This window comes from Bacillus sp. ILBB4, from assembly GCF_035064545.1.
Lineage (GTDB): Bacteria > Bacillota > Bacilli > Bacillales > Bacillaceae_H > Priestia.
In genome coordinates this window covers 1-56,169 of record NZ_JAIQVD010000006.1, presented here as the reverse complement: position 1 = coordinate 56,169, position 56,169 = coordinate 1, and the positions used below count along the sequence as shown (strand labels likewise).

Annotated in this window: 70 protein-coding genes (1 of these 70 only partly in view); 59 read left to right on the top strand and 11 right to left on the bottom strand. The window is 37.1% G+C overall.

Going from position 1 to position 56,169, the window contains the following annotated elements; genetic code table 11:
* The 25 genes from LAV82_RS23150 to LAV82_RS23030 form a co-directional block, all read left to right on the top strand.
* Positions 1-1,012 carry the 3' portion of a hypothetical protein gene (locus LAV82_RS23150; RefSeq protein ID WP_499716986.1) on the top strand. Its footprint begins 41 nt before the window's first position, so only the last 1,012 of its 1,053 coding nucleotides appear in the window; its start codon lies off the left edge, out of view; the stop codon is at positions 1,010-1,012.
* Positions 1,013-1,061: 49 nt separating this feature from the next.
* Positions 1,062-3,560 (top strand): hypothetical protein, encoded by a 2,499-nt coding sequence (locus LAV82_RS23145; RefSeq protein WP_499716985.1) that lies wholly within the window; start codon positions 1,062-1,064, stop codon positions 3,558-3,560.
* Position 3,561: 1 nt separating this feature from the next.
* On the top strand, positions 3,562-3,693 hold the full coding sequence (locus LAV82_RS23140; RefSeq protein ID WP_449305742.1) for a hypothetical protein: 132 nt from the start codon (positions 3,562-3,564) through the stop codon (positions 3,691-3,693).
* A 13-nt stretch (positions 3,694-3,706) separates the two neighbouring features.
* Positions 3,707-8,671 carry a hypothetical protein gene (locus LAV82_RS23135; RefSeq protein ID WP_499716984.1) on the top strand — a complete coding sequence of 1,655 codons (4,965 nt, stop codon included), beginning with the start codon at positions 3,707-3,709 and terminating at the stop codon, positions 8,669-8,671.
* Between the two features lie 19 nt (positions 8,672-8,690).
* Positions 8,691-10,805, top strand: coding sequence for a discoidin domain-containing protein (locus LAV82_RS23130; RefSeq protein WP_499716983.1), 2,115 nt, complete (start codon positions 8,691-8,693; stop codon positions 10,803-10,805).
* A gap of 8 nt (positions 10,806-10,813) precedes the next feature.
* Complete coding sequence (locus LAV82_RS23125) at positions 10,814-11,326, top strand: hypothetical protein (RefSeq protein ID WP_499716982.1); 513 nt, start codon at positions 10,814-10,816, stop codon at positions 11,324-11,326.
* Positions 11,307-12,554 (top strand): hypothetical protein, encoded by a 1,248-nt coding sequence (locus tag LAV82_RS23120; RefSeq protein ID WP_499716981.1) that lies wholly within the window; start codon positions 11,307-11,309, stop codon positions 12,552-12,554. The genes LAV82_RS23125 and LAV82_RS23120 overlap by 20 nt, the downstream gene beginning before the upstream one ends.
* A gap of 19 nt (positions 12,555-12,573) precedes the next feature.
* Positions 12,574-12,978: a hypothetical protein gene (locus LAV82_RS23115; RefSeq protein WP_189645007.1), complete on the top strand. Its 405-nt coding sequence runs from the start codon at positions 12,574-12,576 to the stop codon at positions 12,976-12,978.
* Between the two features lie 180 nt (positions 12,979-13,158).
* Positions 13,159-14,379 carry a Rad52/Rad22 family DNA repair protein gene (locus tag LAV82_RS23110; protein ID WP_499716980.1) on the top strand — a complete coding sequence of 407 codons (1,221 nt, stop codon included), beginning with the start codon at positions 13,159-13,161 and terminating at the stop codon, positions 14,377-14,379.
* Between the two features lie 19 nt (positions 14,380-14,398).
* Complete coding sequence (locus LAV82_RS23105) at positions 14,399-15,094, top strand: hypothetical protein (protein WP_499716979.1); 696 nt, start codon at positions 14,399-14,401, stop codon at positions 15,092-15,094.
* Positions 15,069-16,184, top strand: a complete 1,116-nt coding sequence (locus LAV82_RS23100; RefSeq protein ID WP_499716978.1) for a primase C-terminal domain-containing protein — start codon at positions 15,069-15,071, stop codon at positions 16,182-16,184. The genes LAV82_RS23105 and LAV82_RS23100 overlap by 26 nt, the downstream gene beginning before the upstream one ends.
* The gene (locus LAV82_RS23095) at positions 16,162-16,413 is read left to right on the top strand and encodes a hypothetical protein (protein WP_499716977.1); all 252 of its coding nucleotides are present in this window, start codon (positions 16,162-16,164) and stop codon (positions 16,411-16,413) included. Before LAV82_RS23100 ends, LAV82_RS23095 begins: the two co-directional genes overlap by 23 nt.
* 201 nt (positions 16,414-16,614) lie before the next feature.
* Positions 16,615-17,703: a DnaB-like helicase C-terminal domain-containing protein gene (locus LAV82_RS23090; protein ID WP_499716976.1), complete on the top strand. Its 1,089-nt coding sequence runs from the start codon at positions 16,615-16,617 to the stop codon at positions 17,701-17,703.
* 11 nt (positions 17,704-17,714) lie between these two features.
* On the top strand, positions 17,715-18,011 hold the full coding sequence (locus tag LAV82_RS23085; protein ID WP_499716975.1) for a hypothetical protein: 297 nt from the start codon (positions 17,715-17,717) through the stop codon (positions 18,009-18,011).
* Positions 18,012-18,026: 15 nt separating this feature from the next.
* Positions 18,027-18,533, top strand: a complete 507-nt coding sequence (locus LAV82_RS23080; protein WP_499716974.1) for a hypothetical protein — start codon at positions 18,027-18,029, stop codon at positions 18,531-18,533.
* A 3-nt stretch (positions 18,534-18,536) separates the two neighbouring features.
* Positions 18,537-19,481 (top strand): hypothetical protein, encoded by a 945-nt coding sequence (locus LAV82_RS23075; RefSeq protein WP_499716973.1) that lies wholly within the window; start codon positions 18,537-18,539, stop codon positions 19,479-19,481.
* Between the two features lie 15 nt (positions 19,482-19,496).
* Positions 19,497-20,030, top strand: coding sequence for a hypothetical protein (locus LAV82_RS23070; RefSeq protein WP_499716972.1), 534 nt, complete (start codon positions 19,497-19,499; stop codon positions 20,028-20,030).
* Positions 20,031-20,079: 49 nt separating this feature from the next.
* Positions 20,080-20,454, top strand: coding sequence for a hypothetical protein (locus LAV82_RS23065; protein ID WP_499716971.1), 375 nt, complete (start codon positions 20,080-20,082; stop codon positions 20,452-20,454).
* A gap of 3 nt (positions 20,455-20,457) precedes the next feature.
* A complete protein-coding gene (locus LAV82_RS23060) occupies positions 20,458-20,844 on the top strand; it encodes a hypothetical protein (protein ID WP_499716970.1) in 387 nt (128 codons plus the stop codon).
* Between the two features lie 12 nt (positions 20,845-20,856).
* Positions 20,857-21,216 carry a hypothetical protein gene (locus LAV82_RS23055; protein WP_499716969.1) on the top strand — a complete coding sequence of 120 codons (360 nt, stop codon included), beginning with the start codon at positions 20,857-20,859 and terminating at the stop codon, positions 21,214-21,216.
* 137 nt (positions 21,217-21,353) lie between these two features.
* Positions 21,354-21,593 carry a hypothetical protein gene (locus LAV82_RS23050; RefSeq protein ID WP_499716968.1) on the top strand — a complete coding sequence of 80 codons (240 nt, stop codon included), beginning with the start codon at positions 21,354-21,356 and terminating at the stop codon, positions 21,591-21,593.
* Positions 21,593-21,835 (top strand): hypothetical protein, encoded by a 243-nt coding sequence (locus LAV82_RS23045; protein WP_499716967.1) that lies wholly within the window; start codon positions 21,593-21,595, stop codon positions 21,833-21,835. Before LAV82_RS23050 ends, LAV82_RS23045 begins: the two co-directional genes overlap by 1 nt.
* Positions 21,835-22,368 (top strand): hypothetical protein, encoded by a 534-nt coding sequence (locus LAV82_RS23040; RefSeq protein ID WP_499716966.1) that lies wholly within the window; start codon positions 21,835-21,837, stop codon positions 22,366-22,368. Before LAV82_RS23045 ends, LAV82_RS23040 begins: the two co-directional genes overlap by 1 nt.
* Positions 22,337-22,582, top strand: a complete 246-nt coding sequence (locus LAV82_RS23035) for a phage holin (RefSeq protein ID WP_499716965.1) — start codon at positions 22,337-22,339, stop codon at positions 22,580-22,582. Before LAV82_RS23040 ends, LAV82_RS23035 begins: the two co-directional genes overlap by 32 nt.
* A gap of 138 nt (positions 22,583-22,720) precedes the next feature.
* The gene (locus LAV82_RS23030) at positions 22,721-25,300 is read left to right on the top strand and encodes a vitamin B12-dependent ribonucleotide reductase (protein ID WP_499716964.1); all 2,580 of its coding nucleotides are present in this window, start codon (positions 22,721-22,723) and stop codon (positions 25,298-25,300) included.
* 210 nt (positions 25,301-25,510) lie between these two features.
* Here LAV82_RS23030 and LAV82_RS23025 read toward each other — a convergent pair whose 3' ends face one another.
* Positions 25,511-26,278 (bottom strand): hypothetical protein, encoded by a 768-nt coding sequence (locus LAV82_RS23025; protein WP_499716963.1) that lies wholly within the window; start codon positions 26,276-26,278, stop codon positions 25,511-25,513.
* 350 nt (positions 26,279-26,628) lie between these two features.
* On the opposite strand from LAV82_RS23025, the gene LAV82_RS23020 reads away from it, so the two are divergent.
* The 7 genes from LAV82_RS23020 (at position 26,629) to LAV82_RS22990 (ending at position 29,845) form a co-directional block, all read left to right on the top strand.
* On the top strand, positions 26,629-26,826 hold the full coding sequence (locus LAV82_RS23020; protein WP_499716962.1) for a hypothetical protein: 198 nt from the start codon (positions 26,629-26,631) through the stop codon (positions 26,824-26,826).
* A gap of 9 nt (positions 26,827-26,835) precedes the next feature.
* Positions 26,836-27,126: a hypothetical protein gene (locus tag LAV82_RS23015; RefSeq protein ID WP_499716961.1), complete on the top strand. Its 291-nt coding sequence runs from the start codon at positions 26,836-26,838 to the stop codon at positions 27,124-27,126.
* Between the two features lie 265 nt (positions 27,127-27,391).
* Positions 27,392-27,826 carry a hypothetical protein gene (locus LAV82_RS23010; protein WP_499716960.1) on the top strand — a complete coding sequence of 145 codons (435 nt, stop codon included), beginning with the start codon at positions 27,392-27,394 and terminating at the stop codon, positions 27,824-27,826.
* Positions 27,817-28,221 carry a hypothetical protein gene (locus tag LAV82_RS23005; RefSeq protein WP_499716959.1) on the top strand — a complete coding sequence of 135 codons (405 nt, stop codon included), beginning with the start codon at positions 27,817-27,819 and terminating at the stop codon, positions 28,219-28,221. The genes LAV82_RS23010 and LAV82_RS23005 overlap by 10 nt, the downstream gene beginning before the upstream one ends.
* On the top strand, positions 28,205-28,753 hold the full coding sequence (locus LAV82_RS23000; RefSeq protein ID WP_499716958.1) for a hypothetical protein: 549 nt from the start codon (positions 28,205-28,207) through the stop codon (positions 28,751-28,753). The genes LAV82_RS23005 and LAV82_RS23000 overlap by 17 nt, the downstream gene beginning before the upstream one ends.
* A gap of 122 nt (positions 28,754-28,875) precedes the next feature.
* Complete coding sequence (locus LAV82_RS22995) at positions 28,876-29,610, top strand: PD-(D/E)XK nuclease family protein (protein ID WP_499716957.1); 735 nt, start codon at positions 28,876-28,878, stop codon at positions 29,608-29,610.
* 4 nt (positions 29,611-29,614) lie between these two features.
* Positions 29,615-29,845, top strand: coding sequence for a hypothetical protein (locus tag LAV82_RS22990; RefSeq protein ID WP_499716956.1), 231 nt, complete (start codon positions 29,615-29,617; stop codon positions 29,843-29,845).
* A 1-nt stretch (position 29,846) separates the two neighbouring features.
* Here LAV82_RS22990 and LAV82_RS22985 read toward each other — a convergent pair whose 3' ends face one another.
* Positions 29,847-30,155 (bottom strand): hypothetical protein, encoded by a 309-nt coding sequence (locus tag LAV82_RS22985; RefSeq protein WP_499716955.1) that lies wholly within the window; start codon positions 30,153-30,155, stop codon positions 29,847-29,849.
* Here LAV82_RS22985 and LAV82_RS22980 point away from each other — a divergent pair.
* The 23 genes from LAV82_RS22980 (at position 30,145) to LAV82_RS22870 (ending at position 47,254) form a co-directional block, all read left to right on the top strand.
* A complete protein-coding gene (locus LAV82_RS22980; protein WP_499716954.1) occupies positions 30,145-30,510 on the top strand; it encodes a hypothetical protein in 366 nt (121 codons plus the stop codon). The two genes, LAV82_RS22985 and LAV82_RS22980, sit on opposite strands and share 11 nt — an antisense overlap.
* Positions 30,504-30,935, top strand: a complete 432-nt coding sequence (locus LAV82_RS22975) for a deoxycytidylate deaminase (protein WP_499716953.1) — start codon at positions 30,504-30,506, stop codon at positions 30,933-30,935. The genes LAV82_RS22980 and LAV82_RS22975 overlap by 7 nt, the downstream gene beginning before the upstream one ends.
* A gap of 172 nt (positions 30,936-31,107) precedes the next feature.
* Positions 31,108-31,740: a hypothetical protein gene (locus tag LAV82_RS22970; protein WP_499716952.1), complete on the top strand. Its 633-nt coding sequence runs from the start codon at positions 31,108-31,110 to the stop codon at positions 31,738-31,740.
* A gap of 72 nt (positions 31,741-31,812) precedes the next feature.
* The gene (locus tag LAV82_RS22965; protein WP_499716951.1) at positions 31,813-32,712 is read left to right on the top strand and encodes a S8 family peptidase; all 900 of its coding nucleotides are present in this window, start codon (positions 31,813-31,815) and stop codon (positions 32,710-32,712) included.
* Positions 32,713-32,810: 98 nt separating this feature from the next.
* A complete protein-coding gene (locus tag LAV82_RS22960; RefSeq protein WP_499716950.1) occupies positions 32,811-32,969 on the top strand; it encodes a hypothetical protein in 159 nt (52 codons plus the stop codon).
* A 13-nt stretch (positions 32,970-32,982) separates the two neighbouring features.
* Positions 32,983-33,489, top strand: a complete 507-nt coding sequence (locus tag LAV82_RS22955; RefSeq protein WP_499716949.1) for a hypothetical protein — start codon at positions 32,983-32,985, stop codon at positions 33,487-33,489.
* The gene (locus LAV82_RS22950) at positions 33,486-34,046 is read left to right on the top strand and encodes a RusA family crossover junction endodeoxyribonuclease (protein ID WP_499716948.1); all 561 of its coding nucleotides are present in this window, start codon (positions 33,486-33,488) and stop codon (positions 34,044-34,046) included. Before LAV82_RS22955 ends, LAV82_RS22950 begins: the two co-directional genes overlap by 4 nt.
* A gap of 11 nt (positions 34,047-34,057) precedes the next feature.
* Positions 34,058-34,894 (top strand): RNA polymerase sigma factor, encoded by an 837-nt coding sequence (locus LAV82_RS22945; RefSeq protein ID WP_499716947.1) that lies wholly within the window; start codon positions 34,058-34,060, stop codon positions 34,892-34,894.
* 365 nt (positions 34,895-35,259) lie between these two features.
* Entirely contained in the window at positions 35,260-36,051 is a 792-nt protein-coding gene (locus tag LAV82_RS22940) for a Dna2/Cas4 domain-containing protein (protein WP_499716946.1), read from the top strand.
* 3 nt (positions 36,052-36,054) lie between these two features.
* Positions 36,055-36,375 (top strand): DUF370 domain-containing protein, encoded by a 321-nt coding sequence (locus tag LAV82_RS22935; protein WP_449305704.1) that lies wholly within the window; start codon positions 36,055-36,057, stop codon positions 36,373-36,375.
* Positions 36,376-36,396: 21 nt separating this feature from the next.
* Positions 36,397-39,909 (top strand): DNA polymerase III subunit alpha, encoded by a 3,513-nt coding sequence (gene dnaE, locus LAV82_RS22930; RefSeq protein WP_499716945.1) that lies wholly within the window; start codon positions 36,397-36,399, stop codon positions 39,907-39,909.
* 16 nt (positions 39,910-39,925) lie between these two features.
* Positions 39,926-40,147, top strand: a complete 222-nt coding sequence (locus tag LAV82_RS22925) for a hypothetical protein (RefSeq protein WP_499716944.1) — start codon at positions 39,926-39,928, stop codon at positions 40,145-40,147.
* The gene (locus tag LAV82_RS22920) at positions 40,144-40,557 is read left to right on the top strand and encodes a thermonuclease family protein (RefSeq protein WP_499716943.1); all 414 of its coding nucleotides are present in this window, start codon (positions 40,144-40,146) and stop codon (positions 40,555-40,557) included. The genes LAV82_RS22925 and LAV82_RS22920 overlap by 4 nt, the downstream gene beginning before the upstream one ends.
* A gap of 23 nt (positions 40,558-40,580) precedes the next feature.
* Positions 40,581-40,922: a hypothetical protein gene (locus LAV82_RS22915; RefSeq protein ID WP_499716942.1), complete on the top strand. Its 342-nt coding sequence runs from the start codon at positions 40,581-40,583 to the stop codon at positions 40,920-40,922.
* Complete coding sequence (locus LAV82_RS22910; RefSeq protein WP_499716941.1) at positions 40,922-41,383, top strand: hypothetical protein; 462 nt, start codon at positions 40,922-40,924, stop codon at positions 41,381-41,383. The genes LAV82_RS22915 and LAV82_RS22910 overlap by 1 nt, the downstream gene beginning before the upstream one ends.
* Before the next feature lie 83 nt (positions 41,384-41,466).
* Entirely contained in the window at positions 41,467-42,039 is a 573-nt protein-coding gene (gene dut / locus LAV82_RS22905) for a dUTP diphosphatase (protein WP_499716940.1), read from the top strand.
* Between the two features lie 97 nt (positions 42,040-42,136).
* On the top strand, positions 42,137-43,174 hold the full coding sequence (locus tag LAV82_RS22900) for an N-acetylmuramoyl-L-alanine amidase (protein ID WP_499716939.1): 1,038 nt from the start codon (positions 42,137-42,139) through the stop codon (positions 43,172-43,174).
* A 78-nt stretch (positions 43,175-43,252) separates the two neighbouring features.
* Positions 43,253-43,480, top strand: a complete 228-nt coding sequence (locus tag LAV82_RS22895; protein WP_499716938.1) for a hypothetical protein — start codon at positions 43,253-43,255, stop codon at positions 43,478-43,480.
* Entirely contained in the window at positions 43,444-43,686 is a 243-nt protein-coding gene (locus LAV82_RS22890; protein ID WP_499716937.1) for a hypothetical protein, read from the top strand. The genes LAV82_RS22895 and LAV82_RS22890 overlap by 37 nt, the downstream gene beginning before the upstream one ends.
* A complete protein-coding gene (locus LAV82_RS22885; protein WP_499716936.1) occupies positions 43,686-44,108 on the top strand; it encodes a hypothetical protein in 423 nt (140 codons plus the stop codon). The genes LAV82_RS22890 and LAV82_RS22885 overlap by 1 nt, the downstream gene beginning before the upstream one ends.
* The gene (locus tag LAV82_RS22880) at positions 44,077-44,673 is read left to right on the top strand and encodes a hypothetical protein (protein WP_499716935.1); all 597 of its coding nucleotides are present in this window, start codon (positions 44,077-44,079) and stop codon (positions 44,671-44,673) included. The genes LAV82_RS22885 and LAV82_RS22880 overlap by 32 nt, the downstream gene beginning before the upstream one ends.
* A 358-nt stretch (positions 44,674-45,031) precedes the next feature.
* Positions 45,032-46,006, top strand: coding sequence for a hypothetical protein (locus tag LAV82_RS22875; protein ID WP_499716934.1), 975 nt, complete (start codon positions 45,032-45,034; stop codon positions 46,004-46,006).
* Positions 46,007-46,894: 888 nt separating this feature from the next.
* Complete coding sequence (locus LAV82_RS22870) at positions 46,895-47,254, top strand: hypothetical protein (RefSeq protein ID WP_499716933.1); 360 nt, start codon at positions 46,895-46,897, stop codon at positions 47,252-47,254.
* 6 nt (positions 47,255-47,260) lie between these two features.
* Here LAV82_RS22870 and LAV82_RS22865 read toward each other — a convergent pair whose 3' ends face one another.
* From LAV82_RS22865 to LAV82_RS22840, 6 genes are all read right to left on the bottom strand, one after another.
* On the bottom strand, positions 47,261-48,166 hold the full coding sequence (locus LAV82_RS22865; RefSeq protein ID WP_499716932.1) for an HsdM family class I SAM-dependent methyltransferase: 906 nt from the start codon (positions 48,164-48,166) through the stop codon (positions 47,261-47,263).
* A 546-nt stretch (positions 48,167-48,712) separates the two neighbouring features.
* The gene (locus LAV82_RS22860) at positions 48,713-48,892 is read right to left on the bottom strand and encodes a DUF8096 family protein (RefSeq protein WP_499716931.1); all 180 of its coding nucleotides are present in this window, start codon (positions 48,890-48,892) and stop codon (positions 48,713-48,715) included.
* Between the two features lie 38 nt (positions 48,893-48,930).
* Positions 48,931-49,515: a hypothetical protein gene (locus LAV82_RS22855; RefSeq protein ID WP_499716930.1), complete on the bottom strand. Its 585-nt coding sequence runs from the start codon at positions 49,513-49,515 to the stop codon at positions 48,931-48,933.
* A gap of 201 nt (positions 49,516-49,716) precedes the next feature.
* On the bottom strand, positions 49,717-50,061 hold the full coding sequence (locus LAV82_RS22850; RefSeq protein WP_499716929.1) for a hypothetical protein: 345 nt from the start codon (positions 50,059-50,061) through the stop codon (positions 49,717-49,719).
* A gap of 186 nt (positions 50,062-50,247) precedes the next feature.
* Complete coding sequence (locus LAV82_RS22845) at positions 50,248-50,553, bottom strand: WXG100 family type VII secretion target (RefSeq protein ID WP_499716928.1); 306 nt, start codon at positions 50,551-50,553, stop codon at positions 50,248-50,250.
* Complete coding sequence (locus LAV82_RS22840) at positions 50,550-51,683, bottom strand: Tle-like phospholipase domain-containing protein (RefSeq protein WP_499716927.1); 1,134 nt, start codon at positions 51,681-51,683, stop codon at positions 50,550-50,552. The genes LAV82_RS22845 and LAV82_RS22840 overlap by 4 nt, the downstream gene beginning before the upstream one ends.
* Positions 51,684-51,827: 144 nt before the next feature.
* On the opposite strand from LAV82_RS22840, the gene LAV82_RS22835 reads away from it, so the two are divergent.
* Positions 51,828-52,049, top strand: a complete 222-nt coding sequence (locus LAV82_RS22835) for a hypothetical protein (RefSeq protein ID WP_499716926.1) — start codon at positions 51,828-51,830, stop codon at positions 52,047-52,049.
* A 124-nt stretch (positions 52,050-52,173) separates the two neighbouring features.
* On the opposite strand, the gene LAV82_RS22830 is transcribed toward LAV82_RS22835, so the two are convergent.
* Positions 52,174-52,551: a YolD-like family protein gene (locus LAV82_RS22830; RefSeq protein WP_499716925.1), complete on the bottom strand. Its 378-nt coding sequence runs from the start codon at positions 52,549-52,551 to the stop codon at positions 52,174-52,176.
* 155 nt (positions 52,552-52,706) lie between these two features.
* Here LAV82_RS22830 and LAV82_RS22825 point away from each other — a divergent pair, with 155 nt between their 5' ends.
* From LAV82_RS22825 to LAV82_RS22815, 3 genes are all read left to right on the top strand, one after another.
* A complete protein-coding gene (locus LAV82_RS22825) occupies positions 52,707-52,907 on the top strand; it encodes a hypothetical protein (RefSeq protein WP_499716924.1) in 201 nt (66 codons plus the stop codon).
* Positions 52,908-53,079: 172 nt separating this feature from the next.
* Positions 53,080-53,502 carry a hypothetical protein gene (locus LAV82_RS22820; protein ID WP_499716923.1) on the top strand — a complete coding sequence of 141 codons (423 nt, stop codon included), beginning with the start codon at positions 53,080-53,082 and terminating at the stop codon, positions 53,500-53,502.
* Between the two features lie 144 nt (positions 53,503-53,646).
* Entirely contained in the window at positions 53,647-53,910 is a 264-nt protein-coding gene (locus LAV82_RS22815) for a hypothetical protein (RefSeq protein ID WP_499716922.1), read from the top strand.
* 1,249 nt (positions 53,911-55,159) lie between these two features.
* Here the strand turns inward: LAV82_RS22815 and LAV82_RS22810 are convergent.
* Both LAV82_RS22810 and LAV82_RS22805 read right to left on the bottom strand, forming a co-directional pair.
* Complete coding sequence (locus LAV82_RS22810) at positions 55,160-55,894, bottom strand: hypothetical protein (RefSeq protein ID WP_499716921.1); 735 nt, start codon at positions 55,892-55,894, stop codon at positions 55,160-55,162.
* A 29-nt stretch (positions 55,895-55,923) separates the two neighbouring features.
* Positions 55,924-56,169, bottom strand: a 246-nt coding sequence (locus LAV82_RS22805; RefSeq protein WP_499716920.1) for a hypothetical protein, incomplete at its 5' end; no start/stop codon positions are given.

The following is a 56,169-nucleotide window of genomic DNA, read 5'->3' as shown; positions in this document are numbered from 1 at the left end:
TCAATTAGAAACGAAAATACTTGAAATGAATGAAGGGATTACAGAGTGGGAAGTCAATAAGCTCAAGCTCTTAAATTCTATTACAAAAACCGATTCCACCTACGTGACAGCCATGTCAGCACTTGTTCGTGCTGACGAAGCTCTTGCAGAGATTGGAACAGCATCTTTTACAAGTAGTGCCGCTCGTGGTAAACGTTTAGAAGATGTTTTGAATAAACTTAAGAATGATGTTTATGAGATTGCCGCTAATTCTTCAGGTGGTGGAGGAAAGTTAACTGATGGTATATTCTATGACGAGCTGAATAATGCTATCGCTTCTGTAGATGCCACAGTAGAAGACGGACTAAAGTTAGATTATCGACTACAAGAGTTAAAGGACTTAGCAACAACTGGTGGTAATTTATCAGATAAAGAACTCTATATGCCTTATAAAAAAGAGATGGATGTACCGTCTCATACAATGGCTCTTCAGCCCGAAGAAGGCGTTGTGTATGTTGAGGGAGATGTGACCGTACTAGGAACTAACGGACAGCCATTCATCAATGAGTTTGGGCGTATCATTACTGGAACTATTACAGAGAATGGAATTGTGACTCTCACTGACATTCCACCTGAAGCTTGTACGTTATATTTCCCTGTTCAAATGAGACTGAAAGAGGTTCCTCAAGACTTCCTGTATCTTTTCTTAGAGCAAATCATGCAAAAGAATAGTAAGACAATGGAGTCCATTCTAAACTTTGAACATTCAATTGAAGATATTCTAAAAGAGATTGAGTACATGAAGGGTGTTAATTGGACTCCTGACTACTCTATTATGCAGAACTATCAAGAAGTTGTGAAGGAAGGCATTACACCTAAAGGATTAAATGTAGAAGTAAAAGATGGCATGGCAAATGTTACTTTTTCATACAATGATCATCCTCACCTTAGTCATTTTATCTGTGAGAAATGGGATGAATCGAAAAAGACATTTGTTCCTTATGACGGAGTAAGTGGAATCATCCAGAAATAAGGCAGCGCTTGCTGTCTTATTTTATGTAATAGAGAAAGGAGCAATGTAAATGAGTAAGTTCCTAGATGATTTTTTAATTACTATGCCAGCCACTCAGCGAAAGAAACTGATGGAGCTGTTAGATATCAAAAAGCAAGAGGGCTTAATTCGTTCTGACTATGAGTTAAAAGCAGAACTTGAGCGCATGCTTTCAGATATTGATAGCAAACAAGGTGGCCCCACATTCAAAGCTAGACCCCAATCGGGCAAGGCTGATTCTAAATCATACAATGCAAACATGGAAGAGATCATGTTTGATTTAATGTCACTGTTTGAAGCGTCTGCTACCATAGACCGCTTGATGGCTGACAATAAACAATTATCGCATTCACTTCTTGCCAGTATTAAAAAGCAGATATTCATGCTGCAGTCTAAGCTTGAAAGATACAAAATGTTGATGGAAAATACAGATGGCTTTGTGGATGGCATCCATGAAACCTTTACTGCTCCTGAATACATTGAGTCAGATGAGAAGGCTTTAACCGTCTTCCGGAAAGACCGCTTTGATAACTCATTAGACTCTACATACGGTGCAGAAAATGTAGGAGATGCTATTCAATTAGCGGGCGTAGAAACATTAGATCAATTAAAAACAAACTACGGCAGGAGACTAGCAAGAATTGAAGTCTTAAATAGAACTGGCCAAGCTAGTGCTAACCCTGACCATGATATAACAAAAGCCATTGATGGCTCACTTGATACGTATTGGGCTGAAAGTATACTAGTTGATCAGCCAATTATTCAAAACATCAATGACCTTTGGAAGAACGATTATGAGGGCATTCCTGGTGACGGTGCTATCTCAGAAATTCAAATAACACTGAATGGCATTACAACTGTTTCAGACCTAGTATTTGATCCGTTTTGTTCTTATCCTTTGGAAGTTGTTTCAATCTATGGATACGAAACGGAAGATATGATTGGAGAGGTTCATGAACTCATAGCTCCTAATCATGTGAATCCTCATCAGCGCAGCAAGAAATCAGTAAATCAAATGACGTTTCAGTTTCCATCTGTTGATGTATCTGTTATAAAAGTGCTGGTTAGACAAGAGAACTATGTAAAAGAAAATTACATTGTAAACAAAGATGAGCAGCAAAATATGGAGCTGTGGCGAAAGCTCTCTACAAGTCCAGACTTAATTGAGGACTATAAAAATCCAAACGAAACAATGGCTGAGTTTGATAAAAAGAATGAAGTTACAGGATGGTCAGTTTACTTAGAGAAACTTACAGAATGGGCGAGCAGTGTAAACGAAAACGGCTTACTAGAAGCTGCCAAACAAGCAATGGAGACAATTCGCACAGGAGACTATAAGAATCCTATGCTTCTTAAACTCCAAGCATTGAATGCAGATAACGACAAGCAAAAAGTGATTGATGAAAACAGTGAACTTTCAAAAACATGGTCTGCTGTTAATAAGCTTTCATATCTCTATGGAGCTTATAATATCTCTGTATTTGGTCGTAAATATCGTAACCAATCTATTCATATTACAAAGCCGTTGCCTCTGTCTATCAATGCTACACGAATTAGTTTAATTACAAATGAAAAGCACCATGACTTAGAGGTAGGGTCAGAGATTAAAGATCCATTAACAGGGGTTAAGAAGACAGCAGATGTAGCAAGGATTACAGATATTGAATACTACCTAACTCATAAAAAGAATCCTACAGTAAAAGACTGGATGCCTATCTTGCCTCCAGACAAGCAGTACGTAAAAGGTGAGTTGCTTTCAGGGGATATGGTACAAGGCAGCTATCCGGAGTTTACTGCTTTAGAGGCCAAAGGTGAAAGGTTAATTACATACAGTTTTCGTTTCCCAATCATATCTGGTCAGACAGTTACCCTAAGAAGAAACGGTATCGCCATGAGCCCTTCTACATATGTGATATCAGATGATGGAAAGCGGATCGCTATTTTGGGTAAGTATTTCTCAGCATCAAGTATCTACACAGTAGATTACAAGCCTCATGACAGTGCATATTTTGTGATACTAAATGAATCTAATGGCATTGTTCCAACACAGTTCATTGATAAGAACGGTGAAACAGGAGAGTATTTCACCACAGCTGATACAAATAACAGTGTCACCCTGAAACATAAGCCTTATTTATTCAGAAATAGTTTGTTTCACTATCAAGAAGACGAGAACTCTTACACCCAAGACACTCAAATATTAACCTCTTCTACACCAGAGTTTCCAATGATTGTTCGTGTAAATGGAGAAGAGTACTTAAACATTACAAACTATACGTCTAACACTTATGATGTAAATCGATTAACTGACAACGACGGAAAAACTTTTGCTCAAATAGGAAACACCATTGTGTTTGGAAAGCCAATTGATGGAACGCCTATTCAAGATATAAATGTAGATTACTACTACATTACAACGGACATACGTATGAAGGCAATCTTAAGAAGAAATAGCGTAGAAGATGAATCCGTTACCCCTGCATTGTATAGCTTTAACATTCGCTGTCAGTCATGCGATCAGGAGGTCTAAGATGGAGCGGGAACAGTTAAAGAAGCGTCAAAAGAAAATACAGAATAACTTTTATACAATTCTTCTGCTAATGAGTGCTATTGTTATGGGCACTCTTGCGGGAGTAATTGTTATCTTAAAGTTGATAAGTTAAGGAGAAGTCTGATATGGCAAATCAAATCAAGAACAATTCACAGCTTCTTTATTTACAGGCAAAACAGCTTTTTGAAGAAGCACGAGTGAAGTTTGAAGATGGCACAATCAAGTCTGAACCATTGTTGGTCAGTTCAGTATTTAATGCCTTTCAAGCTTTCTTTACATCAATGGGTAAACCAAACCTCCTTCCGCGTTATGCGCCTGAAGAAGGGCCGCCATGGAGTGAAGACTATAATAATATGATGACTGAGATACGAAAAGATTTAGAGTTACTGTTTCAAGAGTTAGACATCTTAGGCCGCTCTTTATATACAGACTTTAACCACAACATGGTGCAGCATGACATCTTATCAAAGCAATACGAAACAGTGTTAGATAAAATGCGAGACTTAGAATTGTATGCAGGCGTATCTACAGACAAAGGTGTAGAGTTTGGACGAGACGATTTTCTAAATAAAAATAAGATTGATTACTCTCGTATAGCAGGGACTCCTTTAGAAATTGTAGATGGAGCGGTCACGCTACCTCAAGTCAGTCGAGAAAACGTAGCACTAGACGCACAAGTTAGTATCGTGGTAGGCAATCGTAAAGCGAACAAGTTTATCCTAGGTACAGAGTCAAACGGCTTTCCTGGAAACAATACAGAGATACATAGTGTGACCGATGATGTACTGACTAGCAGAAACTACGTCCCTACATTTTTAGGAGAAGAGAATAACCACAGTGACTATTCAGCGGTGCTAGACGGTACGCCTAATACGTGGTTTGAATATGAGAAAGTGAATGTCCGTGAACAGGATAGAATAAGAGTCGCAAAGAATCTTGGATGGGATTATCAAGTTCATGAAAGCCAAGTGATTGATTGGGCAGAAGATCCTGAAGGTGGCATTCTAAAACTGCACATGCAGATTATCTTGCCTGAAGAGAAAATCATTAACCAAATCAATTGCAATATGTATACGCCACCTAACTACGGAGCTAAGGCTGCTATCGTTAAGAACATCTTAGTCTCAGATGGAAAAGGTGTACCGGTTTCTGTATTGCCAGCAAATAAAAAAGATGATGAGTACTCTTTTCACTTTCACCCAACAAAGGCAAAAGTAGTCGATGTCTTATTTGAGCAGTCACATAAGTATATTACAGACCTTGGCCACATTTATTATGAGAAGAAAATGCAGGTTCAAGATAGTTCAGAGTATGCAATGGACATGGCTACAAAGAGATATAAGTACGCTCCTCGTGTTCAAGGACCGCTTGTTTCATTAGAAGACTTAGGGATTGAAGTAAAGGTAAGTGAGAGTAATGTAGAAGCTAATTACTTACCACGTTCAACAGCTCAAGTGGAAGCACGAAGCATTGGAGAAATCATCAATCGATTAACAGATGGTGTAGATGCAGAGACGGTGGATGTTGGCGTAGAAAAGTTTGAGGGTTTCCGTTGGTGTATAGGTGTTCGAGACATTGAAATCTTTTCTTCCGAATACGCAACTGAAGGTGAATTAGTTACAACGCCTTTCTACTTTGAGAAGCCAATGGATAAGATATCCCTTGATGTAAGTGAAAACATTCCTACCGCTTTCACAGCAAATGAATCATTGAAGTATGAATGGCTTTCTTATTTTGTTTCAGTGGATGATGGGGCGACATGGTATCCTATCACACCAATTAAACAACAAGTGATATCTGATGACCAGCCACCTAAAATTTATACAGTCCGTACTGTGGAATCATCGGATCAAATCTTAGATACAAAGGCAGCCTACATTGAATCAGAGTATCCAGTCTATAGCTTGAGAATGAAAATTGTAGCAAGAAGACCTGAAGACTATACGGCAGAAGGTTTTAGATTAAAAGATAGTGCTGGCACTGCATTAACAAATAATACGTTTAACCAATCTAGTCCGGTCGTTAGCTCATATATGTTCAATGTGGCTACTTTAAATAGTCCAAGCGATAGTGCACCTAGTGACAAGATGGCTGCCAACTTGAATAGTCTTAGCACAATAGATCCTGGAGTAGAAGAATTCCCTACCGTATTGGATGCTGAAGGTGATCCGTATGCTCAAAAGCTGAATGTAACCATTACGAATAAAAAGGATGATTGGTGCTTAGATGAGGACTTAACAATAAAAGCATTGGTGAGTAGCGGTAACACGCTTGTAAATGCTGAATTATACATCAATGGCTCAAAGAAAGATGCTGTGACCCTTAGCGGAAACTCTCAAGAAATTGAATTTAAGCTACCATCTAGTGAACTAACTCAAGGCGTTTTGACTGCCACAGTTAAAGGTTATGACGTAAACGGTTCAGCAATTGATAGCGATGTGCTTAGTATCATTGATTGTACAGGGTTGCCTCCAGAAGACCGTCCTGCTGATAAAGATAGCACGAAACTAAAAGTGGTTATTGATAAAAGAACAGCAAGCTTATGTGTGTGCGATACATTAACATTCAATGGTACCGTGCAAGGTCCTGATAAAATACAAGGCATTTCATTTAGTATCAATGGTAATAGCTTTGATCCTAATGATTTAGGTGTTGCTCCTGACGATGATGAATGTTCATCAGCTACTGCAAAAGAGTTTGGGATGCAGTCAACTCAAAAAATAACAGATGAAGAGCTACTTAACATTGAAGACTTCGGAGAATTTCTTGATGCATTTGAGGAGCGTGAAGACTGTGGCTGCAAGAAGAAGCGGCAAGACGCTCTTGTTACTTATGGATTGCAAACAGAACCCATTCGTTTAATGCAGATATACGAAGAAGCTTTTAGTGTGACACTTCCTTACTGGAAGCTTAAAGAACTAGGAGTTACATCGGATTCTAAGATGACAGTAGAAGTTAGAGCAGTAGGTGCATTTAATACGACTGCTAGTGATTCATTTACTACAGATGTATCAGATTGTGGAGGTACAACAGAAGAAGGGTGTCTTGAATTAGAAAGCGTAGAGATTCACTATTATAATCCAACAAGTGGAGAAATTGACTCACAGACTATTCCAGCTAATGCACTCCCATTCGATGGAATTGATAATGGTGCAGGATCAAGTGTTACAGTAGGATGGAACGGCGATTCTAACTCAATCGTTGTTATGCAAACAGCTGGAGAAGATACTTCAGGATATTCATTTCAAATTCATGCTTTAGCTATTCATTATTTGGATTCTAACAATGAGCCTAATATGAAATGGGCATCTAAGATTGAGGATAAAAGTACGGGAGCCTTGAATAGCGCAAAGATGCTAGGAGATGCATCGAGAGCTGCGGCATGGCTTTCTGACATTAAGAATGGGGACTATTCAACGTCACCAAGCTTAGCTGCTATGAATGATTATGTTATTTTTGGAATGGATGATGAGTGGAAGAAGAATGCCTGTCTTATGGACATTGACACCTTCATTCCTGATCCAATTAATCCAGGCATACCTGGTCCATTAGTGTCAGAGTGTGGTGCTATGACTGATATTGTCATTCAATATTACGATGAAGCAAAGAAACAGCTAGCTATCTATAAAGCTAGCCTTACTGCAAATGCGAAAGACACTCATTCCGTAATCACAAAGAATGGTATGACAAAATTAGCAATAGGTTGGTCAGAAAACTTTAATGGTCCTGCTGTAAAAATCCTATCGGCATCAGGAAAAGACAATCTACTGTTGACATCCGTAGGAGTAGCTTATGTTGATTTATATGGTCATTCACAAGTAGCATGGGCTAATGATGTAGGCTTCTACACAGCTGGTGTAAAGAATCCGGAATACGCACTCTTTGATAAAAAGAGTCTAGGAGATGTTAGTTGGATTAGTAATTCAGTTGTTGATTACAGTGAAGCAACTTATGTTGGTGGAACAAATGATTATGTGGTTTATTCAATGAACGATGAAGTAACTAACATTTTGTGTTCACCCTCAAATTATATTGATATTGGAAGTGGTGAAGGAAATTCTCTTTTCTTACGCTCAATTGATTTTCCTCTTTCTATTTGTTCAGATGCAGATAGTTTTGAAATAAAAGCGTCAGCAGAAGATATGGTTTATGGACTCGCAGAGGTAACTTATTCAGTGAGTATAAACGATGAAGTAATATACGGACCATACACTGATTCTACAGAAGAAAAACTCTATTTGATTTCTATACCTTTTGATGCATCAAATGCCAATGTAGGAGACACAGTAGCTTTAGATGTTATGGCGAAGAACAAATTTGGGCAAGAAGCCCGTGACTCTTGGGAATTTTATATTGCCACATGTAAGCCAATTTTGCCGCCTTCTATTGAAGTTAAGCCTCCTAAAGATTCAAGTGGCAACCCTAACTATAATCATTGTTACTCAGATATAGAAAATGGGACAATGCCTATAAGTATACACATAACTTCCGAAGTTGGAATTGGGAAATGGGAAGTAACAAGTAATAAATCTAAGGACTGGATGAAGTATAAAGATTATACGGGCACAGGGGAAGTTGTGACAGATACAGGAAGCTTTACGGTAGATGTTCCGTGTCCACTTCCTGCTCAATCAAAAGATGAGTTAGGACGAACTTATTATCCTGATCAGACTATAGAGTTTACAGTAAAAGCTGTCGATAAAGATTTGAGAGTAAGCGAATTAAAGCCTAAACTTTATCTCAAAGATTGTAATCCATTAGTGTCATCTCAAACCCATCAATCAGGACGTGGAAATGCAACACTAAAAGTTGCCTACTTACCTGAGAGAGGAGCTGGACAAATACGTATTGGTATTGCTGCTCAAGGTAAGTTTTATATGAAGATTTCACGAAATGGAAAGAAGTTAGGTGAAATTAAAAGTGAATCATGGATACAAACATTAAGTAATAGCATAGATTTCCCTTACGAAAATGACCCAACCGAACCGCTGAATGGCTATTTCTTGCTCGAAATAACTGCTGATGCATTTGATCCAAATAATAGTGGGACAAATTGGTGGGACTTTAATACTTGGGAAGATAAATTCTAAAAAAGAGGGACCTTCACAAATGAGTATAAAGAAAATACAAGTAACTAGAAAAGTAGAAGAAATCATTAAAAGTTACCTTTACCGTGGAAGGTATCCTACTTTCCAAACAATCACACATCATTTTTCACAATGGCTTCGGGAACATACTCCCGGAGCACCTGTGTTTAATCCTTTAAAAGTATTTAGAAAAGAGAAATCAAGTTCTTCTAAATACAATCATGATATTGAAGGAATCTCTTTAGACATCAACGATGCGTATGAATCTACAATCTCACAGACTACTCAACTAATGAGTGACTTTAATTTCATTGAAGTGGAAAGAGACAAGCTTGTGCATCAGCTATCAAGTATCTCTAAGAACATTGATGAGCTGCTTCTGATTACGGACAACGCAGACTTCCGTTACTTCGATGGCTACATAGTAGGCTTTGAAGATACAGGAGATAGTAATAAAGAACAGAGCACAGCATTTATTAATGTGAAGAATAAAGAAGTTTCTTTAGCAGAGAACCTAAGCTTAAGTAGTCAGATTATCGTTAACCCTGCCAAGGTTTCATTTAATGCGTTACAACCTTCAAATAAAAGTGCCGCATTAGAAAGTATTAAGAATGCGTTTGATGACAATATCAATACCGCTTGGTGGCATGTCATTAAGACAAAAGAATTAGGCGCTGATAACATCATGCGTGCGGAGCTGATCGTCATGCTAGATAGCGTAGAAGATATCAATTACATAGAGTATGTCCCTCATCACAGTAAACCAATTGAAGCAAAGATTGAGTACACAACTGACGGATCTACTTTCAGCCCTGTTTATCAAAAGGCAGAGACTGATACGATTACAGGAATCAAGATATGGAACTTCCAAGCTGTAAAGGCAATGGGAATTAAGTTTGTATTTGAGAAATCTGACTATGATGAGCGAAATGGAGATTACTACAACTACTATTTCGGCGCAAAGAATATCTCCATTCATACTAAGAATTATGTGAGCCAAGGAATGTATTATACTAATCCTTTAGAGCTATCGACTGATGTACATGAAGTATCCATGTTTACAAAGAATGATATTCCATTTAACACAGAACTGTATTATGAGATTGCAAGTCACGATGAGAGCAAGAGCCTTGAAGAATTAATATGGCACCCTATTTCTTCGTTCGATGAAACAAAGCCAAAGTATGCAAAAGTAGTGAACTTGAATACACAAGAAAACAAGAAAGTAGAAACGAATAAAGCGGAGCCAACCGGTGAAATGATTAATGGCATGCAAGTGTTCCGTCTCATGAAAGATAACGGAGATGGTATCTTATCTGAAAAAATTACAGATGAAGAGACTGGCGAAACGAAAGAGAACTTTGACGAGTTCCAAAACCCTAAACTGTTCAGAGGAATCAACCAGTGGAAGCAGGAAAGAACCTATGTGAAGTTTGATGGTAGAGTCCCTTTGAATAATAAGTGGGATGAACAATACCTTAATCGTCCAGATTTAATTAGATCAAGCTATCAGAATAAATCTAATCAGCTTGATCTGCGAAGACTTAGCGGCGGCCTTAATGATAATTTTTACCGCTTCAGTATTTGCATCTATTCAGATGAGCCAAGAAATGAGCCACTAAGCTTATCTGTAATTTCTTCATTGTCTACAGGTACACGTAAGCGATTAGGTGCTTACTCTGTCTACTTAAATAAGCAACGACTTGCTCCTGTTAATGATGAGGTGACGATGCCTTTTGTGAAAGGATGGAATGAGATTCAAGTACTCTATCACTGGGGTAACATGGAGGAAAGAAAAGATGTAGCTCGCAAAGACCTTCCGTTGGTCGCTTATTTAGGAAAATTCAACTTTGCTAAAGAGCAACGAGTACGTGGGGATATAGATTATATGCAATACGTAGATACGCATAGTTTGTATCATAACATTTCGCCAAACAATCGAAATTACTTTTCAATCTATGAACGACAAGTTGTATTAAACTATCTACCTGAAAACTGTGTATTTCAAATGATTTATGAATCAACCAAGCAAGCTGAAAACCAAAACAAAGTGGTAGTCAGAGCTCACCTAAATAGAGATACCTCTACGCCACATGTTACTCCTAAAATATACTCAATTCGATTGAGAGCAAAGTAGGTGTCTAAATGGCAAACACAATTGAAACATCCACAATAAGTGTCCAAGAGAAACCGCCCATTGTCATGCAGGATATTACAGAAAAAATATTGCCACTTTATAAATACCCTAATGTTATGAAACGGAATGCTCGTTATAGAGGGCACAGAGAATCAGAGAAAGTCTTAAACGATCATCAAGAACAGGCATATGATATTCGACGACTGTATAAAGATATCTCTTACACGGATAGTCTTAAAGACCAGAACATTTTCCAATGGTTTCATGGTTTGGATATATTGAGTATTTCTACGATACAAGCAGAAAGTGAACAGGATTTAGTGAAAACAGTCGTTATGCAAGAGGAAACGGAGCTTGACCCCATACGAACTTTTGCAGACAATGTGATAAACTTGAGTGGGAATAGCAGTGATGAAAATATTGTAGGCATCTATGATATCAAACGACGCATGCAGGAATTAGATGAAAGAATTGCAGAAGCTGAAAGGAGATATGAGGGTTATGAGAATGCCTACGAGTAAAAGTGGTGGCGCTCGTTTTAGAGGCCCGACTTCATCTCAAGAATACAATACGAATGAAGATCAGAAATACTTAGAGATGATTGAGCTGTATAAGCAAAACAACTCAACTCAATTGAGCTTAGAAGAAACAAATGAAATTATCGTGGCAGAAAACAATGCTCTAAACTACTACGTTAGAATGCTTGAAAGCAGAATGGCCACATTAGAAGCGAAACTTACGTCATTAGGCACTAACTATGCTAACGGACGATTTTTCAAGACATCCTTCGTTCAGAAAATGTCTGCTCAATATCCACGTAGCTTCCAAGATCAAAGTGTATCAACACCAAGATGTGAAATAGATAGGCAGCACCGATATGTCACTCCACCTAAAATACACGAGATACCTAAAACTCATCTCATTGATGAAAGTGGAAATGTCATTATTCCTTCTGAATTAAAAGTACAAGTAGGGAGAACGAGCACAAAAGGGACAGTAAAAGATAATAACATTCTTAATGCATTTAACGGAGATAACCTTTCGTTTTGGCATCGTACTGTTACATATGATTCTCTTGCAGATGTTCCCGCTAATGGAGAGGATGTCATACTAGAAATAGAACTACCTACACACTTAGTGAACAACTTGAATATTAATACTATTCTTGTACATCCACATCCTGAACGAGGCATTCAGATAAAGAATATTGAAGTTCAATACAATAGCGGCTGGCAAACAATCAATGGATTTAATCAGAATGAGATTTCAACTATTACCTCTGTTGGCTATTCGCCAAGAAGAAAGTGGTTCTTTCCAAGTGTACCTGTTCAAAAATTACGTGTAACGCTTGTTCAAAAGAATTCAGCAAGTATCAACGGAAAAACAGTTTTTACTTTAGGAGCTCAAGAAATAGGAGTATACCTAACAATGTTTGAGCCAAGTGGAGGAATGATTTTAACTCCTTTTGATATGGATAGTCTCTACAACATAGAGTCTGTAGAGCATGTGTTTTTAAATCGCAGTGCCTTTAGTTTTCCAAGCAACCTAGATCATATGCTAGAGAATAATCTTTTCGAGTATGAGGTTTATGTAGAAGAAGCTGATCAAACACTACGACCTATTCAAAGTTCTGAATGGACAAGTCAGACAGCAAAAAGAATATGGGTAAAAACACAGTTGTATCCTGACCCAAATAATGGAGTCAATCCTTGCCTACATGCGGTCCGATTACATTACACCAAAGTATAAGTGTAAGGAGGCAAGAGTTATGCAAGTTAATCAAAGCAATCAGAAGGTGGAAGTTAATATAGATTTCGCTGAACTTATCCGTCGTCAAGACGACTTAGAAAAAGAGCTTACTAGTCTTCGAAATATGTATCATGAAATGAAGAAAGAGAATGATCGTACCATTAACCGTATTCACAAGCGCATTGATAAAGTTGAAAAGGAGCTAACAGAGCTTAGAGCTACAATCAATGAGCTGAAGTCTTCAATAGATAATGTTCAAAGCAGTGTGAATATAGTAGAGAAGCATGTTACTGAAATTAATGTTAAACAAGATGTTGCTATTACAGCTCAAGATAAGTTCATTGGTCAGTTATGGAAGGCCTTCTTTGCTTTATTGGGTGTTATCACAGCAGCTGGTGCAGCGATTGTGGCATTTATGAAATAACGAAAAAGCGAGAATACACGAGGAAAATGCAGGTATCCAGAGATAAATGGAGAAATCTGCATTTTTTTACTGCATTTTACTTGTACGTTTTGACAGGTCGTGTTAGAATGATATTATGTAATGCATTACATTTTAGTTGTGTATTACATTGGGGTATTATATCAAAGGAGGGTATCGCTCATGCGAGAATTAACGACAGATGAAATCAAAAGCATTCAAGGTAAATTAAAAGAATGTAAACCTGAATGGCTAGAAAAGAACGCCAAAAATCAAGATTCACTTGGAGTTTGGACTGTTCAGCAAATTTTAGATAACGCAACAGATGGCTTATGGAGCTTCGTTATTGAAGAACAATGGCGAGAAGATGTTCATAAGTTTGATAAGAAGAACAACTCATACTTCTTTGATGGCTATGTCTATCATGTAAGAGGATACTTAGTTATTGAAGGAATAGGTAGACGCTCTCAATACGGAAGCAAAGTAGCTATCGGTGGAAAAGACAATCAAAACTCTTCATATAAATCTGCTGCAAGTGACTGCTTAAAGAAATGTGCATCATTGTTTGGTGTAGGCTCTAGTATCTACTCAAAAATTAAAATTGAGACAGAAGACGAGCAAGCATATAATCAGTTACAAAACGATCCTAACTATGCAGTGGGACAGCCTCAGCAAGCTCTGCAGCCTGAAACGTTTATGAATAACCAAGGTTACACACAATCCGGTGAATACGTATGGTATAACGATACATGGGTTCATCAAAATGAATTTCACTCTATCATGCAACAGCAAGCTCAACCTATGAACGGGGGACAATATCCCAGTCTAAGCTCAACTGAGCACTCTAACACAGGACACTATCAGGTTGAACAACAATATACAGAGCCTTCGCAACAACAGTGGTATGAAAACACCATGCAAGAACATGACCCTAATGGCTATCAGCAAATGATGACTGAACAGCAACAGATGCAACAAGCGATTCAACAAACAGACCAGGAGCTTGCTAATGGCTCTATAGAGGTTCCATTTGAAAATGTTCCTGCTAAAGAACAGCAAGTAGAAGCTAAACCGCAAGAGTTTGAAGCAACACCTCAAACTGCGGCAACGCCTCAAGACTTTCAGCCTGTAGAATATGGTGCACCAGCTGAAACTGCTGAAAAGAAACCTGACAAAGAAGATCCGCTTAGTCACATCGTAGCTGAGAACCCTTGGCAAAATGCTGAAACGGAAGAACAATTAAAGGTTTTCTCTGACCACAAAAACAGATTAAACATTCAAAAGGATGCTGATTTACTTCCACATGTGAGAGAGTTCTTTAAAGACGAAAACGCATCACTGGCTAGTATCACACCTGAAGTTCTAGTTTCATTTAATACACACCTACAAAACATTCAAGTCTAAGAAATAGGAGCGAGAGCGTATGCAAAGTATAGAGGAGTTAGCATATTACTTCGTTCACCGAATCACTCAAGCCCAAGTTGGATTGGAAGCACGCATAAATAGTGCCCTGCAAGCCATTCCTCAACTGCTTGAGAAAGGATGGACGTTAATTGAAGTCAAGGAGCGGCTGGATCAATTCGCCGTTAACTACCCACAAATCGTAATGAACGTATATCATATAGATGAAATTATGGCTAAACAAGAACCACCTAACAACTTGATGCAGCCTGATATCTTTTATTATCATAACTCATTGCGTGAAGTATCCACGCCAACTAGAATTGTAAAAGACCCTGAGACTGGACAGCTAGTTCGTAAATCGGAACCATTTTATTTAGAAATGAAAAAGAGGTTCAGCATGCAAGACTTGCTGAATTACTGGTACAGCCAAATGGGGATTAATTCTACTGATCATATGGTTCGCCAAGATGAAGGTAAATTCAAATACATCTTAGGAAACTACACGTTAGATGAAGTGCTCTTTGCAATTGATGCAAGTAGAGCCATACGAAAAGAGAAGTCTCTAAAGCTCCTGCGAAATGCCTTTGAGTTAGATAAATATATTGAAGAAGGACGAGAAGCGATTAGAGCAAAGCAAAACACTCACAAGATGCAGGGTATTAATCGTGAGTTCAAAAAGGAATTTGACAATGGAACAACAAACTACTACCACTAATCCTATGATATGGGTGGAATGTGGAGCTGATTTAATCGGAAATAAGAAGTTCCCTTTCACTCGTAAGCACTATATGTTTCCTGAATACACTTGGCAGTTTAGAGAAGCTTATAAAAACCAAGGTGTATATCAAACTGTTATGCAATATATCAACCCTGTATGGTATCAAAACGATAAAGGCAAATGGCTCATCAATGCAGGGGAAAGTATGAAGTGGGGAGACTTCTACTTGGACTTTGACTCGGTGATTGAATCTGAAGAAGATTATCAAAAGCTAAAAGAAGATGTTCGCATTGCCTTACGATACATAACAGTTATCATGAACATCGATATTAGCCAAGTGCGATTCTTCTTCTCTGGAGGAAAAGGAATCCACCTCACAGTACCTGCTCAAACTTTAGGATTAGAACCACATGTAGCATTGAATCAAATTTACAAAATCATCATGGAAGATATCGCACAATACACAAAGCACAATACGCTAGACCCTAAAGTGTATGATGACAAGCGTATGTTCCGAATGATTAACTCATGGAATTTCAAAGGACAAGCGTTTAAAATTCCATTAACATATGATGATTTTAAAAATCTTTCATTTGCGGAGATTCATCAATTGGCTCAACAGCCTAGAGAAATTAATGTGGCTGAACCTTTCAAATCTACTCGTGCCTATATGGTTATCAAACAGCACATTGAGGAGTGGACACAAAGAGTAAGCCGTCGTCAGGAATTTAGTGGTAAAATTAAAAAGCTCGAAAAAGAACCACCTTGTATTCAAGCTATGTGGCAGAAAGTATTTAGAGAAACTGTAGATGAGCGTAACAATAGCTGTGCAGGCTTAGCCAGCTTCTACATGCAGCAGGGCATAGAATATGAGGAAGGTTTAGGGCGACTACTAAAATGGAACGAGGAAAACTGTTCGCCTCCACAAAAGCCTAGAGAGATAGAAATGACTGTACAGTCTGTTTACAATGGTCAGCATAAGTACGGTTGTGAAACGTTCAAAAGAGTAAGTGGTGTATGTGATAAAGAGAAGTGTCCATTGTTCGCAAAGGGAGAGGTCAAAAGTGAGCCAGCAAAGCAAGCATGATCAATTTAAATTCAAGATTTTCATTCATTTTGTTATCTCCTTTCTAACAGTTGGCTTTGCTGTAGGAATAGGATTAACAGGACAAATATTAATCACGAAAAATATTATCTCAGCGAGTGCATGGTATGGCACTCTGCAAAGGATCATTGATGTAGTAGTAATAATGCTAATAATTTCAATAGCTATTAGCATCATCAAAGCACTAATCATAGGCAAGAAGGGCAAATAAGCCCTTTCCTTCGAGCCCATCAAATCATGGTGTGCTGGAAGGGACGGGTTTCGCATGCTTGTCCCACCTCCTAGAGGAAGACAAAAAGCTAAGGGAACTTACCCCTCCCTTGCGCAAAGTTTATAATTTATGAATTTATTTCTTATGATTTTATGATTGTAGTCTTTGCATAGGGGAGAAATCGAGAGGAGATAACCACCCATGACGACAGTAAACTTTCAAAATATCTATAATCAAATGGAGCAACAAATAAGTAAAGATGACAGCATCTTCATGTTCGATACAAGTAATCAGCATCATATTCGTTTAATCGATCCTACACGTATTTACAATCGCCCACTTAATTCTATTGAAGCTATGATGGTCCAAAATATAGCTAACGTAGACCAATACTCTTGGGAGCGTGACGAACGTGGGGGCTTAACAACAGGCTTCCCATTATTTGATGAAGCACTAGAAGGTGGAGCACAGCCGGGTTTATATCTTTTTGCCTCACAAGCCAACGTAGGTAAGTCTGCATTAGTACTTCAAGTTGGTCAACAAATAGCGGATTTGAATGAAAATGTTCACGTTGCATATCATTCATTAGATGATAGCTTAAATGAATTAACTCCACGTTATATTGCTTGTAAACAGAAGATGACTATCTCACAGGCAAAGAACCCTGCAAAGTATAGACAACAGCCGGAAGTGCTAGAGAAGCGTAATGAAGGTGTCAAACACCTATATCGTAGTGCTAGTAAGTTTTCAATGTGGGATGCTAATCATGGCACAAGTGTAGAAGTAATTGAAAATCGTATTAAAGAAATGAAGATGAGCTTTCCTGAAGGAACACAGCTAGTTATTATGATTGACAGTATCTATGATTTAACTGTTGAGTCGAAACAACTTCAAGACAAAGCTTTATACGAACATGTTGCTACAACTGTTAAAGGCTGGACTGTTGCTTATGATGTGATTATTATGTGTACTGCTCACCTTCGTAAGCTAAATGGTGCACGACGCCCAGACACAAGTGATTTGAAGGAAAACAACAGACTTGAGTATGAAGCAAACTTCATCGCACTTTTGTACAATGAAGTTGGTCTTAAAGAAGAAAGCGCAGAAATCTATTGGTTATCAGAAGAAGATGAAGCTAAGATGCCTGTAATTGAAATGAAAGTAGGTAAAAATAAATTCAGTAGTTTCAAAGGTACACGATTCTATGAATTTATGCCTGATATGTCTTATTTATTGGAAACTCCTATTGAAGATTGTCGTCGCTATGCATCACTCATCCATCAAAGTTAGGGGATATAGTTATGGGAAAAAGCATACTGCAATCAATTAAAAAGTCTACAAGATCTAAAGTGCGTGATATTTTAATGGAATACCCTGAAACTCGTAATTCAGATAGGTTGCTACGCCTTACTTATTGGACACACATTGATGGTGTGACAAGCTTAGATGACCTTATGACAGCAACTTGCCCCGAATCCATTCGTCGAGCCAGACAATGGTGGAATGAACGGGGCTTCTTGCTTGCAACTGATACTGAAGTATTAAAACGTAGGAAGCAATTTAATAAAGAAATGAAGAAGGGTATTGCAAAAATTTAAAAAGGAATGATGAATATGTCATCACAGATGCAAGGGCATTTGCGAACTTATGTTGAAGATGGCATTCAGCAGAAGATTCGCTTAGGGAACCTTATCGATAGCTATGAAGTGCAAGAAAACAAAACAAGAGAGCGGATTATTGACCAAACAACTCTTGAAAGAAAGTTTATTGCAGATGGTATTGTGCAACAAGAAATTGACTATGTTGCTGAACGTAAAGAACGTGACCTTGAGATTCTTGAACGTGTTCAATCAACACTAACTAATTCAAGAAACGAAATGGAAGGACTTACTTATCGTCTAAATGCTCATCTTAAAGAGCTTACAGCTCTAGAAATTACAGCAGGTGGATTTGTTACTCATGCCATTGGAGTAGATAAGAACACTTCAGTAGATGAAACTACTAAGGTAGTGAGCTTTAAAGCAGGTGGACACGTTGAGATACCTATTGCTTCTCGATTAAATACATGGAAAGATAGCTCTCAATTAACTATTAATAAAATCAGGAAGACAGGTGCGTAATCAATGTTATTCTCTTATTACTTTGATTCAGAAAAAACACACCTACTTAATTGCCGCTTCAATGTTCTGCAGTTTGCTGAAAAGGCAGAGGGTGTAGTTGAAATCATGTTCTCATCAGAAATCTCTGAAGTGCTAAACGGTGTGACTAAAAAGAAGGAATCCTCTGTCAACACATTTAGTTTTCCTCCAACACCGGATGGACAAACCAAGCACGATATCGATTTCACTCGTGTCCGTTATGCTGACCAGCAGAAATGGATCTTTACTGTTCTTAACAACAAAAATTCTGCAGAGAAAGCTGTAGTAGGTCTAGTGTCATCTACGGTAAATAAGAATCCTTTAGGTCAAGATATCTACCATGATGATGAAGAATTTAATGTGGAGTTAAAAGCAAATAACCTTTCTATTCTTGAAGATAGTTATGTGCCTCCAATCCTTACACAGACACTAGTGGACACTCTATTTGATGAGGCTGGTTATCCAGAACGCTTCAGCTCATTCACAGCAACCTATGATTCTTCTGCTAAAAACTACACTGTGAAGGATTTTAGGCAAGATTTTTTAGAAGAAATACCAACACAGACAGCTTTCAAAATTCAATTAGACCTTGCTCCTCTTGAGTTTACTCCAGTTTCGGGTGAACGTATCTTTGATTTAACCATTCCTCAACTAGGTAGAATTAGCTTACTAAAAAGCGGTTTAGAATATTTGATTCAAGATGGGCTAACAAATGACATTGTTCGATTGAGCTTTGATTCAGCAGTTAAGGCAAGTGATTTCTTTGCAAATGATGCCTTTACAACCAAAGCAAAAATGACAATTGAAGGTGATGGACTAGGAAATCTAACAATCACTTATTACGGACAAACCTTGATTGGCATCTATGACCCAACGAAGACATTTTTACATATGGATTTCAAAGGTGCATATGCCGGAGTAATTTTATAAGAAGGAGATAGGATAATGCCACTAGAAAGTTTTCCACCAGGATTTAAATTAAAGGGACAAGAAGATCCACCAGTTGAAGAACAAACAGAAGTTATAGAAGAACCAGCTACATCTGATGAGCAAAAAGAAGAAAACGAAACACCACAAGAACCAGATGCACCCGTTGTTGATTTAATCGTTCAACCCACTGACCTTAGTTCAGTTACACCTACTAATACCACACGAACAACTCTTTATTGGGGATATACAGGGGATATTTCAGCGGTTAAGTTTCTTATTTATTTAGACGATGCAGTTTACTCTACTATTGAATCTAATTCTAAATACTTAATTGTTGAAGCTCTTGGTGAAAATACGTATGGATTCATTACAGATGACCTAAAAGAAGGATCGTATAAGTTTTACGTCAAGGCAGTTAGTGACTCAAATATCGTTGGAGAAACATCTGAAGAATTCTATTTTGAGGTAGTCAAGCCTCAAGGAATTGATAATCAAAATTATTGGCTTCCTTCAAAGATTGATAATATTAGTGTAACTTACAAGAAATAATAGTATAATAGAGAAAATGAAAGACATTACAAGAATAGAGGTGAAAGTTATGAAGACTTATAATGAACCTATCGCTGAAGGTATTGAGCTATGTGAAAAGTGCGAGTCCAAGTTAAAAGAGCTTGCTGCTTATGGTCAAACCTCCAAAGAAATGTTTGACACAGAAGCACAATTTCACTTTGACTTAGCATTTATCCTTGCTGGAGAAGGCCATTACATTATGCGTGCTGCTGAAAAAGGCAAGGAGTTTCCAAAGGTGATTGCTATCGTTGAAACAAAGGACTCTTATAAAGAGAACCCTAATTATGAATTCGCAGCCGTAGATAAAGAAACAGATACAATTTTGTCTTATGTCACTTTATCAAATCAAGAAATTCTAGCAAGTGACTGGACTATTGCTAAATTAAAAGAACAGGGAGAATAAAAGATGTTAATTGGACCAAGCATTACATTAGCTGAACTTGAAGAGAAGCTAAAAGATCGCTTATATGAAATTAAAATGGATTTACCAAAGGCACAGAAAGAATTTACACGCTTACGTGAAGAATTCAAGCGTGTTCCACGTATCATTGTTGCAGAGAAGGAAGGAGAAGAAGTCGAAACAATTAACCCTGACTTCATTAAAATTCCTGAACAGCTAAAAGCAATCGAGGAAAAGATTAAAGGCTATCAAGAACAGCAAGAATTCCTTGAAGAGAAGCTTGAAGAATTAGAAACAATCGAAGATCGCTCTAAGGGACGTGGCAACATCAACAAAGAGAAAGAAAAAATTACATTGTCGTTAAATGACTGCTTGAAATTAGGGATTGAGTAAGGGGAATTAGAGATGGCAACAGTTGAGCAACAGCGAATGATGAAAGGTTATGTTGAGCGTGAAGAGATGCGCTTGCAGTATGAACAAGAAAAACTAAAAGAAGTAAGCATTAAAGCTAACAAGCGTGACATCTATAGCAAAGAGGATATGTTAAATCTTCCTCGCCATCAGATGTATACAAAGTGCACGGACTTTGTTGAGTGTCCTATTGATTACAAATGCCGTAACTTCAACTCCAGCTACATGAAATGTCAAAACTGTGAGTTACATAAAACAGATAGCATTTGTATGAAGCCACACATTCATACAGAGAAGGCTCTGAATATGATGATTTCTCGTGAAAGGATTGACCTTGATGACGAGAGACATTGAGACATTGAAAATTAGAGAATCATATGGTAAGTCACGTATCAGCATTGGCGGTAAAATCTTGTGCGAATGTGGAAGAGAAGTACCATATGTACTTGCAGAGTGTAGCTGTGGAGACAATCATTTGGAGGTTATGCAAGATGCCAAAAAAGATGCTTAAATGTAAAAGGAACGTGCACTTAACAAACGACGCTTCTTATCAGGCTTTTACTAAAGATAAGCTTTATCGTCCATATAAGTACAATCTCGAAGATGGATATGATGTTAGGCAGGTATTGTGTGTAAAGAACGATAAGAATGAAAGACATATCATTCAAGATAAAGAGAAATATCCTAATCATGAATTTTATAATGAAGTCTTTGAAGAGGTTTTAGTGTAATGACCAAGAAGAATAACTGGTCTAGCATGAACTTTACACAAATCATGCTGCAACAAGCAGGTCAGAAGCTCAGCACACCTATCTATTGCCGCTACTGTGGTAAGGACTTGAACCAGCCAACGAAAGAGAGCAGGTTCAATGCTACTGGCAATAATACCGGCACCTATGCTAATGAATGGGAAACAAGAAATCATGCACATACATCGTGCTATCAACAACACATTTACGGGGGAAAAAGATAATGACAAACATTAATGCAACAGCACTAACTTATTTCGAGAAAGAACTTAAAGGAATCCAAGACGCTAGCTTACAAGCATTCTTCTATAATGCACTTGCTGTGGCGCCGCAGAGCTTCCATGACGACGCTAATTTACAAGAGCATGTCAAAACAGCTTATCACATCTTACGTGGCTTATTAGACCAACGTGGCGTTAAGGGAACTGTACGAGATGCATTAGTAGGAACAACATTGCTATGCGACATTATGCAAAACGAATTCGAAGAGGATATGCGTCCATTACATACAGTAGCTGTACGAAAGTATTTAGAGAAGCTTGAAGTTCAGAAAGACGTGAATCAAGGTTTATGGGAGAATGTCATGAGAGCTGTTGAAAGTCATCATGGTGCAGAAGGTGCTTCTCCTTTACTGGATGCTAAACCTGGTACTGCAGAATACGAGCTTGCGCAAGCCTTCTCTATTGCACGTCTTGGTTACGTTAAGTTAGATTGGGAGGCAATTTATGAAGAAGGAAAAGCGAAAGAAGAGAATTAAAACAACCGTCTTTTGGGGAGCCATTGCATCCGCTGTTCTTATTTTTATTCAAAATATCGCAGCGGCTTTTGGTTGCGAGATTTCTGCTGAGACAATGACACATTTAATTGCTGCAGTAAATAGTCTTCTAGCTATTTTGAGCTTATCAGGACTGCTAGTAAACCCTAAAGAAGTGGACTCTTTTCAGGCTATGGTTACTAAGGTCAAGAAGTAATAGAGGTATCTCTCTACATGTTGTAGGGGGATATTTTTTTGTTTCTGTATATTGTGTTTTAACTTTTTAAGTTCTATAATAAAACTTGCTGTAATACATTACAAATTACTTTTTATATAAATGTTAGGAGAGAATGAGATGAAGTTTCCACAAGAGTATATTGATAAGCTAAACAAGGATATTGAAAGGTATACGGCTAAGTATCCTGAGCGTAATGTGTTTCCAATCACTGATGATATGAACAGAACATTTGATAGTGTTTCTCAGATGGTTATGTTAGACCGCTACACTCATACAGATTTACTTCATGAAACGTTAGATGTAGGTGACTTTGTTGTTTTAACGGTAAAGCCTGATCCAAAATGGCCTACACGTGGCTTTGGGTGGGTATTAGAACTAAACAAAGAAGAGCGCTTTGCTGTGATTGAAGTAGATGAACAATTTGCTGGCTCATTAGAAGGTGAAGAAGCAGATACATTCCTTGTAAAGCGTAATCTTGAGTTGGTGCAGAAGCCACTAGAGATTTACCATGAACAGATTGCTATGCGTAATGCATGGGGATTATCATCTGTTGAAAAGACTGAGGAAAAACGCCAAGAGTGGTTTGAGAAATTCTATCAAGAATTAACACAATTAAACTTTGTACCTGCAGGTCGAGTGATGCATGGAGCTGGTGCAGGAACAGATGTCACATTCTTCAACTGCTATGTTATGCCTTATGTGAAAGACTCTCGTGAAGGTATCTCAGAACATCGTGGTAAAGTGATGGAGATTATGTCTCGTGGTGGTGGTGTTGGAACGAACGGATCTACTTTACGTCCACGCAATGAAGTGGCTCGTGGAGTTAACGGAAAGTCCTCTGGTGCAGTTTCATGGCTGAATGATATTGCTAACCTCACGAACCTGGTCGAGCAAGGTGGGACCCGCAGAGGGGCGCAGATGATCATGCTTGTAGACTCTCATCCTGATATTGTAGAGTTCATTATTTCTAAAATGCAGAACCCTAAGATTTTAAAATTCATTATTGAAAATACAAATGATGAACACATCAAGGAAATGGCACAAGCAAAGCTTAAGTTTACTCCTTTAAGTGCAGAAGAAAAGAGCACATTAGAAATGTCAATTGCTTATACAAACTATCTGAAACAAATCGGAGAAGGTAGACTGTCTGATACAGAAGCTCAAGCAAAAAAAGAAGCAGAACAAAAACTAGCAGAAGGTGGTACATGGTCTGTACATAACCCTGAGTTCTTAACAGGTGCAAACATTTCTGTATGCTTAACAGAAGATTTCATGGAAGCTGTAGAGAACGACACTGACTATGAATTGCGTTTCCCTGATGTAGTGTCTTACACAGAAGAAGAAATGAAAGATTACAATGAAAAATGGCATGAAGTAGGAGACGTTCGTGAATGGGAGAAGCAAGGCTATGCCGTTCGTACTTACCGTACAATTAAAGCGAAAGAGCTATGGCAGCTGATTAATATCTGTGCAACATATTCAGCGGAGCCGGGAATCTTTTTTATTGATAATGCAAATGACATGACCAATGCAAAAGCTTATGGCCAACACGTCGTGGCTACAAACCCATGTGGTGAGCAACCGTTGTCTCCATGGGCTGTCTGCAATTTAGCTGCAGTCAATTTAGCGGAAATGGCAAGCTTTGAAACAGCTCAAGTAGACTATGAAAAATTAAAGAATACCGTTGAAGTTGGTGTTCGAATGCAAGATAACGTAATCGATGCCACACCTTACTTTATGGAAGAAAACACGAAACAAGCATTAGGTGAACGCCGTGTCGGATTAGGTGTAATGGGCTTGCATGATCTATTGATTAAATGCCAAGTAGAGTATGGAAGCGAAGAAGGAAATGAAATTGTAGATAAAGTATTCAAAACCATTTCTGAAACGGCATACCGTACAAGTATTGAAATCGCTAAAGAAAAAGGGAGCTTCCCATTCTTGATTGGCGAAACAGAAGAAGAAACGGAGGCATTACGCTATGCATTTATTGACACTGGCTTTATGCGCAAGATGCCAGGAATTAGTGTCCGTGATCAAATCATCAAACATGGTATACGGAACAGTCATCTCCTTACTGTTGCTCCAACGGGTAGCACTGGAACGATGGTTGGTGGCTCTACAGGATTAGAACCATACTTCTCATTCGTCTACTACCGCTCAGGTCGATTAGGCAAATTCATTGAAGTGAAAGCGCCAATCGTTCAACAGTATTTAGAATTTATGGGACTACCACTTGATACACCTTTAAGCGAATTGCCTTCTTACTTTAAAGGAGCAATGGAACTTGCACCAGAACAACACGCTGATGTGCAGTGTATTATTCAGAAGCATGTTGATAGCTCACTTTCTAAAACAGTGAACGCACCAAAAGGATACACTGTTAAACAGGTTGAAAAGGTGTATGAGCGCTTATGGCAAGGTGGAGCAAAAGGAGGCACTGTTTACGTAGACGGATCTCGTGATGCTCAGGTGCTTTCATTGTCTGCAGAAGAGAATGATGTAAATGAGCTAGAAATAGACAGCTCTCAGTATGAGGTAGATGTTGATGATAATACACAAGCTGCAGCTGAAGGTGTAATTTATGGCGTAGAGCCGGGAAACACTTGCCCTGTATGTAAGAAGGGGGTAGTAGAAGAGATTGGTGGCTGCTCTACTTGCACGAATTGCCAAGCTCAACTAAAGTGTGGACTATAAGATAAGTTTGAATGAAAGGTGTGTGGATTTAATATAAAGTTGCGATGCTCTATCTCTTCAGCCAAGAATGTTAAATGAGTTTATTCATGATTTTTTACCAAACTAAATGTTTATAGAAAAAGAAACGAATCCTATTCGAAAAAATTTAATCAAATTGAATTCGTTTCTTTTTCTGTACAATAAGAACTTGCAGACTTTTTCATCAAATGCTTATATAACAAGATAAACGTAATTTATAAAATAGGATATCATGGTTGCATTCTCCCATCCCTTACCAGATTCGATATCTGTATAACGTTTAAACGTCTCTGAATGCACGAAAAATAGTTCTCCATCTTTGACAAGGAATAAAGAGTACCAACCACCGCCTTCCATAAGTGTAGTGCCCTTCCAATCTTCACTCTTGCCTTCAACTTCAAGATTAGATTCTTTCAGCCTAATTAGTTCACCATTATTTCGAAAAAGATAGATGCTTGAATTACCAGGTGCTCCTAAAGAAGTAGCATCAGCCCATCCAGTGCTTTTTTGTTTCACCTTGAGAGTTTTGCCATCCACTTTAATTAATTCATCCCCTTTAACAATATAGAGGTTGTCTCCCGCACCTGTCATAAGTCTTGCGTCTTCCCAACCTGAATCATCTGCACCATCAGGAACAGGAACAGGTTCGAGTTCAAAATTCAGTTTAATAAGTTTACCATCTTTAATCACAAATATGTGTTGACCATCAGCGCCAGCCATAAGTTTAGTGTTATGATAACCTTCAACTGTTTTAACTATTTCTAGTTCAGGGTGGGTATCCCTTTTAATGAGAAGATTCCCTTCTACCAGAAAAACATATCGATAATAAGCTGATAGTGCAGTTGTTTCCTCCGATATTGGAATGCTTTGAGCAATATTTGCAAGGTTCTTTGCATCAACTTTATATAGGATCCTTCTTTGTATTGGTTCAGTTATTGTATCCTTTTTATTTGAACACATATGTCTATACAACTCCAGTACTGTATATTAGATATTATTACTACTTAAAGTTTATTCAGCTTTAAAAGATGATTAAGCAGAAATTTAGTTGATTAATACACTTTCTTATCTTGCGTATTTCTTCGTTAAAACATCCGCCATTTTTTTATTTTCATGTAAATTTTAATTAAATTTTATTTCAAAGTAACAAAATGCTTTTTATTCTTTGACATCATGCTTGAAAAGGCTGGCAATAATACATATAACATTTTTGTAATGCATTTCAAAAAAGTAGGCGACATACCTAATTTTTTATTATATAATGAAGATAATTAGCGGAAATAAAAGAAAAATAAAGGATGATGTAGCATATGGAGATGGTTCGACAGTATTTAGGTTATGACCCTCTTTGGACTCCTACTATGCAGTGGAATGTCCAGTTTCATGACGCTCAGTTTACATACACGTACAAGTTTAAAGAGACTCCTATCAGAAAGCCTCAAGAGCTAGTCATGAAATATCTTATGATTAAAGAGATGCAAAAGAATCCTATGCTACTAGCAGCTTAGGGGTGACATATGGAATTAGTTAATCAGTATAGAAAAATCTTACACGCTTACTTAGAAGAACGCAGTCATGTTGAAGGGTGTGAAGAGTTTTTCTCAACATCCAAGGCAGCTAACGATCTAAGGTATCGAGTTGTGCCTGGAACACTTAAGGTCGCACGTAATGGTGACATCCAAGTAGAAGGTAAAGATTATTATGTTAAAGGTAAAACATTAGTACTCAATCAAGCACCGCTAAGACAGGATACAGTAATGGTTCATTACACTGGAGTAGGATTAGAGGAGTTTAATGAATGGAATTAGTTGCAGCATACAACAAAGCAAATAAGCCTAGTAACATGCATTTAATAACGATGGAGTCAGTTGCTAACGATGTTCTGAATAGGTATATGAACACGTTTCTTAACGGGAGTAAGAAAGGCGAAATTAGTTATGAGCTGAAGCAAGAAATGTATAATCGTGGTTTAAATAAACACTTTCAAGTTAATTTGAGTAGTGACAATTACGGATCTATAAATTGTATCATCTCACTTGTTAACAAATTTAACCTTCCAAAGGAGTGTGTAATATGGAGTTAGTTCAAGAATATGTTGACCAATACGAAGCACGCCAGCCTAGAACTGTGAAAGTTATGGGAGTAGGTTCCACCAGTACTCTCTACGGAGGATTCGAGGACGATGTGAGAGTTTATATCGGTGATCAAGAGATTGGGCGCATGCAAAGTATAAGTGCAAGTGTTAGTAGAGAAGAGGAACCACGAGAAATAGGAGTCCTTGGTCAATATGAAGGTGCTTTTGCTATTCGGAATTCTGTAGAAGGACGAAGATTGTATCAGGATTTAATTGAACAACAAATGAGAGACATGTCACTAAGCATTGGTTTTTCTCAGCCTAACCGAGCTGAAAGAAGAAAGAAAGCTTCTGCTCGTAAAGAGGAAGAAGAGCAGGACCCATACCGTAAAGGTCTAAGAAACATGTTAGGCGGCCGTGGAAGATGGAATTAGTTAATAGATATTTGAAATGTACTGTACTTCAAAAAGCCACTGCAGTTCCTCCATCTAAGCTTATGATAGGTGGTAAAGAGATAAAAGCGATTGTGTCTCATGAATCTTTTGATGTAACAAATAGAAATCGAAGACTCTATTCTCGACAATCAATTGGTGAAGCTATTGATCACGTAGTAATTCCTCCCGTACCAGTAAGAATGATGGCTGGTGGTGTAGATTTAGGTGTTGTTGATATTTCTCTAAACGATATAAATACATCTGAAGATAGAGAGCAAGTTGAAATGTCTTTCACTTTAAATAATGGACATACATTTACAATTGATGAACCTATGATTAGCCCAGAATTTCTAAGCACATTGTTGGGAGCAGATAAAGATGGAACTGACAAGTAATTATTTGCAAATACAAAAGGATAGAAAAAAGCATCCTTGGTTGAAAGACTTCTTAAATAACTTAGATACCGTGCGATATATAAGAGAAATGGATGAAAAGATTGATGCAATAAGCCCCATGCGTAAAGTGATTAGGGCAATCCCTAGACAATCAGGTAAGACTTTTCTTCACCTATCTAGATCGGAAAGAGAATGGCTATCAAACACTGAATGGCATAGAGCTGAAACTAGTCCCGTTCAGATTAATAGAACTGGTATAAGAATGAATATCTCAGAGGATTTGATGAGTGATGCACCCGATATTACGGGAGAAATGATTAGATATTACTCAAGACAGCTTGCTGAAAGATTCCAAAGAAACTTAGAAAATGAATTGTTTTCCGGCTCACCACCTTCCGATAATATCAGAGGCATTGGCTCAAGAGCGATTGTCCAAGATGACCCTGTGTTCTTTGCAAATCAATACATGGGTGAATGGGTAGGTGATAGACATGGAAATGTGCCTCCAATACCTTATGATCCAGGCGAGTAAACGAAATCACGAACGGGTGAAGCAAGAAGTAAAACAAAAAACGGCAAACAGATCAAGGAGAAAAACACTGCACCAGCGGTTACAAGAACAACTGCAGCTTAGAGAGGAGATGCGAAGAAGAAATGGAGATAACAGTAGGTGACTTATATGATTTCAAATCATGCCCGCTACGCTGGAAATATACGCACCTTGATAAAGTAGTGAAGAAGATTACAACCAATGATGGCATCAGAGAAAGCATACAATCTGTTCTTAACTTCTATTATTTTCACTTACAACAAGGAGAACAGCTTACGCTTACTGACCTAAAAGAAAAGTTCAGTAGCATTTGGCATGGCCATCTTGATATCTATGATATCTATTTGGGCAATCGCAATGATAAAAGACGAAAAGAACTAGAAGCTATCGGAATGCTTAATACATTTTACCGTCAGCAAAAATATGCGCCTGATCATGTATTAGCATCTAACTTGGACTTTCGTATACCTTTTCCTAATGATTTTTACATAAGAGGAAATATTCCTGTGTTACGAGATACCCCACGAGGCGTAGAGCTTGCTGTATTTAAGACCGGCAAACATAAGTATGATGAGTTCTGGCAGCAGACAGACATGGGCTTAACACTTATGGCTATGGCATATCAATCTATGTATAAACAAGAAATAGATAGTATAGCGGTCCACCTCTTAAGAGACGGCAGCACGATCTATGTGAACAGGAAGCGTAAAGATTATCAGCGACTTATGAAAACCGTAAACATGGTTAGAGAGTCAATTGATAAAGGATGGTTTTATCCAAGAGAAACGTTTGCTTGCGATAAGTGTCCTGCTAAAAAACTTTGTATGGAATGGAGATAAAAACATGAAAGATATTTTATTCATTACAAGAAGCGTATGTAAACAAATCATAACGACAACTGAATGTATTACAATGGTGTCTTTTGATGTCTTAAAAGACGAGATTAAAGGTGGACAGATTGATTCGATTATTGCTCCCCATGACATGGACAAGCAAGAAGTGAGTCTGTTCTTAGAGATAACATCTGCCTTAAAGATGAAAGATCCACGCAATATTAAAGTTAGCTATTATTAATTCAAAGGGGAATACATATGAAAAAAGTTGTTAGTTTAGCGTTAGCAGGGGTTCTGACTTTTAGTATTGCATCAGAAACCTTTGCTATTGGAATGAGTTCATCAAGAAGTAGCGTTTCTACTTCTAGCAGCATGAGTCGATCATCAAACACCTCAAGTTTCAAATCAAGCAGTACAAGTCCTAAAACAAGCACTTCAACACCAAAGACTTCAACTAGCTCTTCTTCATCAAAAACGAAGGTTAACTTAACGAAGTCTGCCACTAAGTCTACTGTAAAGAAGGCTACCTCTTCACATAAGATGGCATTCACTCCACCGGCAAGTCAGGTAAGTGGTAAACAGTTTAACGGCCGTGACGTATTCTTAGGAGCTGCAGGAGGCTATGTTGTCTATAATGCACTCAACAGTAGTGTTGACTGTGATTATGATGACATCATGGAAGGTGATGATGACTGTAAAGAAGTCACGTTAACAGACGATCAAGTTAAGTCGTTAGGCATTACAGACGATAAAGATACAACTAATGTAACAAACAATGCTTCTAGTAATAAAAAGCTATCAACTGCAGCATTCTTTTTCATTGTGGTTGCTTTAGGTTTATCCTTTATTATTCTAGTTCTTTATTTAGCTGAAAGACATCGTAACAAGAGGAAGCGCTCATGGTAAGGAAATCATGGAACCAATACTTCATGGAGCAAGCGGAAAAAGTAAATGAGAGAGCAACTTGTAATCGCCTTGCTGTTGGATGTGTCTTAGTTAGAGATAATCGAATCATAGGGTCTGGCTATAATGGTAGCATCAGCGGGCATGAACACTGCACAGATGAAGGTTGCTTAGAAGTTGAAGAGAACGGAAAAGTAGGGTGCAAGAGAACGGTTCATGCAGAGCATAATGCCATTCTTCAGTGTGCCAAGTATGGTATTCCTACAGATGGTGCAACTGCATTTGTAACACATTATCCGTGCCCTGACTGCATGAAAGCACTAAATCAAGCTGGTATTAAGAAGATTTATTATAAGAATTATTACAAGCACCGCTATGACAATAACTTTAATAAAGGAATGGAGACTATTCACTATGACAAATCTTAAAACACTTATAAAAATCCTCCTTGGTAAACGACTTGTCTGCAAATACATCTATAAGAAACATGAATATGAATACAAAAGCACACAAGTAGAGCGCTATGGTAAATATAAAAGTAAAGTTCATATTAGGTGCTGCAAACATTGTAATCATTGTAAGCGTATATCGGTGTAAGGCATGGAATTAGTTAAAGCTTATTTAGAAGCTACACTAAAACAGAAATACTATTATGATGGTAAAAAACTGAAGCGGTTAGGAGGAAGCAAAAACGAGCGACCTCTTCCTCGTGAAGCTTATGTTCCTGAAGGTTATGAACGAAGTGACGGTACAACAGGAGTGATTGGACCTCCACCACCTCCACCTTTACGCTATGTAGGACAGTTACAGGGAGAAACAAAGGAAGAGTATCATGCAAGAATGAGAGTAGAATCAAAATCATTTTTCCTTTTCTTATCATCCATTATATTTGGATCATCGGTCATTTCAGTAGTTCTTGTTTCTTTACTCTCTGACAGGGAGGAGTACAGTGTACGATTTGTTCCTTTGCCTTTCTTTATATTTTTTGTATGTGCCTTTATGCTATATCAAAAAGCTCGCTCTAATCACATGAAGCTTAAGAGAGAAAGAGAAGGTAGTGTAGATTGGATTGAAGGCGAATCCCCTTCAGCAAGAATTCGTCCATCTGCTACACCGCCACAGAGTGCTAGACCATCTATTACAGTTAGACCTCAAAACACTGGTGTACGACCAAGAAGAGGTCCCGAATTAGCAAGTATTGATCCTATATCTGGTTTACCTAGAGCAGAATAGTTACGGTATTGCATCGTTTTGTAATGTGTTACAATATAGAAGGATACAGGGGAATTCGAGGAGGATTCCCTTATGGAATTTAAATTAGCAGAGTTTGAAGTGAAAGAAGTAATTCCTGCTTCTGCATTTGGTGATGACTACATTGACTGGGGGTTAAAAGCAGTTGGTGCAGAAGTCGCTTGGCAAAAAACAAAAGGAAAAGGTGTTAAAGTAGCAGTACTTGATACTGGCATTGATCCTGATCATCCTGACTTAGTTCAAAATGTAAAAGAGTATGTCGATTTTACAGGCTCTAGTTATGGAGCGGAAGACGTACAGGGACATGGTACACACTGTGCTGGTATCATTGGTGGAACAGATAATGGTATCGGTATGATTGGTATTGCTCCAGAAGTGGATTTGTATGCTGCTAAAGTGCTTGGTGATAACGGAAGTGGAAACTTTGAATCTATTATTCGAGGCTTACAATGGGCAATTGATCGAAACGTAGATGTTATTTCTATGAGTCTTGGAACAGCTTCACGTCCACCTGAGCAAGTGCATCAGCTTATCAAGCAGGCTACAGAGCTTGGCATTATCCTTGTTGCCGCTACTGGTAATGAAAACAGTGAAGTATGTTGGCCAGCAATGTATGATGAAGTAATCGCTGTATCTGCAGTCGATCAACAACTTCAACACGCAAGGTTCTCTAACTACGGTATTAAGAATGAAATTTCAGCACCAGGCGTAGACATTGTATCTACCTATAAAGGTGGCACCTATGCACGTTTATCTGGAACATCTATGGCTACACCTATGGTGGCAGGGGCGGTTGCTCTTGTAATTGCTCGTCACAAAGAGTTATTCTTTGATGTAAAACCAACAGCTGAGAACCTACACAAGATTGTCGATAAGATGGTGAAAGATTTAGGTGAAGTAGGACGAGATGTATTATATGGTGAAGGCATGATTGACTTAACTTTGCTACCATAAATTTTTTAAGACAGGGGAAAAACCTCTGTCTTTTTCTTTGGTTTATGCTATAATATGAAAGGTATTACAAGTATCTAAGAGAGAAGTGAAGATAATTCATGAAAATAGTAGGAGATACTGCTACAGTTATCTTTAATGGCAAGGTGATAGCTGAAACCAAATCAGTTGAAGCTACAGTGGGGTGTAAAAAGCAAACAAGCAGCAATCTAAATACACTTTTCAAATCTGTAAATATAAAAGGTAAAAAGCTTATATAAAGGAGGATTCACTATGAGTGAACATGAAGTTAAAGAAGACTTAGAAAGCCGCATCTATAAGCGAATTGGCAGCAAGAATAAACGTGACTATAACTACATGAGGGAAAGTCAAGCTGCTGAAATGGCGCAAAATGATAAAATTGTTATCATGCAACAGAAGTCAGATAGAGGCATTACAAACACCGATTTGATTTTAGAACCTAACAAGTTTGATGAACTATCCAGCAAAGTGCGCCTTGGCTTTGAGGAGTACTGTGATGTAATCAATGACTTGATTGAAGAAGAAGAAGGCGACTGGAATGAGCTTCGCATGAAAGATCAAGTCAACATTACACGTGATGCAATCATTCAGGCTACTATTCTTAAATATGCTGAAGAAGAGTATAACATCAATAAAGAAGCATACTCAGGCAAAGATATTAATTACATAAAGCGCTATGATACACAAGGTCGTTTCTTAGGTGAAGCTACTATTCTTACGCTTACCGCTATCCCTATGATGGGAGTTAAAGTGAAATGAGAAAAACATTAAAAGTACCTATGATGATGTTCGGCCGCTTTCGTGCAACAGTAGCAAAGCGTGATAAAAATGGAGATACTATCATCAAAAGACGAGACTCAAAAAATAGACCTGTTTATGAAAAGCAGAAGGTTTGGGTCGTTCGTAGAGAGAAGGATGGAGATCCAGGCATGTATCCTAGTGTGAACCACATCTATGAGCGTATGGCTAAAGGAAGACAGCGGTTAACTGCACCAGCTGAACAGCTTAAACAAAAGTGGGAAACCCTTGCCAAGATGTGGGCTGAAGAAGTTGCATGGCATACTACAAAAGGAGAGAAAGTAGTTGTTGAATTAACTGCATACTTTCCTGATGATAAAAAGCGCCGTGATACAAACAACGTATTCAAGCTTATGATGGATGCTTTCACAGACATTATCTACGATGACGATGAATATGCTTTGCCTCGGGTAATGGACTTTCACCGTGTTGCTGAAGGTGAGAAGCCTTATTTCGAATTGAACATTTACTTAAAATCAGAAGAGGATGCTGTGATGATGGAACGCTACGCAGCTTAAAGGAGATAACCATGAAACATACCTACCCAGACCGTAATGTATTTCTTTATCAAGAAACGCACGATTCTACAAAACTTATTGAGCAGTATAATAATTTCATCCGAAAGTATCATATCTTGTTCTCTCAAGAAACCGTAGACTTGCGATTTCATGATATCCGCTGCTTCTTTGCTATGTATGCTGACAAAGATAAGGAGCTGGCTAATAATTTACGTGGGGATATTAGGTATCTTTCAAAGAACTCCATTAAGTTTGCAACAAAAGTGTTTTGGGATATTAAATTCAACTTGCGAAAGCATTCAGCTGATGACCTTTACAGTGAGCTTCTTATTCCGTTTTTAGAGTGTGCGACAGAGTACAGAGACATGGGTAAAGGATTCCATCGTTATCTGTATGCTACATACCATAAAAAGCTATACAACTATCTTAAATACAATATCAAGTTGGATGCCATCGATAAATTTAAGACATCATTCTTGGATGCTCTTGTGTATGAGACGCCCGATGAAGAAGTTCCAGATGAGTTGATGGTTGAGTTTGACGAAGGATTAGAACTAAACGATCCTGATTGGATACATGGAACTAAGGCTGAAGCGCCATTTGATAACCTTAAAGCACATGAACGTTTCATTTTGGCTAAATATTATTATGAAGAATATAAAGACAGAGAAATCGCTCGTATGCTTCCTTATGATCCTAAATCGATCAATCGTATTCGTATGAGAATTAAGAGGAAGTTTATCGAGAGGTACAGAGAAGGAGAGTTTAAATGGATCAGAGCGGAACACCTATTGCACCCATCATCGGTATTGTTTGTGAAAGCAGGCAAGGCAACTTTCATATCATAGAATTTGACGAAATGGATTTTGATAAAATCAATATGCAATCTGAATATGTACAGCTACATAATTTGTACTTGTATCATAGCTGGTTTAAGTCCATTATTGTCTGTACAGAAGAGATATTAAAGCAACTCAAGCAGGAACTCCAAATCGCTTGAGTTTTCTCGTGTTTTCGCTTGTTTTCATAGGGATAGTATATTATAATATAGTTGTAATGCATTACATTTAGAAGGACTGAGTGTAAGATGGCTATATTAGAACATTTAATTAACAATTACAATGAGATTCAGTATAAAAAGCAAACTCGTCCTATGCGAAAGTTGCATCCATCTACTATCGGAATGTGCCAACGTAAGATAGTATTTGATATCATGATGGTGCATAAACCACTGGTCGATTATAGACTTATGCGCATCTTTGAAAATGGGCATAGTTTGCACCACAGATATGAAAAGCTATTTAAGGATATGGGCATTCTGGTTCAAGACGAGATGAAGATTGAGTTTGATAACATCAGTGGACATACAGATGCATGGGTTCGTATACATAGCTTAGAATATCCTCATGGCATGAACTATTTAGTTGAATTAAAGAGTGCCTTCTCAAAAAGCTTTGAATGGATGGTTAAGAACAATAAACCTAAGAAAGAGCATCGTGAGCAGCTAACCTTCTATTTGCATCTTGTTCAAAAGATGGGGCTTCCAATCAACAAAGGAATCATCTTTGTAGAAAACAAAGATACCCAAGATATTTGGGAATATGAACTTGAGTATGATTCCAAATTAGGTCAGAAGCTTGAAGAGAAAGGGAACTGGTGCATATCGCTAGCTCAACAACGTGTTCTTCCAAATATTCCTCCTCAACATACGCCTAGTTACTACAAATGTGCCACCTGCGACTATAACTTTTACTGTCATGCAGGTTCAGTTAAGAAAGACGGAACAGAGCGTTATCCTATCCCATTCAAATTCGGAAGCAAAGCATATGGTGATGCCGTGAGCATCATAACAGCAATTCAAAATAATCAATCAATCCCAAATGTAATTGTCGGAGATACAAATGGGGCACTGGCTAGAGAAGTTGAACAATACAATCAAATGCCACAGCCTGATGAACTGGTTGATCAATATATCAAAGCACATACTAACAAAGGATGGGAATAAACAATGAGCAATGTTAATTTTGTAGATATCGGTTTTTCTAATTATGTAGAGGTAGGTAAAATCTTAACTGTTAATCGTCCTGATTCATCACCAATTAAACGTATGATTCAACAAGCGAAAGATTCTAACCGCTTTCTTGATTTAACACAAGGCAAAAAAACTCGAAGCATCATTACTCAAAAGTCTGAGAATGGAATCATTATCACAGCATCTGCTGTTCAGACAGCTACAATCATTGAGCGTGTGAAACGTTCACAGCAAACAAAAGAAGTGATTGAGCGAGTGCCATCAGAAGATATTTTAGAAACCACTGTACAAGAGTAGAGATAAAGGGGAGAAGCAGCAATGTGTAGAGGTTGTCACTTACATGTTCATAGTGAAGAGAGCTTACTAGATGGTTTATCAACTGTTAAGCAACTAGTCATGAAAGCTAAGTCACTAGGGCAAACAGCGCTTGGGTTAACAGATCATGGAGTGTGTGGAGCGATTCCCGACTTCATCACAGAATGCCTAAAGCATGGAATTAAACCCATTCCAGGGTGTGAAGTATATACCACCAAAGACCGCAAAATTCAATCGGATGAATTTCAAGAGATGCGTGAAAATCTTTGCATTAAATATAAAATCGTTGATGGCAAAGGGAAACCTAAGAAAAAAGTGCTTAGTGATTTCTTGAGAAAAGTGAAGAAGAACTTTGCCTGTTTCGATGAAGAAGCTATGGTTATCTTAAAAGACTATTTAATGGCAAGTGACTCTTTACCACAAGAGGAGTCACTTGATTTATTTTCTGCTTTTGAAGTGTCCTTCACAGATGTAGAAGCACCTAGAACGACTGAAGAAAAAGTGGAAGAATTCAGAGAAGAAGTCTTGAACTATTTAGACCATGGTAACTTCCATATGGTTCTCCTTGCTATGAACAACAAGGGGTTGGAAGACTTATATGAAATTGTATCAGATTCGCATATTAACGGTTTTTATGATGATCCTCGTACTGATTTGTCTTTTATTCGGGAAAGAGGGCTTGGTAAAAACATTATCGCTACTTCTGCATGTTTGGGTTCTTTCTTTAGCAGGCTCTGTCTTGCTGGACGTTATGCTGAAGCTAAGAAGCACATCGAGGAAGCTAAAGAGACATTTCATATGTTTTTTCTCGAAAAGCAAGCCACTTCAATTCCGGAGCAAGTCTTCATCAACCAAGTAATTGATCAGCTGGCAGCCGAAACAAACACACCAAAAATCCTCACAACTGATGTTCACTATGCCAATAAAGAAGATAACCAAATTCATGATGTGCTTGTAACATCCTCAACTGGTAAGTGTATCTCAGATGAAAACCGCATGATTTATGCGCATGAATTTTGGATGAAGACCGATGAAGAAATGATGGAGCAATGCTTTGATGAAGAAGCATGGGCAAATACATTAAAGATTGCTGAAATGGTAGATGTATCTTTACCTAAAGAGCCACTGTTTCCTAAGTTTCCTGTATCAGGTGACGAATCGGTAGATGACTTACTCCGTAAGAAAGCGTGGGCTGGTTTATTTGAATTAGCACTTAGCGATAACATTGATATCAACCAATATTCTAAGAGATTACAGTATGAGCTAGATGTTATCTGCTCTGAAGGTTTCTCTGATTATTTCTTAATAGATGAAGATATGATTGACGCAACAGTCAAAGCAGGTTTTCTTGTTGGCCCTGGGCGTGGTTCAGGTGCAGGTTCACTTGTATGTTATGTCTTGCATATTACTTGGTTAGATCCGATTAAGAATGACTTACTATTTGAACGTTTCCTTAATCCAGAACGTGCTGGTTATCCCGATTTAGACGTTGATTATTCATACGATGGCGCTCTATGGGTGCAACATTATCTAAAGCGTAAATACGGTCATGATAAAGTAGCGCAAATTGGAACAAAAGGAACACTGGCTGCACGTAAAGTCTGCAAAAAAGTAGGGAAGACATTAGGCTTTGATAACCCCACACAGGATGCATTTGCAAAAGCGATCCCTGGAAGACCGGGTGTTACATTAAAAGAAGCTTATGCTGAAGAAGAATTGGTTCGTCAATATGCTCAAGCATATCCTCAATGGTGGGAAGCTATGGTTGCCTTAGAAGGACACATTGCCCAAGTAGGCACACATGCTGGAGGTGTCGTATTATCTCCTGAACCATTGACAAAGGTAACGCCGCTTCGTATTGATAGCGCTGGTTTAGAAACTACGCAATTTGATATGGAATGGATTGAGAAATTTCTTGTTAAGTTCGATATATTGAAAATTGATACATTGGATTTAATTAAAAACGCATTAGAGTACGCAGGATTATGGGGGAAGGTAAACATCTACCGTGACCTTGACATTAACGATCCTAAAATCTATGAACGTGTATATAACAATCTGAACCTTTCAGGCATCTTTCAGTGTGAATCTGATTTATTTCGCAAAATCATTTCAGACATGAAGCCCAACTCATTTGCTGATATCTCTGTTATTGTTGCGCTAGGAAGACCGGGACCATTAGACTTAATCCCTACCTACGTTGCACGTAAATGGGGAAGAGAGAAGGTTACATATCCATTTGATGAGCTATCTCCAGTACTTGAAGAAACATTCGGTGTATGGGTCTACCAAGAGCAAATCATGAAAGCTTCACAAATCCTAGGTGGTCTTACACTTGGACAAGCAGATATGATTCGTAAAGGTGTTGCAAAGAAAAAGCATGACCTTATGAACCGCTGGATTGATCTTATGATTTACGGAAGCGATAGATATAAAGAAATGCAAGCAGCACTTGTTGCACAATACCCTCTTGATGCTGATGGCAACTCAACTGTTCCGCTTAACGATGAAGGAAAACCTGCATTTTGGGTGGACTATCAATACGATAAGCAACCTGAAATTGAAGGAGCAATAAATCGTGGGTTTGATGAGAAAACACTACTTCAAATCAAAACGGATTGGATTAAATTCGGTAACTACTGTTTCAATAAGGCTCACTCAGCCGCATATGCCCTTCTAAGCTGCATTACAGCTTGGTTAAAGTGTTATTACCCTGTAGAGTTTATGGCTGCCTTACTGACGATTTCAGAGGGCAAGAAGGATAAAGACAGAAACCCTAAAAACATTCATTACATGAAAGAGTGTGAAGAGATGGGTATGGTTATTCTTCCTCCTGATGTAAATATATCTCGTGCTGGTTGGACACCGGTAACATATGAAGTTCCAGTCGAAACAGAAGATGGCTTGTTAATTGGGGAAATTCGTTTTGGTTTATCTAGTATTGCAAAGGTTAGCGGTGAATCTGTAACTGAAATTATTGAGCATCGTCCATATGCTTCTGTAGAAGACTTAGTTGCTAAGACAAATGGGACGAAGGTAAATAAGACAAAGGTAGAATCTCTTATCAAATCAGGAGCATTCGATGAACTGAACAAAAACCGCAACTTACTTCTACGCAATTATTATCAAAGTAGAGGAGATGCATACGATCATGTTCCTGCAACGACTACTAAGGCAACAATTCTTGCATATGAACGTGAGATGTTTGGAACAACCGTTTCTATACGCTCTCGTTGGGCTAAAATCGAAGACGGTTCATCTACACAAATCACAGGTATTATTCGTTCTGTAGAATCATGGAAAGCCAAGAGCGGCAAGGAACATTTCACTTTAAGCGTAGAAACAAGTGAGGAGCCTATCCTTGTCACAGTATGGGGATATCTGATGGAACAAAATAATAATGAACTAAAGCTAGGCAACAAAGTTACGATTAAAGGCGAGAAAAGTAGAGATAAACTTACAGCTAAAAATATTCATCTAATTGTCGATATATATGAGGTAGATTTAACAGCATAAAAGGAGAGTGTGTGAAATGGATTTAACTATATCATATATCGACAATCAGGTGACTGAAGAAGAATACTATGCTTATCGTGAAAGAAAAGCACAAGAATATATGGAATTATACAAAAAGAGTCTTGGTGAAAATTCAACCTTTAAAGAACTAAAAAATGCAGAGTTTTCTTTCAAGCGAGGAATGGACACAGTTACTCAACAAGGGAGATTTATTACAAGAGAGGCTATAAATTCATGAGTGTTATAGATAACTTATATTGGTACAAATTTAGAGTAGATCGATGTATTGATGGTGATACAATTGTTGGCAAGCTAGACAAGGGGCGAAAGAACTTTGATGAGGACATTCAAATTCGTTTAAATAGCATTAACTGTCCTGAGATTAGTAAAGCCAAGACACCTGAAGAAAAGGCTGCAGGAGAAAAAGCTAAAGCTTTTGTTGAGTCTCTTATTCTAGGAAAAGAAGTAGTGGTACATACATATAAGCAAAAAGATGATGACAGCTTTGCACGTATGTTGGCTGATGTATATATAGTAGGCGATGGAGTTACAGAAGATATTTATCTGAATAAGCTTATTGTGGACCAAGGGCATGCAGTGCCATACAGAGTTCGCAAAGAAGATGATAGGTGGCCATTAGCGCAATAAACAAGTAACAGGAGTTGTTTTATATGGAATTGGTTAATGGGTACTTAGGAGAGCAATATACATATAAATTTTGGATTGCTACAGATGACAATCAAATTCGTGAGGTCTTTCATGAAGGGATTTCGTTAGAGTCGTATCCTGCATACTTAAACTGCTATAAAGCTACAATTCACATGAAAGATGAACTTTATGCAGATCTAAATTATTCAGCTCCTAATTGGAAGATTAAACACCCTAAAATACTTAAAGAAAACTTGCTTGGTGAACTTAAGGCATATGAGATTGTATGGGAAGGTGATACATCAATGAAAGGCATTACAAGCATTAGATGTATCGCCAGACCAATGAAAGAAGGCGATGAGTAATGGAACTCATACAAGAATATTTACAGCTAAAACAACCTCGCCTTAGTGTATCGAAAGCTACTTCATCTCGTGCTCACATGCAACCAAAGCAAGCCGTTATTACAATTAACGGCATTGAAAAAGAAATTGAATGTCGCTCAATGATTATAGATACAAAGTTTGAAAGACAGCCTATCTATAATGGTATAAGCAATGTAGCTGTTGCCTATGGTTGTTCAGGGCGATACAGAGAGCTTACTTTAGAAATTATATTAGGTGAAGATGAGGAACTAGAGCGCTTGTTATTAGATGCAACTGAGCATCGTTTTAGTAACCATGTGAATTTAAAGATTCAGCAGGATAATCACATTTCACGTCTTGATGGACGAATTGCAGATTTAAAATTTAATGCTTTGGAAACTGATGTTCATGCACTTATAACAGGCACTGTTCGTATTATCACAGATCAAATTCGCTATTAATAAATTTGATACTCATAAAGTCACTAGTATATGGTATAATTTATACGTAATGCATTACAATAGTTTCAAGAAGGGAAAGAAAGATGGAACTTACACAAGTATATCTTAACTATTACTCCAAGGTGAACAAGGCATTATTCAAAGGAAAAATGTTTGTAAAGCTTGAGAATACAGTAGATGAAGGCTTTAAGCCTCTTAAAAAATATGACAGTGATGCCGGTTGGGATTGTCGTGCTCGTATCAATGAGCCTATTCTATTGCAACCAGGCAAGCGAGTAAAAGTGCCGCTAGGATTCGGCATTAATATTCCTTTAAATCATACAGGCGATTTACGTCCAAGAAGTGGCTTAACAGATAAATCCGGAGTTGTAACAGCTTACGGAACAATTGATACAGGATATATTGGCGAAGTAAAGGCTACTATCTTCAATTTTGGAGAAGAAGCATTCACAATTCATCCAATGGATCGTATTGCTCAACTTGTTGTTTTACCAACAGTGCAGAAGAAAAGGTTCTCACAAAAATTGCATGAACTCTTTTATTCTGTATGCGGAATCTTTAAGAAAAATGCTTTTGGTATTCAATTGGAGCTTGTAGATAGGTTAGTAGAGTTAGAGCGTGGAACAAAAGGACATGGGAGTTCAGGGGTCAAGTAAGGAGTAACTATGTATTTTATAGGACTAGTATCGGGATTGGTCACGATTGTGGGCATCTCTCTACTCTTACTAAGACAACCAAAGGAGTGAATCATTTATGGGATTCAAAATCAAGTATGACATTGAGAAACAATATTTAACTTCAGGCAGCAAGCGACGTTCAGGCATTAAGATGCCTCATGTAGGATTTATGGTAGCGCATGACACTGGTAATCCAAATTCTACTGCATCAGGTAACGTTGGTTACTATGAACGCTCTCGTAATGAAATGAGTGCTTCAGCTCATATTTTTGTTGATGATAAGCGAATTATTGAGTGTATTCCTTTTCTTACAGGCACACCTGAGAAAGCTTGGCATGTACTTTATAACGTAACAAAAGACAACGAAATGTATGGTGACGATGCAAACGATGTTGCAGGTGGAGTAGAGCTTTGTTATGGAACTAATATTGATAGTAAAGAAGCTTACAAGAGATATATTTGGGTGTTAGCTTATGCATGTTATAAGTTTAACCTTAATCCTGCAAAAATGATTACGGGACATGAAATTCTTGATCCGAAACGTAAGATTGATCCATCTAATGGCTTAAAAACAATGGGTCATACATATTCTCAGCTATTAAAAGATGTAGTTACAGAATACAATGACTGCCTAGGACAATCAGTTGCTACAATTGCTCCAACAGTTACTGGCGGAACTTACACGATTAAAGCCGGCGATACATTCTGGAGCATTGCTCAAAACAGCAATGGGGCATTCACTGTTCAAGACTTAATTACGTGGAACCCAACTGTTAATGCAGCTGAACTAAAAGTTGGACAAACCATCAACATTAAGCAGCCAACAAAGGTTGAAACACCAACTACAAGCACAAGCAAGAACGTTACATTACCTGATGGCATTCTTAAATTAGGCGATAAAGGATCTAATGTCCTTGCTGTACAAGAAGCACTGTGCAAAGTTAACTTCTATCCTGAAAAAGGTGCAGTAAATGACGGATGTGACAGCATCTATGGTGCTAAAACACAAAATGCTGTTCAACGCTTCCAACTAGTTTACCTAGGACAAAATGATGCTGATGGCATTTATGGTCCTAAAACAAAAGTTAAATTGGAAGAGCTAATTAATAAGTAAGATATCATCCAGGGAAATGGTATCTATTATGGTTGCGGGATTAAATGTTCCGCAATCATTTTATGAGGGGGAATTGTTATGACCATCAAATTAGATTGGCCATGGATACTGCGTAAAGTTAGATTATTGTTTCTTGTAGCAGTATTTGGAGTGCTATATAAATATCTTGATCCAATTTGGGCATTCATTTGGATATTTTATTTTGCACTAAATGACATGATGGAAATTGTAACAGACATAGAAGAGATGAAAGAGGAGCGTGCTAATGCATGGAAAAGTATCTCACACAAACGCAAGGGCTTTTAAATTTACTTCAAGCTACTATTTCTCCTAATGAATTAGAGAAAGCAGCTAAAGCTGGAGGAGAAATGTGGGAAGCCATTCGCAAAATTACAGACAAGTATGAATTAAATGTGCAAGAAATGATGAGTGCAACATTAGGGTGCCACCTCACGATTTTAGAAGTAGCTAGTGAACAAATTGATGAGAAGAAAAAGGAGATGGGTCTATAATGAATCGAGCTGAACGTTTAGAAGGATATTTAGAAACTATCAATCAAATTACGGAAGCTACCAAGATTGCACTGCAAACTCTTAACGATAATGCAAACACTGCTCGTATGATTGCAGAAGAATTTGCTTACGGTACTGCAGACAATATTTACTCTGACTTACTTCATTCACACATCGAAGATGAAGATATCGAAACTGATATCAATGCTGCTGCTGATAAAATCGTAAAAATGATTCGTGAAAAAGAGTTGGATTCTAGTAAGATTCATCAGATTGCACTTCCTATCGATCCTGATCAAATTAATCCTGTCGATTTAATGGAGCTTGTAGAAAAGAAGCTTGATGAGCTAGAAAAGACAGAGGACAACAAGAGTACGGAGGATATTGAAGATGAACTCAATTTCAACAACCCGCTCGAATAAAGTATTCTGCTTGATTGGTCCATCAGGAACCGGTAAAGATGAGCTTAAATTTAATTCAGATTTACCTTACTTAGTCTTTTATTTAGACAGAAAAATGAGAGAAGGCGAAGTTGAGGGAGAGAATGGTTACTTTATATCTCCTGAAGAATTTGAAGCCAAAAAGAAGGCTGGCTTTTTTATCGCTCATGATACATATGCAGGTGGTTCTTATGGAGTCTGTCAAGGAGAGCTGCTTAAACTAGAAAGTTCTCCTGTTATTTCTATTGCTACGTGGGATATTTTTTCACAGATTAAAGAGTCATTTGATAAAATGGATGGCTACTCTTCAAATGAGGTAGTTAGCATCTTCGTTCATACTCCACGAGAAGATCTGAAAACTCGGATGATTAAACAGGGGAGAGCAAAAGAAGAAATTCGTGCCCGTATTGATCGTGCAGATATTGATTATGCAATGAGCAGTAAGTGTGATTATATAATTGAAAATCTTAATGGACAATTCGACAGCGCATTATACCAATTAATGAAGATTCTTGTAGCTGAAAGCTTCGGAAAAAAGACAGCTTAAGAACTATTTAACCAAGTTTCTTCTATTGTAATAGCTCATCACTAAATACCTGAGTAAAGCCTTACATGTATCTGTAAGGCTCTTTTTTATTTCTCAAATGCACCAATTACATCCTGAACTCTGCCGGTAGGCAGTGTCCAAAAAATTCTACAATATCCATGGTAATTTACACCTGTTGTAAATTATGTTAGTATAAATTTTGACAAGCTATTGTCTAATAAACTAAATTTAGACAGAAAAAAACTTCACTCGTTGCCCGTGAGTGAAGTCTTTAAGGAAATTTATTTTCGTTTTAAGTACATTGACATTATAATATGATTTCCTTTCTTCTGTCAAATAAGGAGAGAGTGTTCAAAAAATGAAGGAAAAAGATTTTCAGTTAGAATTAGTCTTTAATCCTGATGGTCAAGAACAAAAAAGGATGATCGTCAATGATGTTGAGAAGTACTCGTGGATATCCAAAAAGCAGCTAGAAGCTTATCGTGCGCAATTAGAAAAAGAAAACATGCGCTTACGAGACAAAAGAGGGGATTTTGTGATGGGGAAAAGCGAAAACATACGCTTACTCGAAGAAACTGACCTTACGGTAAGTGACCGTAGGTACTTCATGATCCTTGTTCTCTATGCACGATTTAATGGCGAGCCTCTGACAAAAGATGGTGTTGCTCTGAATAACAAAAGCATCGGAGAAATTTGGGAGATAAGTGATCCTAAAACAATCAGTAAACGCTTGAATAAGTTTGTTAAATTAGGTTTACTAGAGAAAATCAAAAACGGTCGTGTAAGCAACTACGTATTAAATGAACTTTACTTCCAGATGGGGAAAGGGAAAAAGCACCATATTGATCCTGGTGAAAAATTTGTTAAGCTGTTCAAAAATCAATTGAGCAATGTTATTAGCAATGTTCGAAAGATAGAGCAGAACAAAAACCGTCGCCGTAAAACTGGACAAGTTAATTTGAAAGACGTAATTGGATTATTGCATGCTGTGATGCCCTACTTTCATTACGAAACATACTATTTAGTATCGAATCCAGATGAGAGGATTACTTTAGAAGGAGAAAGCGTACTTGATGCAGTCAAACGTGATCCTAAGCAACTGAAGCATTTATCTAAATCGCAAATTGGTCGCATACTTGGTTACGAAAACGCCAATCGTGCAACAATTAGCCGCTATATGGATATCCTTCAACGTAGTGGAGCAGTAATGGTTCTCCAAAATAATAGTCGTACACGCTACCTTATCCATCCTGATTTGATGTTTAGATTAGATAGTGATGGTACCGATGAATACACTGAGTACGTTCGTCAATTGTTTGGGCAGCATAAATGATAGGTTGAGGATGTTGGGTGAGAGGGTGGTTTTCCCTCTTGCACAGCACCGCAGACCTTTAGCAACGAACGCAGTGAGGCGGTAGTAAGAACCCTAGAAAAAAGCATACAACATAATACATATAAAAGCCTGTGAAGATATAAGAGGGAGTTAGTTTTCGATACTAGCTTTAACCCCTTGATATATAAGCCTTCACAGGCTTTTTTATATACATAAATAGTGGGGCATGAGAGCACGCTTTTTTCTTAATAGTGGGGCATAGGAGCACACCTTTTATATAGATAGTAGGGCGTGAAAGCACGCTTTTTTTCTTATAGTAGGGTGTGAAAGCACGCTTTTCAAGTACTGACATTGGGGCGCCAGAGCACGGTCTTTGTATAATAGTAGGGCATGAGAGCACGGTTATTTTTATATAATAGTGGGGCACGAGAGCACGCTTTTTTTCACAGTTGACAAAAATGGAAAATGGCAGTAAACTTAAAAAAACAGAACAGATGTTCGAAAAGTAACTAACTTACATACATATACCAAGTGAGGGATTAGATTTCGCTTAGTAGCAATGTTCTATTTAAATATTTTATTTTAGGAACTATGTTCTAAATAAACAAATAAAAAGTAATATGCGCTTATTAAGGGTATTTAGGACTAGATTTGCGCATATTTAAATTTTAGCAGGACTTTAGACTCTTAAAGTTTTCAATAAATTCTAAGTTTTAGCCATTATAGTTTGGGAAAATAATCTCAATTTGAGTAATTTTGCCCAAAATGATTGACTTGATGAGTGTAAAAGATTAGCATTTTTAGAGTAACAACTCACCGATGAAAACTTTTCCATTATCTGAGTTTTTACTCTTGTATACATTTTAAAAAAAGAGGGTATGATCTATCATGAAAAACGAAGTTAACGTAGTTGTAATCAAAACAATGTTCCAGGAAGTTGAAAAAGCTTATTCCTTACTAGCTATTCAACAGCACTTATATAAAACAGTTCAGGCTTTAGTGAAATTCAATATGTTTCCTCATGTATCAGCTGAACGAATTGTAGAAAGTGCTGCTGATTGCGGATATTTTTTCGAATTAATTTATGATGGTGAATTTGATGAAGCTGACCAGTATCTTTCAGTACTTAGTGATAACTGTCAGCGTGCTACTTGGAAATATTTCAATGAATTGTATGATAGTGTGACAACCACTAAATATGATGAGCTAAAAAAACATGCTGATTTATTTAAATCTCTTTTGTACTAATTTCATCTAAAAAATATCCAATGCAAGTTGACCTGAAATTGTTTTGACACCAGTTGACTCAACTAACTTTGGAACATAATCGTTCTGCTGTAAATGTGATATGCCTGAATCAAGATAAGTTCGATATATCGAAGGAAGATCGCTATTTTTTGTTCGGTTTCCACGCTTATCCCATCCGACATTAGTACACATTGCCATGAACACTGAGTAATCTTCTTCTGAGCTTCTTCCTTTTCTGACCATAAGTAGACTGGTCTTCACAGAAGTTCCTGTGTGATAAAACGTTTCACCTGGGAGACTAACAACAGCAAGTAATTCATTGTTATCTAACATATGCTTTCTGAAAGGTTGCTCACGCTGATTAGCCAAAATAGAATCTGGCACAATCATGCCAAGAATACCGCCCGGCTTTAACCATTTCATACCGTATTCTATGAAAGCAACCTCACTTTTTAATTTCTTTCCACAATTGAAATTCCACTCATCAACCTTAAGGCCATATGGTGGATTTCCAATTACATAATCGAATGGCTCATCCCAATCCATCGTCAAGGTATTTCCTTGGCGTATGGTGGCATGAGGGTAACATAACTCAGAGACTCTCGCAGCCTCAAACATCATTTCAGATCCATAAACATCACAAGCTTCAGGTAGTACATTTATGAATGCTCCACCTCCACATGAGGGCTCTAAAACTCGTCCACCTTCAATACCCATCATCATTCGGGTAAAGACAGCAACTTCTGCTGGAGTGAAGAACTGCCCGTTATTAAAATTCGAAGAAGACAGGCCCCCAATTCCTGTATAAGCGTTCTTAATAAATTCTATTTCTTCTTGCGTATGGAACTCTTTCTCAAGTAATTCCTTAACACGACTATTATCATCATAACGTTTTCTCTCTCTTCTTCCCATGAAATAAACACCTTTCTTTCTCCGTAAACATAATAACATTTATACTTATAATCTTAAGAAGTTAGTTATTATGTTTGATTTGTTATTTAGGTAACTTGATATCTATTCTAATTTACATATGTAAATGTATGAAGTTAGTTCTAAAATATATAGTTATATCAATTACTCTTAGTGATGACAAATAGGATATTTTTCTACAAACTAGATAAAAGGTAATTATATTTTTAATATATAGTTTTACTAATTTACACTTAGATTAAAGAAAATATATATTTATCCATTAAAAAAAAGAAGCCTACATAAAGTAAGCTTCTTAAAAGTAATAATAGCCATGCCTTCAGAATAAGGTAGTTACAAATAAGTATGTTATTCATTAAATCAATTTCCTGAAATACTAATAACTAAGATACTATTAGTAAGTGTTTATTTTATTAAGTATTTTCTATAGACCACGACTAGCTTTTGGATTGATTCCATTTTTTATTTTTACACAGCAAAAAACCTATATAATCAAAATATATAGGTCATTGGACTTTTGTTGATTTTTTATATATTCTTTTTCATACCACAATTGATACATTCACGCAGGAATTTACCGTTACCTACGCTACTTTTAAACTTTACTCCATTACAGTTATCGCAACGGCCGCTGATCTTATCCGGCATCTCACTATATTCATAAACTTTTGTTAGATCAATGTTTGTATACTTATCTTCTTGTTCCATTTTTTATCCCTCACATATCTTGCTTATCATAGCAGTACCTACGATAAAAGGGAAGAGGTTGTTGTATGTTCAATGACGTGCCATACCATCTTATTTGTTTCCATATCTATGTATGAATACATTTCTGTTAGCTGTCCATTTGCCTCTAATGATTGTTCATCTGTTACCCAGTTAACTACTTCATCAGGCTGAAAATCCTTTTCTCTTATAAATGCAAGATAATACATAGTATCAGGTGTTGATTCGCTAATATACGATAAGACTTTAATAACATCCTTGTTAAATTCATTCTCTGAAGCAAATTCACCTTTGTATTTCATCTCTATAACGGAGATAACTTCTATTACGCAGTCTTGTAGATGGTTCTCTTCAGCCAAATTAGGATCTATAATTACGACAGCCAAATCCGCTTTTTGCTCGCCAATTCTATATTCAGTAAACAGTTTTATATTATGTTGATTTAAAAAATCATCCCCAAGTCTTCTTCTTATATGGTGGTAAAAAGCTTCTTGTAAAGAACATTCGTAAAGGAGATTGTGATTGTGATAATCCTTTTTTATATCTTCTGACCAAACTTTTTTTATAACTGAATTAACAAACTGCGAAACATTTGTAGGCGCCATGATAATAAAACCTCCATATTTATATCTAATTTGACATTCTGTTTATAACATGCAAAACTATAATTATATTGGCTACTACTCCTAGACTTTTGGCGAGAGTAGGAGAGAAGAGCAGACCTTTTGGTTTGCTCTTTTTCTTGTATATACTACAACACCTTTATAGAACAATTAATATGTTAAAGAAGGAGTTAAATGATATTATTAGAATAAAATCTTGATTAATGTTTTATATATTCTATCATCAACTTCTATTAAACTTTTCTCTCCAGTTTTGAATTCAATTGCTAAAAGGTGAGTACCTTTCGATTTTGCAGAGAGACCAGCGAGCAATCCGACAGGTCCCAATATAGCGCCACCAACAAAAGCACGTCCAACTGCACTAGTTGCACTTTTACGTTGGGTTTCGTCAATAACTTCATAAGATGCGATTGTGTCCTTAGTAAGCTCTTTTGTAGTTAACCAATTTTTTTCAATTTGTATTACCGTAATGCGATCTTTAACAGCATGTCCTTCGAAATCTCCAGCAATTACTTTATTTTTAGCCATAATAAAACTCCTCCAACAAATAGTAGTAAATTAATTATATAACAATATAGTAAAAAAGATGCAGGTTAATATACCTTAATGAATAAAAAATTTGAAAGAGAGGATTAATAGATTTAAATGTAATAGCTGAAAGAATGTGCGTTAATTTAGAAGGTATTCTTGCTCGAAAAAAAGAAGGGCAGTGGATTACCACTTAGGCCCTTTAGGTATATTCTCAAGCATCATGTAGTGTCTAACCTTTGTTTTTGCATGAGTTACTTCTTTTTCAATTTTTTCTACGTCATCTATCTTCTTAGTGAAAGTATTAAAGTAAGATTCCATTTCCTGCTGAAAAGCATCCTTAGCATTGCCAGATTCCCATGTAGTCAAATCCTCGACTTTACTTTTAACAACTAACTGCTTAGCACGTAATTTTCTAATAACAGAATCTAAATGCGTGCTTAGGCTTTCTAAATCATTTAGTTCTTTTTCGTATTTTTCTAAATCGCTCATTTTAAAACATCAGCCTCCACAAAAGATGCAGCAGCAGCATTCAGATTGTTGACCATTTTGGCAGTATCTTCAGCAAACCAGCCGCTCACTTGATGCACCTGCTGAAGAGCATCGTTTAAAACATCCTCAGTTATTTGAATATCATCTAAAACAGATGCTTTCTGCTTAAACGTGTTACAGATGCTTTCTATATCTGGAACATAGGATTCTAGTTCATTTGCTAATTCGTTGAGATCAGCAGGTGTGACTTTTATTGTGCCACTTTCTGCAGAAGCAAAACGAGGAGAAGTAGCAAGACTTTCACCGGTTAAAACATTCGTTAAAATAGGGTTAGCAATATTGCCGAAATCATCAAACTTATAATGCTGCATGTTATGATAGCCAGCACCAGCCAATGAACCCCAAGCTCTTGATATAGGATTGTATCTGTTCTTTGAGTTTTCAAGTTCAAACGAAGAGCCTATGTAATAGGCTGAACCAATATAGCGTTTATAAGGATTAATTGCACCCGAACTTAAAGAATCTTTAGGGTGTACATAGTTTACAATTTGCTTATCAAATCCTCCTTTTTCCGCTTTCTCTTTTAAGTCTTTAGGAAGTAATCCAATAACACTAGGTCCATTGAATGTGACAGCGTGCAAGTCATTTTTAGCAGCAGCATAAGAAGCCATAGAACCTGCTAAAGAGTGTCCAGTTAATGAAACCTTTGCTTTAGGATAGGCTTTCTGAACATCCTTTGCTAATTCATCAGCTTGACGAAATTGATTCTGTTTATAGAAATCAATGTGAAATTTGCCTTTTTCAAGCTCCACATGTAAATCAAGTTCTTTAACATCTCTATTGCGAACAATATAGTTGACATCTGTTATGCCATCTTTAAGTCCTACAGTTACCGCATTCTTTAAAGAATTCATTTCCGTTCCACGGTACGCAATGACAACATTGTCTTTATTTTTAGCAATCATTGCATCAAATCCTGTGTCAGGATCATGTAATTTGAATTTTTTGTTGTCACTCATAATTGTCCAATGCTCTTTGCCATCTTTATATATAATGTCCCTAGATTTACCTGGCTTGTTAGAATAGGCGAGTGAACTCAATAGTTTATAAGTGCCATCTCTCACTTTCATGTTTGAAACCCCTCTCGGTAATAGAGTATAATTCTATTATATAGGAATTTCCAAAAAAATGGAGAGATATGGATGATGAAATTGAAAGTTCTTGCTATATTTCTACTATTATTAATAGTAGTAGGATGTCAGAAGGAGGGTACCATGGATAAGAAGGAAATTGAACAAACTGCATCAGATGTAGCAGTTACATACATGAAGGACGAAGAAAATGTTGATTTTGTTCCAAAAGATGTAGAGTTTTTGGGAGGAGAAGATCTGAGTACGGTATTAGTGCATGGACATACTAAAGACAAGAAAAAAGAAATGTCAGTTACTGTAGATTATGGTGATGACTATAAAGTTACATCTATAGGCGAAGATTAACATTCAAAACAAATTCATACAAGAATTTATTCCAAAGTAAGGTGGACTTATGCTATAATGAAAGTCCAATACAAGTGTGTATTATTTTGTCAAAAGGAGTAGCCAGGGATAGCTACTCTTTTTTTTATGCCATTTCCACATTAATTAGTAGGTGAAGAGGCAAGTCTGTTTTATAGCCAAATACATTATCAGTATATGTAAGTATGTTGTTGTTACGGTTTACATTATTTATTAAAGCTGTTCCAGTGACAATTTCTCCATTCTTATAGTAAGTAATAGATACTTTCTTATCGTAATGTAGAGCTTGTGCTATAGTTTGGCTGATTTCTTCGTACCGCTCCTCAGTCAAAAGTGGCTGCTCAACCTTATTTAAATCACCTAACACTTGATTAAGTCCAGCATACTGTTCAGGCATACTAGCAAAAGGGCGCCATTTACGCATTCCACGATCCCGTGCTTTCATTTCTTTCAAGTTAACATGCTTTAGAAAGTCTATATCCATTTTAATCCCTCCGAATAGAACGTTTGTTCTTATTCTAACCATATGATAGCATATAAATCAAGAGCTGTATAAAATAAAAGGAGCACCCACTAAAGTGAGTGCTCCAATAGCAAAAAGCAAAACTAGATTTTTATTATAACACAAGGGAGAACCAAATGTCTAAATACAATAAATACGATAAAAGGGTACCTGAAGAGGAAGAATACTACAGGGTGTTTACATTAAGAAATGGAACTAAGCGAAGAATTAAGATAGAGCCGTGGCGCCCGTTTCAAGGGGAACTTAAAAAGTTGGGCATTACAGAATCAGATATCTTCCAAATGCAGATGGTTCAAAAGAAGGATTTAAATAGTTAATATTAACTCATATGTTATTGTCATACAAGGGAACCTATGGTAAAATAAGTGCTGATCATAAGACATATTCCACCAACAACATTCTCTACAAGTCAATAAGGCAATTAGAAAAGGGCGGTTAACACTGTGTTGCCGCTCTTTTCTATGCAATAAAATATAAAGGAGTAAGCAAATGAAGAAAGGTCTTATTTCATTGCTAATATGTATTTTAGTTTCATTTATGTATGGGCACTTTGTGTTCTTGCGATTCCTAGATATAAAGCTTGTGTTTCTAAGTGACTATACAGCTGGATTATTGTTTTCTATTCTGTTTTTGCTGCCATTCATACTGATCATTGGCATTCCTACATACATAGCTATTAATGCGGTAATGAAATATATTTCAAAACACAAGTACATATTCGAGATACTACTTTACATAATCTGTGGAATAGTGGGAGCAGCTGCAGGGGTTTTATTATTTTCATTTCAGGATTTATCTAAAGTGGAAACACTATGGAAGCCATTTATCATATTGTCATTAAGCTGCGCAATACCATTTGGTGCTACATCTATCTTACTTAAAAATATAAGAAGATCTAAGGAAGCAACTTAATGAAACACTCTGCCAAATGATTGAAGGTGAAAAGCAGGATTTTATCTGTACTCGTTGAACCTTTAAGAATAAGTCATGTCAAAACTTGACGAGTTGATTAACAATGTTAGCTGCTTTTAATTCACTAAGGGAGCGTGATTTCTGATGGGTAGACAATTGCCTGAAGCCACATTAAGGATTTTTAGTGAAGATTATAACAAGGATTTACGAAAGTCTAAAAGAAAAGATCCCTTTAAAAGAATGCGTGAAGAAGCTAAAAAGGAATCAAAAAGACAACAATATTTATCTGAAACAATAAGCATGCTTGATGGCTATGAAAATATGCAATCGATTGATGAATTAAAAGAAATGGTTGGAGACATTAAGGGTAGGTTAGGTAAATACAACAATAACGAGAACTGGAAATAAGACGAAGTAGAGCATTCATCTAGGATGCTCTTTATAGTTGATTTCTTTTTCTAGTTTACATAACATATATTCTCGGAACCAATTTGAATTTGCGAAAATAGAGGTGTGTATGCTAATATAGCTCCTTGAGTGCACAAAATTTTGGTAGATATAAATCAGAACGGCTTATGTCGTTCTGATTTATATCTCAAAAACTTAAGTATACTTAAAATAGTGAGACGTAATAAAAAATAGCTCTTCATAGTATTGTGTATTCTGCAACAGTGAAACTACCATACATATTAAATATGGAAATGTAAATAATACTAGATGCCTATTTATATTTGCCAAAATAAATCTTTCATGGTAAACTAATGCCATATATATATATAGAAAAAAGATTTTCTCTTGTTAATGGGTTCTACATTAATTAGTTTTGTTTTAGATAAGATAAAACTTATGGTATGAGGCGGCTTCGGCCGTCTTTTACTTTGTCTCAAAAGTCTATTTTAGAAAGTGAGATGTAATAAAAATGAGCATTTTTAAAATTGACAGGTCTGTTGTTGTGGACGAAAAAGCTATGAGATTCCGAAAAGATGAATTGTACAAGCTTGTAAATGAAATCATGGACCAACATGACTTAGAGACTTTGATGATATGCACCCTGTCGAAAATCGCCTTCATCGATTACATGCTGGGTCTAGATGTTATGGAAAACAAACGTCTTGAGTCTATGATTAATGTTGTTAATAGTAATAGAAAAACGAATCATCAATTGCATGACTTCTATATCCGTTTTTAGAATATGGATTTTATTTACATATCTAATTCATTATTGCGCATACTATAATTACGGTGAAAACTCTCGCTCTGGGATACGACTAATATCCCTCTCACCGTACTTCTGGTATGTAAGGCACGATGGCAACGGATAGTCAGCGAATTTAAATGCACAATTCCTTGTAGCTGTAAGCTTGTTCTTCTGTTACGCATTTAAAGGGTTTGCCTATCCTTGCTCCTCCTTAAGAGTAAAAATTTGTAGATAGCTTATTTATGTTATATAATACAAGTAGAAAATAACTTACAAAAAGATGCAAATGCTTCTATTGCAGCGTTTAGTGCAAGTAATTTGCGTACAAATGAAAATATCTTACAAAAAGATAAAAATTCGATTCTTGCTTTTAGTCTCAGCAAGTTAGTTCACAAACATCTACCTTATCAAAAAGATAAAAAAAAGACCTGAGCATCAGCTAGGGTCTTTTTTTGTTGCCTATTTCACCTGTAGTTCTTTGAATGCTGTATATGGCAGTAAATCCTCTAATTCATGTAGCTCTTCAAGATATGGAAAGTTTGCATCTTCGTATGAATATACAAACCATCGCTCTGAATTATAATGAGCATCTGGTTCGTTAACTTTGTATAAACGTTTATGCTCTCCTGGTAATTCATACGTTTGTAAAGTCTCCATACTTTGAAATCTTGTTGTTGCATCTTCATCAATGTCATGAGGGTTATCTTCAAATTCTAAAATTAAATACGCTGTTTCCCCTTGCTCTTCATAAACATAAGCATCAATAGCTGGGGGCTCAGTTGTCTGTTCGAAGCAAGATGTAATTTCTTTTTTAACTAACGGCAAGAGATGATCAGGTATTTCATCAAGTTGTATTAAGAAATTGCTAAATTTATTACTGTCATCTGTAGGCTGACCTAAAAGTTCAAGCTCCTTTTTCATTTCATCACTAAACCCTGGATAAGGCAAGAAGATATATTCATAATCCTCTCTATTATAATTTTCAACGGGTACTACTTGTCCTTTTTGTGGTAGTAAGCTAAAGTATCTTAACCATCTTTTAGGATATGGTAGATCACCCTGCTTAATTAAAATAACATAGTCAAAATAGATGCACTTTTTTATTTTATTTGAATCTAGAATAAGATGCCTATAATCCCTTTCCGTTTGCTGACTAAATACTCTCTTTTCCCTTACTGTTTCATTGATAGTCATGCCAGCCCTCCGCTCTTCCATTCCATATTTTATTTATTTCTAGAATATACCCCTCTTAAGTGTCCAACAAATACTCCTTTATCATGCAGGAACTCAACTAGCTCAGGCAGAATCTCTTCAGGAATCTCCGCTTTTGCAGAATTTACAATAGGTTGCTCTTTCTGTTCAGGATCTCTACCTGTAAAAGGATTTTGTTCTCCTTTTTCTACCTCTGGATACTCTAAGTATTCGATAAGTAGTTCAGCTTTTTTATAAACGTTTTTCATATTACTTCC

Excerpts from the sequence above, each read along its gene's own strand:
- LAV82_RS22865 (WP_499716932.1), bottom strand. The coding sequence starts at position 48,166 with ATGGGAAGAAGAGAGAGAAAACGTTATGATGATAATAGTCGTGTTAAG.
- LAV82_RS23035 (WP_499716965.1), top strand. The coding sequence starts at position 22,337 with ATGAAGAAGGAAAAGCGAAAGAAGAGAATTAAAACAACCGTCTTTTGG.
- LAV82_RS23120 (WP_499716981.1), top strand. The coding sequence starts at position 11,307 with ATGAGAATGCCTACGAGTAAAAGTGGTGGCGCTCGTTTTAGAGGCCCG.
- LAV82_RS22885 (WP_499716936.1), top strand. The coding sequence starts at position 43,686 with ATGAATCGAGCTGAACGTTTAGAAGGATATTTAGAAACTATCAATCAA.
- LAV82_RS22870 (WP_499716933.1), top strand. The coding sequence starts at position 46,895 with ATGAAAAACGAAGTTAACGTAGTTGTAATCAAAACAATGTTCCAGGAA.
- LAV82_RS23125 (WP_499716982.1), top strand. The coding sequence starts at position 10,814 with ATGGCAAACACAATTGAAACATCCACAATAAGTGTCCAAGAGAAACCG.
- LAV82_RS22830 (WP_499716925.1), bottom strand. The coding sequence starts at position 52,551 with ATGGATATAGACTTTCTAAAGCATGTTAACTTGAAAGAAATGAAAGCA.
- LAV82_RS22835 (WP_499716926.1), top strand. The coding sequence starts at position 51,828 with ATGGATAAGAAGGAAATTGAACAAACTGCATCAGATGTAGCAGTTACA.
- LAV82_RS22820 (WP_499716923.1), top strand. The coding sequence starts at position 53,080 with ATGAAGAAAGGTCTTATTTCATTGCTAATATGTATTTTAGTTTCATTT.
- LAV82_RS22810 (WP_499716921.1), bottom strand. The coding sequence starts at position 55,894 with ATGACTATCAATGAAACAGTAAGGGAAAAGAGAGTATTTAGTCAGCAA.
- LAV82_RS22945 (WP_499716947.1), top strand. The coding sequence starts at position 34,058 with ATGAAACATACCTACCCAGACCGTAATGTATTTCTTTATCAAGAAACG.
- LAV82_RS22950 (WP_499716948.1), top strand. The coding sequence starts at position 33,486 with ATGAGAAAAACATTAAAAGTACCTATGATGATGTTCGGCCGCTTTCGT.
- LAV82_RS23090 (WP_499716976.1), top strand. The coding sequence starts at position 16,615 with ATGACGACAGTAAACTTTCAAAATATCTATAATCAAATGGAGCAACAA.
- LAV82_RS22965 (WP_499716951.1), top strand. The coding sequence starts at position 31,813 with ATGGAATTTAAATTAGCAGAGTTTGAAGTGAAAGAAGTAATTCCTGCT.
- LAV82_RS23050 (WP_499716968.1), top strand. The coding sequence starts at position 21,354 with ATGCCAAAAAAGATGCTTAAATGTAAAAGGAACGTGCACTTAACAAAC.
- LAV82_RS23060 (WP_499716970.1), top strand. The coding sequence starts at position 20,458 with ATGTTAATTGGACCAAGCATTACATTAGCTGAACTTGAAGAGAAGCTA.
- LAV82_RS23040 (WP_499716966.1), top strand. The coding sequence starts at position 21,835 with ATGACAAACATTAATGCAACAGCACTAACTTATTTCGAGAAAGAACTT.
- LAV82_RS22990 (WP_499716956.1), top strand. The coding sequence starts at position 29,615 with ATGAAAGATATTTTATTCATTACAAGAAGCGTATGTAAACAAATCATA.
- LAV82_RS22915 (WP_499716942.1), top strand. The coding sequence starts at position 40,581 with ATGGAATTGGTTAATGGGTACTTAGGAGAGCAATATACATATAAATTT.
- LAV82_RS23065 (WP_499716971.1), top strand. The coding sequence starts at position 20,080 with ATGAAGACTTATAATGAACCTATCGCTGAAGGTATTGAGCTATGTGAA.
- LAV82_RS23140 (WP_449305742.1), top strand. The coding sequence starts at position 3,562 with ATGGAGCGGGAACAGTTAAAGAAGCGTCAAAAGAAAATACAGAATAAC.
- LAV82_RS22920 (WP_499716943.1), top strand. The coding sequence starts at position 40,144 with ATGAGTGTTATAGATAACTTATATTGGTACAAATTTAGAGTAGATCGA.
- LAV82_RS22970 (WP_499716952.1), top strand. The coding sequence starts at position 31,108 with ATGGAATTAGTTAAAGCTTATTTAGAAGCTACACTAAAACAGAAATAC.
- LAV82_RS23135 (WP_499716984.1), top strand. The coding sequence starts at position 3,707 with ATGGCAAATCAAATCAAGAACAATTCACAGCTTCTTTATTTACAGGCA.
- LAV82_RS23010 (WP_499716960.1), top strand. The coding sequence starts at position 27,392 with ATGGAGTTAGTTCAAGAATATGTTGACCAATACGAAGCACGCCAGCCT.
- dut (WP_499716940.1), top strand. The coding sequence starts at position 41,467 with ATGGAACTTACACAAGTATATCTTAACTATTACTCCAAGGTGAACAAG.
- LAV82_RS22940 (WP_499716946.1), top strand. The coding sequence starts at position 35,260 with ATGATGGTGCATAAACCACTGGTCGATTATAGACTTATGCGCATCTTT.
- LAV82_RS22910 (WP_499716941.1), top strand. The coding sequence starts at position 40,922 with ATGGAACTCATACAAGAATATTTACAGCTAAAACAACCTCGCCTTAGT.
- LAV82_RS23075 (WP_499716973.1), top strand. The coding sequence starts at position 18,537 with ATGTTATTCTCTTATTACTTTGATTCAGAAAAAACACACCTACTTAAT.
- LAV82_RS23080 (WP_499716974.1), top strand. The coding sequence starts at position 18,027 with ATGTCATCACAGATGCAAGGGCATTTGCGAACTTATGTTGAAGATGGC.
- LAV82_RS23105 (WP_499716979.1), top strand. The coding sequence starts at position 14,399 with ATGCAAAGTATAGAGGAGTTAGCATATTACTTCGTTCACCGAATCACT.
- LAV82_RS23055 (WP_499716969.1), top strand. The coding sequence starts at position 20,857 with ATGGCAACAGTTGAGCAACAGCGAATGATGAAAGGTTATGTTGAGCGT.
- LAV82_RS23005 (WP_499716959.1), top strand. The coding sequence starts at position 27,817 with ATGGAATTAGTTAATAGATATTTGAAATGTACTGTACTTCAAAAAGCC.
- LAV82_RS22850 (WP_499716929.1), bottom strand. The coding sequence starts at position 50,061 with ATGGCTAAAAATAAAGTAATTGCTGGAGATTTCGAAGGACATGCTGTT.
- LAV82_RS22855 (WP_499716930.1), bottom strand. The coding sequence starts at position 49,515 with ATGGCGCCTACAAATGTTTCGCAGTTTGTTAATTCAGTTATAAAAAAA.
- LAV82_RS22900 (WP_499716939.1), top strand. The coding sequence starts at position 42,137 with ATGGGATTCAAAATCAAGTATGACATTGAGAAACAATATTTAACTTCA.
- LAV82_RS23070 (WP_499716972.1), top strand. The coding sequence starts at position 19,497 with ATGCCACTAGAAAGTTTTCCACCAGGATTTAAATTAAAGGGACAAGAA.
- LAV82_RS23030 (WP_499716964.1), top strand. The coding sequence starts at position 22,721 with ATGAAGTTTCCACAAGAGTATATTGATAAGCTAAACAAGGATATTGAA.
- LAV82_RS22845 (WP_499716928.1), bottom strand. The coding sequence starts at position 50,553 with ATGAGCGATTTAGAAAAATACGAAAAAGAACTAAATGATTTAGAAAGC.
- LAV82_RS22955 (WP_499716949.1), top strand. The coding sequence starts at position 32,983 with ATGAGTGAACATGAAGTTAAAGAAGACTTAGAAAGCCGCATCTATAAG.
- LAV82_RS23130 (WP_499716983.1), top strand. The coding sequence starts at position 8,691 with ATGAGTATAAAGAAAATACAAGTAACTAGAAAAGTAGAAGAAATCATT.
- LAV82_RS23045 (WP_499716967.1), top strand. The coding sequence starts at position 21,593 with ATGACCAAGAAGAATAACTGGTCTAGCATGAACTTTACACAAATCATG.
- LAV82_RS22875 (WP_499716934.1), top strand. The coding sequence starts at position 45,032 with ATGAAGGAAAAAGATTTTCAGTTAGAATTAGTCTTTAATCCTGATGGT.
- LAV82_RS22880 (WP_499716935.1), top strand. The coding sequence starts at position 44,077 with ATGAACTCAATTTCAACAACCCGCTCGAATAAAGTATTCTGCTTGATT.
- LAV82_RS22980 (WP_499716954.1), top strand. The coding sequence starts at position 30,145 with ATGGCATTCACTCCACCGGCAAGTCAGGTAAGTGGTAAACAGTTTAAC.
- LAV82_RS23000 (WP_499716958.1), top strand. The coding sequence starts at position 28,205 with ATGGAACTGACAAGTAATTATTTGCAAATACAAAAGGATAGAAAAAAG.
- LAV82_RS23015 (WP_499716961.1), top strand. The coding sequence starts at position 26,836 with ATGGAATTAGTTAATCAGTATAGAAAAATCTTACACGCTTACTTAGAA.
- LAV82_RS23115 (WP_189645007.1), top strand. The coding sequence starts at position 12,574 with ATGCAAGTTAATCAAAGCAATCAGAAGGTGGAAGTTAATATAGATTTC.
- LAV82_RS22935 (WP_449305704.1), top strand. The coding sequence starts at position 36,055 with ATGAGCAATGTTAATTTTGTAGATATCGGTTTTTCTAATTATGTAGAG.
- LAV82_RS22840 (WP_499716927.1), bottom strand. The coding sequence starts at position 51,683 with ATGAAAGTGAGAGATGGCACTTATAAACTATTGAGTTCACTCGCCTAT.
- LAV82_RS23110 (WP_499716980.1), top strand. The coding sequence starts at position 13,159 with ATGCGAGAATTAACGACAGATGAAATCAAAAGCATTCAAGGTAAATTA.
- LAV82_RS22975 (WP_499716953.1), top strand. The coding sequence starts at position 30,504 with ATGGTAAGGAAATCATGGAACCAATACTTCATGGAGCAAGCGGAAAAA.
- LAV82_RS23145 (WP_499716985.1), top strand. The coding sequence starts at position 1,062 with ATGAGTAAGTTCCTAGATGATTTTTTAATTACTATGCCAGCCACTCAG.
- LAV82_RS22925 (WP_499716944.1), top strand. The coding sequence starts at position 39,926 with ATGGATTTAACTATATCATATATCGACAATCAGGTGACTGAAGAAGAA.
- LAV82_RS22960 (WP_499716950.1), top strand. The coding sequence starts at position 32,811 with ATGAAAATAGTAGGAGATACTGCTACAGTTATCTTTAATGGCAAGGTG.
- LAV82_RS23085 (WP_499716975.1), top strand. The coding sequence starts at position 17,715 with ATGGGAAAAAGCATACTGCAATCAATTAAAAAGTCTACAAGATCTAAA.
- LAV82_RS22825 (WP_499716924.1), top strand. The coding sequence starts at position 52,707 with ATGTCTAAATACAATAAATACGATAAAAGGGTACCTGAAGAGGAAGAA.
- dnaE (WP_499716945.1), top strand. The coding sequence starts at position 36,397 with ATGTGTAGAGGTTGTCACTTACATGTTCATAGTGAAGAGAGCTTACTA.
- LAV82_RS23020 (WP_499716962.1), top strand. The coding sequence starts at position 26,629 with ATGGAGATGGTTCGACAGTATTTAGGTTATGACCCTCTTTGGACTCCT.
- LAV82_RS22815 (WP_499716922.1), top strand. The coding sequence starts at position 53,647 with ATGGGTAGACAATTGCCTGAAGCCACATTAAGGATTTTTAGTGAAGAT.
- LAV82_RS22890 (WP_499716937.1), top strand. The coding sequence starts at position 43,444 with ATGGAAAAGTATCTCACACAAACGCAAGGGCTTTTAAATTTACTTCAA.
- LAV82_RS22995 (WP_499716957.1), top strand. The coding sequence starts at position 28,876 with ATGGAGATAACAGTAGGTGACTTATATGATTTCAAATCATGCCCGCTA.
- LAV82_RS23100 (WP_499716978.1), top strand. The coding sequence starts at position 15,069 with ATGGAACAACAAACTACTACCACTAATCCTATGATATGGGTGGAATGT.
- LAV82_RS23025 (WP_499716963.1), bottom strand. The coding sequence starts at position 26,278 with ATGTGTTCAAATAAAAAGGATACAATAACTGAACCAATACAAAGAAGG.
- LAV82_RS22860 (WP_499716931.1), bottom strand. The coding sequence starts at position 48,892 with ATGGAACAAGAAGATAAGTATACAAACATTGATCTAACAAAAGTTTAT.
- LAV82_RS22895 (WP_499716938.1), top strand. The coding sequence starts at position 43,253 with ATGACCATCAAATTAGATTGGCCATGGATACTGCGTAAAGTTAGATTA.